At 40.2% G+C, this 43,682-nt stretch carries 30 protein-coding genes and 6 pseudogenes; 24 read left to right on the top strand and 12 right to left on the bottom strand.

Features of this window, described 5'->3' with window-relative positions:
• From JCM19043_RS16075 to dhaS, 3 genes are all read right to left on the bottom strand, one after another.
• The coding region (locus JCM19043_RS16075) for a serine aminopeptidase domain-containing protein (RefSeq protein WP_197274804.1) at positions 1–242 on the bottom strand (242 nt) is incomplete at its 3' end.
• A gap of 113 nt (positions 243–355) precedes the next feature.
• Complete coding sequence (locus JCM19043_RS11905) at positions 356–1,339, bottom strand: dihydroxyacetone kinase subunit DhaK (RefSeq protein WP_062322774.1); 984 nt, start codon at positions 1,337–1,339, stop codon at positions 356–358.
• Positions 1,336–1,896, bottom strand: coding sequence for a dihydroxyacetone kinase transcriptional activator DhaS (gene dhaS / locus JCM19043_RS11900; RefSeq protein WP_062322771.1), 561 nt, complete (start codon positions 1,894–1,896; stop codon positions 1,336–1,338). The genes JCM19043_RS11905 and dhaS overlap by 4 nt, the downstream gene beginning before the upstream one ends.
• 187 nt (positions 1,897–2,083) lie before the next feature.
• Here dhaS and JCM19043_RS11895 point away from each other — a divergent pair.
• The 16 genes and pseudogenes from JCM19043_RS11895 to JCM19043_RS11830 all read left to right on the top strand — a co-directional run bounded on the left by JCM19043_RS11895 (position 2,084) and on the right by JCM19043_RS11830 (position 20,007).
• Positions 2,084–3,189 (top strand): annotated as a pseudogene (locus JCM19043_RS11895) (glycerol dehydrogenase).
• A gap of 95 nt (positions 3,190–3,284) precedes the next feature.
• Positions 3,285–3,584 carry a hypothetical protein gene (locus JCM19043_RS18955; RefSeq protein WP_369813858.1) on the top strand — a complete coding sequence of 100 codons (300 nt, stop codon included), beginning with the start codon at positions 3,285–3,287 and terminating at the stop codon, positions 3,582–3,584.
• Positions 3,497–4,264 (top strand): dihydroxyacetone kinase subunit DhaK, encoded by a 768-nt coding sequence (locus JCM19043_RS11890; RefSeq protein WP_369813857.1) that lies wholly within the window; start codon positions 3,497–3,499, stop codon positions 4,262–4,264. Before JCM19043_RS18955 ends, JCM19043_RS11890 begins: the two co-directional genes overlap by 88 nt.
• Positions 4,265–4,276: 12 nt before the next feature.
• A pseudogene (gene dhaL / locus JCM19043_RS11885) lies at positions 4,277–4,860 on the top strand (dihydroxyacetone kinase subunit DhaL).
• Positions 4,857–5,072 carry a hypothetical protein gene (locus JCM19043_RS18950; RefSeq protein WP_369813856.1) on the top strand — a complete coding sequence of 72 codons (216 nt, stop codon included), beginning with the start codon at positions 4,857–4,859 and terminating at the stop codon, positions 5,070–5,072. The pseudogene dhaL and the gene JCM19043_RS18950 overlap by 4 nt, the downstream one beginning before the upstream one ends.
• The gene (locus tag JCM19043_RS18945) at positions 5,069–5,224 is read left to right on the top strand and encodes a hypothetical protein (protein WP_369813855.1); all 156 of its coding nucleotides are present in this window, start codon (positions 5,069–5,071) and stop codon (positions 5,222–5,224) included. The genes JCM19043_RS18950 and JCM19043_RS18945 overlap by 4 nt, the downstream gene beginning before the upstream one ends.
• 247 nt (positions 5,225–5,471) lie before the next feature.
• Positions 5,472–6,056 (top strand): response regulator, encoded by a 585-nt coding sequence (locus JCM19043_RS18940; RefSeq protein ID WP_062322770.1) that lies wholly within the window; start codon positions 5,472–5,474, stop codon positions 6,054–6,056.
• A 53-nt stretch (positions 6,057–6,109) separates the two neighbouring features.
• A complete protein-coding gene (locus JCM19043_RS11870; RefSeq protein ID WP_156321407.1) occupies positions 6,110–6,973 on the top strand; it encodes a helix-turn-helix transcriptional regulator in 864 nt (287 codons plus the stop codon).
• Positions 6,970–8,739: a sensor histidine kinase gene (locus JCM19043_RS11865; protein WP_062322766.1), complete on the top strand. Its 1,770-nt coding sequence runs from the start codon at positions 6,970–6,972 to the stop codon at positions 8,737–8,739. Before JCM19043_RS11870 ends, JCM19043_RS11865 begins: the two co-directional genes overlap by 4 nt.
• Positions 8,740–8,933: 194 nt before the next feature.
• Positions 8,934–10,255 (top strand): annotated as a pseudogene (locus JCM19043_RS11860) (ABC transporter substrate-binding protein).
• Positions 10,256–10,330: 75 nt separating this feature from the next.
• A complete protein-coding gene (locus JCM19043_RS11855; protein WP_062322764.1) occupies positions 10,331–11,203 on the top strand; it encodes a carbohydrate ABC transporter permease in 873 nt (290 codons plus the stop codon).
• Positions 11,200–12,027 (top strand): carbohydrate ABC transporter permease, encoded by an 828-nt coding sequence (locus JCM19043_RS11850; RefSeq protein WP_062322762.1) that lies wholly within the window; start codon positions 11,200–11,202, stop codon positions 12,025–12,027. Before JCM19043_RS11855 ends, JCM19043_RS11850 begins: the two co-directional genes overlap by 4 nt.
• Positions 12,028–12,095: 68 nt before the next feature.
• A pseudogene (locus tag JCM19043_RS11845) lies at positions 12,096–14,310 on the top strand (alpha-galactosidase).
• On the top strand, positions 14,307–17,417 hold the full coding sequence (locus JCM19043_RS11840; RefSeq protein ID WP_062322760.1) for a glycoside hydrolase family 2 TIM barrel-domain containing protein: 3,111 nt from the start codon (positions 14,307–14,309) through the stop codon (positions 17,415–17,417). The pseudogene JCM19043_RS11845 and the gene JCM19043_RS11840 overlap by 4 nt, the downstream one beginning before the upstream one ends.
• A 189-nt stretch (positions 17,418–17,606) precedes the next feature.
• Positions 17,607–18,527 (top strand): PAS domain S-box protein, encoded by a 921-nt coding sequence (locus JCM19043_RS11835; RefSeq protein ID WP_062322758.1) that lies wholly within the window; start codon positions 17,607–17,609, stop codon positions 18,525–18,527.
• On the top strand, positions 18,436–20,007 hold the full coding sequence (locus tag JCM19043_RS11830) for a bifunctional diguanylate cyclase/phosphodiesterase (protein ID WP_082394542.1): 1,572 nt from the start codon (positions 18,436–18,438) through the stop codon (positions 20,005–20,007). The genes JCM19043_RS11835 and JCM19043_RS11830 overlap by 92 nt, the downstream gene beginning before the upstream one ends.
• A 107-nt stretch (positions 20,008–20,114) precedes the next feature.
• On the opposite strand, the gene JCM19043_RS11825 is transcribed toward JCM19043_RS11830, so the two are convergent.
• The 3 genes and pseudogenes from JCM19043_RS11825 to JCM19043_RS18390 form a co-directional block, all read right to left on the bottom strand.
• Positions 20,115–22,418 carry a glycoside hydrolase family 65 protein gene (locus JCM19043_RS11825; RefSeq protein ID WP_062322754.1) on the bottom strand — a complete coding sequence of 768 codons (2,304 nt, stop codon included), beginning with the start codon at positions 22,416–22,418 and terminating at the stop codon, positions 20,115–20,117.
• Positions 22,419–22,466: 48 nt separating this feature from the next.
• Positions 22,467–23,113: pseudogene (gene pgmB / locus JCM19043_RS11820) on the bottom strand (beta-phosphoglucomutase).
• Positions 23,114–23,676: 563 nt separating this feature from the next.
• The gene (locus JCM19043_RS18390; RefSeq protein ID WP_062322752.1) at positions 23,677–26,973 is read right to left on the bottom strand and encodes a glycosyl hydrolase 53 family protein; all 3,297 of its coding nucleotides are present in this window, start codon (positions 26,971–26,973) and stop codon (positions 23,677–23,679) included.
• A gap of 282 nt (positions 26,974–27,255) precedes the next feature.
• On the opposite strand from JCM19043_RS18390, the gene JCM19043_RS11810 reads away from it, so the two are divergent.
• From JCM19043_RS11810 to JCM19043_RS11795, 4 genes are read left to right on the top strand one after another with little or no spacing between them, the layout of a single operon-like run.
• On the top strand, positions 27,256–28,158 hold the full coding sequence (locus JCM19043_RS11810) for a MurR/RpiR family transcriptional regulator (RefSeq protein ID WP_062322750.1): 903 nt from the start codon (positions 27,256–27,258) through the stop codon (positions 28,156–28,158).
• Positions 28,103–29,008, top strand: coding sequence for an N-acetylmuramic acid 6-phosphate etherase (gene murQ / locus JCM19043_RS11805; protein WP_062322748.1), 906 nt, complete (start codon positions 28,103–28,105; stop codon positions 29,006–29,008). The genes JCM19043_RS11810 and murQ overlap by 56 nt, the downstream gene beginning before the upstream one ends.
• Positions 29,009–29,010: 2 nt before the next feature.
• Positions 29,011–30,435, top strand: a complete 1,425-nt coding sequence (locus tag JCM19043_RS11800) for a PTS transporter subunit EIIC (protein WP_062322746.1) — start codon at positions 29,011–29,013, stop codon at positions 30,433–30,435.
• Positions 30,428–31,456, top strand: a complete 1,029-nt coding sequence (locus tag JCM19043_RS11795; protein ID WP_062322744.1) for a MupG family TIM beta-alpha barrel fold protein — start codon at positions 30,428–30,430, stop codon at positions 31,454–31,456. Before JCM19043_RS11800 ends, JCM19043_RS11795 begins: the two co-directional genes overlap by 8 nt.
• An 80-nt stretch (positions 31,457–31,536) precedes the next feature.
• On the opposite strand, the gene JCM19043_RS11790 is transcribed toward JCM19043_RS11795, so the two are convergent.
• From JCM19043_RS11790 to JCM19043_RS11765, 6 genes are all read right to left on the bottom strand, one after another.
• Positions 31,537–33,333, bottom strand: a complete 1,797-nt coding sequence (locus JCM19043_RS11790) for a heme NO-binding domain-containing protein (RefSeq protein WP_062322742.1) — start codon at positions 33,331–33,333, stop codon at positions 31,537–31,539.
• Positions 33,334–33,609: 276 nt separating this feature from the next.
• On the bottom strand, positions 33,610–33,840 hold the full coding sequence (locus tag JCM19043_RS11785; RefSeq protein ID WP_197274803.1) for an MGMT family protein: 231 nt from the start codon (positions 33,838–33,840) through the stop codon (positions 33,610–33,612).
• Between the two features lie 78 nt (positions 33,841–33,918).
• Positions 33,919–34,452, bottom strand: coding sequence for a DNA-3-methyladenine glycosylase I (locus JCM19043_RS11780; protein WP_062322740.1), 534 nt, complete (start codon positions 34,450–34,452; stop codon positions 33,919–33,921).
• Positions 34,453–34,637: 185 nt separating this feature from the next.
• Positions 34,638–35,606 carry a G5 domain-containing protein gene (locus JCM19043_RS11775; RefSeq protein WP_062322738.1) on the bottom strand — a complete coding sequence of 323 codons (969 nt, stop codon included), beginning with the start codon at positions 35,604–35,606 and terminating at the stop codon, positions 34,638–34,640.
• Positions 35,607–35,670: 64 nt separating this feature from the next.
• Positions 35,671–36,120: a GNAT family N-acetyltransferase gene (locus tag JCM19043_RS11770; protein WP_062322737.1), complete on the bottom strand. Its 450-nt coding sequence runs from the start codon at positions 36,118–36,120 to the stop codon at positions 35,671–35,673.
• 269 nt (positions 36,121–36,389) lie between these two features.
• The gene (locus JCM19043_RS11765) at positions 36,390–37,325 is read right to left on the bottom strand and encodes a hypothetical protein (RefSeq protein WP_062322735.1); all 936 of its coding nucleotides are present in this window, start codon (positions 37,323–37,325) and stop codon (positions 36,390–36,392) included.
• A 123-nt stretch (positions 37,326–37,448) separates the two neighbouring features.
• Here JCM19043_RS11765 and JCM19043_RS11760 point away from each other — a divergent pair, with 123 nt between their 5' ends.
• The 4 genes and pseudogenes from JCM19043_RS11760 to pfkA all read left to right on the top strand — a co-directional run bounded on the left by JCM19043_RS11760 (position 37,449) and on the right by pfkA (position 43,611).
• Positions 37,449–39,698 carry a bifunctional diguanylate cyclase/phosphodiesterase gene (locus tag JCM19043_RS11760; protein WP_062322733.1) on the top strand — a complete coding sequence of 750 codons (2,250 nt, stop codon included), beginning with the start codon at positions 37,449–37,451 and terminating at the stop codon, positions 39,696–39,698.
• A gap of 21 nt (positions 39,699–39,719) precedes the next feature.
• Positions 39,720–40,745 carry a TIGR00341 family protein gene (locus JCM19043_RS11755; protein ID WP_062322731.1) on the top strand — a complete coding sequence of 342 codons (1,026 nt, stop codon included), beginning with the start codon at positions 39,720–39,722 and terminating at the stop codon, positions 40,743–40,745.
• A 74-nt stretch (positions 40,746–40,819) separates the two neighbouring features.
• Positions 40,820–42,541, top strand: a complete 1,722-nt coding sequence (locus tag JCM19043_RS11750; RefSeq protein WP_062322728.1) for a bifunctional diguanylate cyclase/phosphodiesterase — start codon at positions 40,820–40,822, stop codon at positions 42,539–42,541.
• Positions 42,542–42,653: 112 nt separating this feature from the next.
• Positions 42,654–43,611: pseudogene (gene pfkA, locus JCM19043_RS11745) on the top strand (6-phosphofructokinase).
• The last annotated feature ends 71 nt before the right edge of the window (positions 43,612–43,682 follow it).

Below are 43,682 nucleotides of genomic sequence, written 5' to 3'. Positions count from 1 at the left end.
GTGGCCTCGGAATGACCCATGATCACTTTGGGTGTTCTTGGATACGCTTCTTTAATCAAATCACTGACGAGTAAAAGATCATCCACCGCTTTTTCAAAACCATCGTGATCACTATAGTGACCCAGTATGCCATTTTTCTCAGCTGTTTTTCCGTGCCCGCGGTGATCATGCGCAAAAATAAAAATCCCTCTTTCCGATAAGTAGTTAAAAAAATCTTGATACCGCCCCGCGTGTTCCCCCATCCGTGCGCAAATTGAAGAATGAGTGTCGGTGTTTTTTCATTCGTATAACGATAAAGATGGAGTAATGTCTTGTCTTTACTTGTCACATAACTTGTTTCCATCGTTTTCTCCTCCTACCAGTGGCTCACATCAACGGGTGCCTGTAAGGCTGTTTTCATTGATGGATCGGTGATTTTTAAACACGTTAAAGAAATACCTTGCATGTTGTATGACGATAGTTGCGTCCCGGTCTTTAAAAAATCAATCGTAATCTTATCAAGCGCCGCTAGGCGTCTTACGTCATTCGAAAAAACATACTGTTCGAGTAACGGTGTTGCCCCAAGCCCGTTAATCAAAAAGGCGTAATGATCGTCTTGTCTAAATTGGTGTAAATGCTTGAGTTTGTTATATAGTTCAATCGCGAGTTGTTCTGACGATTGAAACGGTTCCTTTCGGTACCCTTTTTCTCCGTGAATACCGACACCGAAATAGACTTCATCCTTATTCAACTTAAAAAATGGCGCTGTCTTTGGTAGTTCCGCAGAAGATAAGGCCACCCCTAAAGTGAAGAGATGCGGTAAGATATTGTTTGCGATAGCTGTCAGTTCCTTTAACGTTTTGCCTTGTTGATTATAGAAGCCGAGTAGTTTATGCATCAGTACTGTGCCTGCCACCCCACGTTTACGTTTGGAGTAAGTGGTTTTATTATCAATTGACACGTCATCACTGACAATGACCATCTCAACGTCATGTCCTTTCTCACGTGCTTGTCGCATCGCTTCAGTGAAAACTTCCACATCGCTTGCGAAGTTTTTGACAATAAGACAAACTCCTTGCCCGTTGTCTGTCAATGTAATCGCTTTTAAAATTGCGGCAGGAAAAGGTGGGGTAAAGAGTTGACCGCTGACACTGGCCGTCAACATCCCTTCGCCTACATAGCCGAAATGCGCTGGTTCATGACCACTTCCGCCACCAGAGATTAAGCTCACGCCCGTCGTTTCAGGGAGATAAATGATGTGATGATCGGAATCGATGTTTAACCGCGATTGATGTTCAAACCAAAAGGCTGATAACATCGATGTTATCGCTGTTTGTTTCATATTTATTATGTGTTTCATTGTTGTTCCTCGCTTTCGTGTGATGAAATCTTGAGTTGTTCATCAAGCAAACCATAAACAACATCACGCATCACGATCGGTGACGCGTCACATCCTGAGAGCAACCAGTCCTTTGTCATGCCGACAAACCCGTGGGCGAAGAACTTCGCTTGATAATCCAGTTGTTCACTAGAAGCGTGGTGACTTAGATCTTTGATGACATGTATAAATAATTGATGCAATTCATGGTAAAGGTAATCACCAAAATCATTTTGTTCTGTCACACTTAAGGCATTTTTATAAAATGTTTGGTGATCATAGAAATAATGAAACAGTTGATAAAGAATCGTATCCCACCGTTCATAGTCTAAAAAGTCGGCAATATGTTCTTTTGTATCGGACTGATAAATCCATGCTAGTAGTTCATATTTATCTTGAAAATGATAGTAAAATGTTTGCCGGCGCATCTCACACTGCTTCATAATGTCAGAGACTGAAATCTTTTGAAACGCCTGATGGTTCATTAAGTCTTTTAATGCTTGTGCAATCATTTTTTGTGTAATGATTGAAGTTGTCATTGGCATCACCCTATCCATAGTGTAGCTGAAAATGACAAGCGGATAAAGCAAAAAATATAGTCGTTTTGACAGATGACCTAATTTGTCCGTTCCAAATAAAGCGTTTACATCCTACAATAAGGGTATAGATTAAAGCGTTACCAAATACCAATCGTAGAGATTGGAAAAAATCTTTAGGAGGATTCACATGGATAAAATTTTTGTTAGCCCAAGTCGTTACATTCAAGGTAAAGATTTACTTAATCATGCAGGTCAGTATTTAACACATTTCGGAGAAAACTTACTCGTGTTAGCCGATGAATTTGTACAAAGTATCGCAGCGGATACACTTGTTGGTAACTTAGAATCAGACTTTACTGTGACGAAAGTGACATTTAACGGTGAGTGTTCAATGAAAGAAATCGATTGTGTATCTGAGATTGGTCAAGATAAATCCGTCGATGCGGTAATTGGTGTGGGTGCTGGTAAAGCCCTTGATACGGCTAAAGCAGTGGCGAATAACTTAAATGTTCCGATTGTCATCTTCCCGACCCTTGCATCAACGGATGCCCCGACGTCTGGTTTGTCGGTTGTTTATACAGAAGAAGGTGCGTTTGAACAATACTTATTCTATAAAAAGAATCCAGATCTCGTGTTAATGGATACATCAATCATCGCAAAAGCACCAAGCCGTATGCTTGCTTCAGGTATTTCTGACGCTTTGGCGACACTTGTCGAGGCACGTGCCGTTAAACAAAAAAATGGCGAGACAATGAGTGGTGGAAAAGCGACTATTGCAGGATTTGCGATTGCAGAAAAATGTGAAGCGGTGTTATTCGATTACGCCTTACTTGCTTATGAAGCGAATAAACAAGGGATTGTCACACCAGCCTTGATGCGATTGTTGAAGCGAATACGTTATTAAGTGGCCTTGGATTTGAAGATTCAGGTCTAGCTGCAGCACATGCGATTCATAATGGCTTTACTGCTGTCGACGGGGACATTCACCATTTATCACACGGGGAAAAAGTGGCCTACGGCACAATGACACAACTTGTGTTAGAAAATAAAACGCAAAGTGAAATCGAGCGCTATCTTGATTTGTACCTGGCGTTAGATTTACCGGTCACATTAGAAGCTGTGCATCTAGATAAAGCCACTGATGAGGACTTATACAAAATTGGTGAACTGGCGACTAAACCAGAAGAAACGATGAAAAATATGCCGTTTACCGTGACACCTGATGATGTCGTTCAAGCGATTAAAGCCGTCGATGTTTATGCGAAAGCCTACATGAAAAAACGCGGAGAATAAATGGTAACACGTGTAAAATGACCAAACATTTAAAGACAAATAACATATCAGCCGGGGCCGCATGGTCTCGGCTGAACCATCTAGGAGGACAACCGATGAAAAAAATTATCAATGAACCCCATTTAGTTGTAGATGACTTATTAGAAGGCATGCTGTTGGCCCACAGTGATTTACTGACAAGGATTGAAGATACCCGCGTCGTGATTGAGAAAGAGAAACAAGCAACGGTTGGATTAGTGTCAGGTGGGGGAGTGGTCATGAACCGGCTCATGCTGGTTTTGTCGGTGACGGGATGCTCAGGGCAGCTGTGCTTGGTGAAATGTTCACGTCACCAACACCCGATCAAATCTATGAAGCGATTAAAGCGAGTGATACGGGTAAAGGTGTGTTACTGATTGTAAAAAATTACACGGGTGACGTGATGAACTTTGATATGGCAAAAGAGATGGCCGAAATGGAAGACATCGAAGTCGAATCGATTCTTGTGGATGATGATATTGCGGTCGAAGATAGTACGTATACGGCCGGAAAACGCGGCGTCGCTGGTACGATTCTTGTGCATAAAATTTTAGGACACTTTGCGCGTGAAGGTAAAACGTTAGCGGAGTTAAAACAGTTAGGTGATGCGCTGATTCATCATATCGACACGTTAGGGGTCGCGTTAACTGGGGCGACCGTCCCTGAAGTTGGAAAACCAGGTTTTACGCTAGAAGCGAACGAAATGGAGTATGGTGTCGGGATTCATGGTGAACCGGGTTATCGTCGGAGTGAGTTAAAACAAAGTCATCAGATCGCAAAAGAACTGGTTACTAAACTGATGGAGACACGAAAAGAAACAAAGAAAATCGGCCTCTTAGTGAATGGTTTAGGTGCGACGCCGATACAAGAGTTGTATGTGTTTTACCGCGACGTCGTCAACGAACTAAAAGCGTATGACGTTGAGATCACGTTTCAAAAAATCGGCGACTTTATGACATCGATTGATATGGCCGGATTATCATTGACAGTGATTGATTTAGATGATGAAACATACAAAGAAGCACTCACATCACCTGTTGATGTCTTGAGTTGGTAAGGAGGAGATAGCATGGAATTAACACATGAACAAGCGCAGCGCTGGCTATTAAACTTTCATGGAAAAGTAACAGATAATAAAGCTTATTTAAGTGATCTTGATCAAGCGATTGGAGATGGCGATCACGGTTCGAATATGGCAAGAGGGACAGAAGCGTCAAAGAAAAATTGGCAAGTGTGACAGATGAAAGCTTAGAGGCCGTATTAAAACAAACGGCGATGGCACTCATTAGTAAAGTTGGCGGAGCCTCAGGCCCTTTATACGGCTCTGCCTTTATGGCGATGGCAAAGAAAGCCAAAGAGACAAGGGACTTAAGTGTCCTTATTGAAGCAGGACTAGAAGGGATTAAACACCGCGGAAAGGCAGATGTGGGTGATAAGACGATGATTGATATGTGGCAGCCTGTCGCAACGGCTTTAAAAGAAGGGACGTTCTCTCAAGCGACTATTGATCAAGCCCTTCTCGATGTGAAACCACTTAAAGCGAAAAAAGGCCGGGCGTCTTATGTAGGCGACCGCTCGATTGGCGCCCTCGATCCTGGGGCCGTCTCAAGCGGCTATCTATTTGAAGCACTCATTGAGGAGGTTATCGCATGAGTTTAGGCATTGTCATTGCGTCACATGTCGATCATATTGCCGAAGGCGTGTATCGCTTACTCAAAGAAAGTGCACCGGATGTGTCGATTACCTATGCAGGTGGGACTGATGACGGTGAAGTTGGTTCAAGTTATGCTTTAATTGAAGCGGCGATTGAACAAAATGATAGTGACACGTTATATTGTTTCTATGACTTAGGCAGTGCAAGATGACACTAGAAATGGTCAGTGAAATGACGGATAAAGACGTGACGATTATCGATGCCGCCTTTATTGAAGGGGCGTATACAGCTTGTGCGCTTATCCAAGGTGGTTATAAACAAACAGACATTGATGCACAGTTAGCACCGCTAAAAGTCAAGTGATGCTGTTAAGATAGACACATACATGGATGAAAAAGCGAAGGTGAATGTTCCTTCGCTTTTTCACATTAAAGATGAAAGAGCTTCAATATAAAGCGACTAAAAGAGAAAGCTGTCTTAGACGATGATGAAGACATCGTGTATGTGATGCTAGTGGAATCGTTGACAACGTTTACTATCACTCGTGACGATTTCAGAAAAGTCGTGCTATACTAGTGATAAGTTTTTCTGTATGTAAGGGGGAGATGTTATGCCGAAGTCACTCACAAAAGTATTGATTGTCGATGATGAACGATTAATCAGACAAGGCATCTTGCATTATATCAACTGGCAAGATGAAGGATTTGAAGTCGTCGGTGAAGCGTCAAACGGTGAAGAAGCCCGTCTGTTGATTGATGAGTTGAAGCCAGATATTGTGATTACCGATATTGTGATGCCAGTGATGAACGGGACGGATTTGATTAAATATATCAAAGCCCATTACCCAGCCATCGAAGTGATTGTCTTAAGTAGTTATGCCGATTTTGATTATGTCAGAGATACGTTTAAACACGGCGTGATTGATTATATTTTAAAGCCTAAACTTGATGGTGAAGTACTATTAGAAACACTCAAACGTGTGGAAAAAACAGCTGATTTAAAAGGCCACACAGTTAAACAAGATCAGATGGATGTGTCATTAAAATCGAAAGTAGACAAAGTCTTGAAAAAGTATCATCACGATGCTGACTTAGATGAGTTAAATCAGATTATTTCAGGGCAGGTATTTGTTTTTGTGGAAGTCAGACGATCAGATTTTTCACGTGAAGAACGCTCGTTGCCATTGAGCAGCTGACGTCGGTAGATAACATTGAATTAGAACGAGATGACCATCACCGGTTACAGCTATTGTTTGGTGAAGAAGATAGGTTGGCTGATGCTTTAAATCATGAACATGAAGCTCTGTCTTCACACGCTGTCTCACTCATTCAATCATCGAAGGCGAAAGAGGCACGTGAGATTACGCGTTTATATGATGAGATCAAGTTGTTACGGCGCTATCATTTCTTTTTATCTGAACATGTGTTACTCGATTATCAAGCTTTACCAGTACTTGTTCCAAGTAATAAGCCATTTGATCTCAGTATTTTTCTGACGTTATTTAAACAAGAGAAATATGGTGTGGCCCTTCGATATATGGACGACTATCTAAATTCAATAAAACAAGACTACCAATCAGGACCGAATGAAGTAAAGAATTTACTCGGCAACATTATTTTTAACATGGTCGTGGCCTTAACCGATAAAACAGGCAAGAATGATCACTTTGAACAAAAAAAGTATCAGTACTTTAATGCGATCAATCATAGTACAACACTCGTTGAAGCCTATTTTCATTTCCAACAGTTCTACAATGAACTGACCAACCAAGTGATGCAGTCCAATCAAGAACACGATAATTTAACGCAGCTACTTGCTTATATTGATGACCATTACAGTGAATCACTGTCACTGACCGATTTAAGTGCCCATTTTCATTTTAATCCCTCGTACTTATCCAGTTATTTTTCTCAACACTTAAATAAAGGGTTTAGTGATTACCTCACGGATGTGAGAATTAATAAAGCGAAAGAGTTGTTGAATAATCATGATTTATCGATTGCCGATGTCGGAAGTATGGTGGGTTATCAAGACCATAGTTATTTTTGTAAAGTGTTCAAAAAGAAAACATCATTATCACCGAGTCGCTATAGAAAAGAGACGACGCGATGAGTCGGTTATTATTTGGATTGAAAGATTGGTTGTATCGCAATGGTTTATTTCTTAAAGTATTTGGTGTGACGTTGCTGAGTGTTTTGTTAGTGGCGATTCTCATTAGTGTCAGTACCTTGCGAATTTCAACGGCGTATTTTATGGATACATTCAGTCTAACGAACGAACGGATTATCAATGAATCAAAGCGTCGCTTTGATGACTACACGGCGGCTGTTGTTAGAACGCTTCAAGATGTTGAGAATTCAGGAACAATTAAACGCGTATTAGCCGTTGAGGATACCACTTCTACTAATCACGCACAAAATGCGTTCGATATCGTCACAGAAATCCGCCGGATTTATACCCGCATTCAGCCTGAAGGGGCAAACTTGATGGTTCTCGGCCCGTATGAAGATTTGTACAATATGAATTATTCGTATTGGCCCGTGACCTATGACCAACTGTCCAGCTGGTCGTTCAATAACAAATTAAAAAATGAGCCAAATAGTATTCATTATGCGATGGTAGAAACAGAAGACGAGCCGCTGATCGTCGCCGGCAAAGCTCTGGCTAATCGGTTTACTTCTGGTACGTATGGCTTTAGTTACGTGGCGATTAAAGAAAATGAGCTGCGTTCCTTCTATGAAGGTTATACGAGTGCGGAAAACTCGATGGTCCTGTTAAACAGAGAAGGCGTCGTGTTATCGAGTAACCAAGCTGGTTGGGTTGGTAAAAAACTTGATCACTTAAAACAAATGATTGAAAGAGATCCACTAAATGAGACGCTGACAGATACAGTGACGATTTTTGGGACGGATTATCACGTTTTAATGGAGTATATAACCGGACTGGATATGTATTTAGTGAACGTGATTGACCAAGAAACCATTGTTGGTAATTTAATCGATACCCAGGAGCTTATAGTCATTACGATCGGTATTGTGTTAATGGCAATTTTACTATCATGGCTAATTTCTCGACATATTACCTTATCACTCACACGTTTAGTGAGACAAATTGCAAAGTTAAATAAACACAATTTCACCAAGCGCTTAAAAGAAGAAGGTGGCTATGAGTCCACTCAGATTGCCCGAGCGTTTAACTATACGCTTGATGAACTCGACCAGTATGTAAGTGTCGTTGTTGAATCGCAAAAGAAACAGCGTGACGCGGAACTGCGTGCCCTGCAACACCAAATCAATCCGCATTTCTTATATAACACCTTGACGACGGTGAAGTTTATGGTAAGACATGAACAGACAGAAGAAGCGATTGAGACGATTCATGCACTTATTAACTTACTCCAAAACACACTAGGAGAAGTCGGAGAAACAGTGACGGTCGAACAAGAGTTAGACAACATGAAACACTACGTTAAAATTAATCAAGCCCGTTACGGTGACCAAATAAGGGTGAATTTCTTTGTCGCACCGGATGTATATGCGTATCATTTACCGAAACTCGTCTTACAACCATTTATTGAAAATGCCTTTTTTCATGCGTTTAATGAAAAGAAAACAGGTTTCATTCAAATCATGATGAGAAAACAAGAGGAGACGCTTTACTGTGAAGTCATGGATGATGGTGATGGCATGATGTTGTCAAAAGAACAATTCCCTTATGTGGTGAATCATAAAAGGCAAATGTTTTCAGGTATTGGGATGAAAAATGTTCAAGAACGGATCCATTTACTTTATGGTAATCAGTACGGTGTCACGGTAAAGAGTGAACAAGGACAAGGAACACGGGTGATCGTCACCTTACCACTGATAAAAAAATCGTGAGACTTTTCACGAGATATAAAAATAGTCCAACTTCTAAAAATAAGACCAAAAATGAAGAGAAAAGACCGGGCACTATCTAAAAAATAGACCATTACTTATCTAAAGATCGTGCTAACGGTCTTTTTTCTTTGGCGTTATACTAAGGATGTAGCGAAAAAGAAAACGCTTACACAAATTATAAGGAGGGTTTACTTATGAAAAAGATTTTTACTTTATTACTTATTTTGATGCTGGGTGTACTAGCTGCTTGTGGTGGGGATGACACGTCAAATGACGACACGGGCGGAAGTGATTCAGATAACGGAACAGACTCAGGTGAAACATCGGACGGCGTGCAATCAGTCACCGCGTGGGCGTGGGATCCAAACTTTAATATTCGTGCATTAGAACTTGCAAACCAAGCGTATGATGGTGACAGTGAGATGTATGTTGAAATCATTGAAAATGCTCAAGATGATATTATTCAACGTTTAAACGCAGGATTATCATCAGGTACAACACAAGGGATGCCAAACATTGTGTTAATTGAAGATTACCGGGCACAGAGTTTCTTACAATCGTACCCTGACGCTTTTTATCCACTAACGGATTATATTAACCCAGATGACTTCGCTCAGTACAAAGTCGAAGCAACAAGCTTTGATGGCGACATTTACGGTTTACCATTTGATACAGGGGTAAGTGGTCTTTATGTTCGGACCGATTACTTAGAAGAAGCAGGCTATACTGTAGAAGATTTAAGTGATATTACATGGAAAGAATACATTGAAATCGGTAAAGAAGTGAAAGCAGCGACAGGTAAAGATATGATTACGCTTGATCCAAACGACTTTGGTATGGTGCGGATGATGTTACAGTCAGCTGGCGAATGGTACTTTGAAGAAGATGGTAACACACCAGCTTTAGCTGATAACCCTGCCCTTGAAGAAATCTTTGTTTTATATAAAGAGATGATGGATGCAGATATCGTCAAATTAAACTCTGACTGGAGCCAATTTGTTAGTGCGTTTAACAGTGGGGATGTCGCAACAGTCCCAACAGGTAACTGGATCACTCCTAGTGTGAAAGCAGAAGCGAGTCAATCAGGTAACTGGGCTGTTCTTCCACTTCCACGTTTAGAAGTAGACGGTGCGGTGAACACATCAAACTTGGTGGTAGTTCATGGTATGTGTTAAATCAAGATGGTAAAGAACTTGCGGCTGAGTTTTTAGCGAATACATTCGGTTCAAATGAACAGTTCTACACAGATTTAGTTACGGAGATTGGTGCACTTGGTACGTATATTCCAGGGACACAAGGTGAAGCTTTTGAACAAGAAGATCCATTCTTCGGTGGTCAAGCGATTATCCAAGACTTTGCGACTTGGTCAGAACAAATCCCACCAGTCAACTACGGTATGCACACCTATGCGGTTGATGACATCTTAAAAGTTGAAATGCAAAACTACCTTAACGGTGCGGATGTTGGTGATGTATTAGATAACGCGCAATCACAAGCTGAAACACAATTACGTTAATTTAGAATGGCTAAGCCGCAAGGGGATAGAAAGATAAGCCTTGCGGCTTTAGTTTAAAAAAGGAGTTAGATAACGATGAAGCAGCTCACAAATAAAAATAATATCGGTTGGTTATTTGTTCTTATATCTGTTGTAGCCATTACGTTGTTTTATTTTTACCCAATGTTCGATGCCTTTTTATTATCCTTTCAATCGGGTATGGGCGCCAATTTAGAATATGTTGGTCTTAATAACTGGAGTCGATTACTTAATGATCCAACCTTAAGACAAGCTTTAATTAATACGATGACGTATCTTATTATTCAAGTGCCACTCATGATTGTCCTTGCTTTATTTTTCTCTGTCATCTTAAATGATCCTGATTTAAAATTCCGTGGTTTTTTTAGAACTGCGATCTTTTTACCAGCAGTTACCTCACTCGTTGCGTATTCTGTTATTTTTAAATACATGTTTAGTATTGATGGGATTGTCAATCAATTACTTTTAAACTTGAATTTTATTAGTGAGCCCATTGCCTTTATCTCAGATCCGTTTTGGGCAAAAGTTGTTATTATTCTTGCGATTACGTGGCGATGGACAGGCTATAATATGATCTTTTATCTATCCGCCCTTCAAAATATTGATCGATCCATTTATGAAGCTGCTCGCATTGATGGGGCTAATAGCTTCCAACAATTTATTCAAATCACGATTCCGATGCTTAAACCGATTATTCTCTTTACAACGATCACATCCACCATCGGGACACTTCAACTCTTTGATGAAGTTGTCAACATTACGAGTGGCGGACCAGGGATCCAAACGATTTCGATTTCGCAGTACATTTATGACTTATCATTTAAGTACACACCGAACTTCGGTTATGCTGCAACGGTCTCTTATGTCATTGTGATCCTCGTCGTTATTCTATCTATTATTCAATTTAAAGTGGCAGGTGAAAAAGAATGAAGAAACTAAAAAAGACACTCATATATCTCTTCTTATCTATCGCAACCATCATTTCCATTTATCCATTCTTTTGGATGATTGTGAGTATGACGAATAAATCTGTCGATGTCACTCAAGGTCGACAGCTACCAGGAACGTATTTATTTGAAAACTTACGCAAATTATTCGACCAAGTTGATATGGTCACTGCGCTCACAAACAGTGCGATTATTGCGATTTTATCAACGGTCTTTACGCTATTTATTGCCTCACTCGCTGGTTATGGTTTTCAGATGTATCGCAGTAAAGGAAAAGACATCGTCTTTAACATTTTACTCCTATCGATGATGATTCCATTCGCATCGATTATGATCCCACTGTATCGTTTATTTGGACGGATTTCACAAACCGCCCCGATTATCGGGATTGATACGTTAGCGGCGGCCTTTCTACCGACGATTACAACCGCTTTCTTCATCTTCTTCTTTAGACAGAATACGAAGATGTTTCCGAAAGATTTAATTGAAGCAGGACGGATTGATGGCTTAAGTGAAATCGGTATTTTCTTTAGAATCTTTGTCCCAACAATGAAAACAACGTATGCGGCCGCAGCGATTATTGCCTTTATGAACAGTTGGAATAATTTCCTCTGGCCACTCGTTGTCTTGCAGTCACCCAGTAAACAAACGATTCCGTTACTGATCTCTAACTTAGGGTCAAGCTATTCGCCCGATTACGGCATGATTATGTCGGCGATTACGATCGCGACGTTACCAACGGCGCTGGTGTTCTTCTTTATGCAGAAACACTTTGTCGCAGGTATGATGGGGTCAGTCAAAGGATAAAATCACTGATTTAATCAATCAATACCTATAGAACGATAGGAAGTTTGACAGTTAAGGGAGGAAATTTAATGGCGATTTATGTCAATGAAGAGACGCTCACATTCCATTTAACCAATCGGGATGTGAGTTATCTTTTTAGCGTTTTACCAAATGGAGAACTCACGCATCTTTATTACGGAAAAAAACTAAGTCATGTCGCTGACTTTAGTCAGTTGTTTTATACGGAAGTAAAAGATAATAGTTGTACAGAAGCGGATGCGGCGCTTTCAATGGATGTGATAAGACAAGAATACCCGAGTTTTTCTCGGAGTGATTTTCGCTTGCCCGCTGTTCAGCTAACGAATAAAGACGGCCATCGGGTCAGTCGATTTACTTATACGGGATACGAAAAAGTAAAAGGAAAAACAAAATTGAAAGGACTTCCGGCGACATATGTCGAATCTAGTGAGGAGGCAGATACGCTTAAAGTCTTCTTAAGAGATGAGGTGTTAGAGGCAACATTAACACTTTCTTATACAATTTATCAACATCATCCGGTAATAACACGTCACGTCACTTTAACAAATCATCACCGAGATGACCTCATTATTAATCAAATGATGAGCGCATCACTTGATTTCAATCATAACCAATTTGATTGGTTAGAACTTGCGGGTTCGTGGGCGCGTGAGCGCCATATAAAACGGACACCGCTTCATGCTGGGATACAAAACATCCAATCTACCCGTGGAGCGAGTTCCCCGCAACACAATCCGTTTATCGCTTTATTACGACCTGAGACTGCCAAGAACATGTTGGTGAAGCTTACGGTTTTAGTTTAGTCTATAGCGGTAACTTCTTAGCACAAATGGAGGTCGATCATTATGACACGACCCGTGTGACGATGGGGATTAATCCGTTTGATTTTAACTGGCGATTAGAAAGGGACGAAACGTTTACGACACCAGAAGTGGTGATGGTTTATTCAGACCAAGGCTTAAATAAATTGAGTCAAGTTTATCACACTCTATACCGCACCCGTTTAGCCCGTGGCGTTTGGAGAGATAAATTACGTCCTGTCCTTATCAATAACTGGGAAGCCACGTATTTTAACTTTAATGAAGATAAATTGTTACAGATGGCAACAGAAGCAAAACAGCTGGGTGTTGAGTTATTCGTTTTAGATGATGGCTGGTTTAAAGGGAGAAACAGCGACACAACGTCACTCGGTGATTGGTTTGTTGATGAGAAGAAGTTACCGAATGGTCTGAGGTCTTTATCAGAAAAGATTCACGGACTCGGTCTTCAGTTTGGTCTTTGGATTGAACCTGAAATGATCTCACCAAAGTCAGAACTCTATCATGCTCATCCAGACTGGGTCGTTGGAGTCAACAATCGACCAAACAGTCCGGGACGTAACCAATATGTGTTAGACTTTTCAAATAAAGCGGTGATTGATTATATCTATCATCTAATCAAAGAGCGCTTAACCGAGGCAAACGTCGACTATGTTAAATGGGATATGAACAGGTTTATGACTGAAGCAGGTTCCGTTCATCTTGCCCCAGCTGACCAAACTTCTTTTAGACATCGCTATATCTTAGGGGTATACCGGTTATATGAGTTACTAACGACCGATTTTCCAAACGTTTTGTTTGAATCATGTGCCGCTGGTGGGGCGCGCTTTGACCCAGGCATGTTGTATTATGCGCCGCAAGGATGGACGAGTGATGACACGGATGCCTAGAGCGGGTCAAGATTCAGTACGGGACGTCTCTTGTGTATCCTGCTTCGATGATGGGGGCACACGTATCGGCGGTGCCGAATCATCAAACCGGAAGGATGACGCCAATCGAGACAAGAGGGGTCGTCGCCTTTAGTGGTATGCTGGGGTATGAACTCGACCCGAGTCAATTATCAAAAGAAGAAAAAACAATCGTTCAAGAACAGATTCGTCACTATAAACAGGTTCAACCGGTAGTTCAGTTCGGGCAAATGACCAGGCTGATTAGCCCGTTTGATGATCCACTTCATGCCAGTTGGCAATTTGTGTCTCAAGATGAAACAGACGTATTAGTTACCTACATCCAACAACAAGCACAACCAAACCCTGCCTTTAGACAACTCAAGCTAGTCGGTTTAAAGAAGAATAAAGCTTACACATTAGTCGGCACAGATAGTATTTTCTATGGGGATCAATTGATGTACCATGGATTAGAGTTAGACCGGTATATCGACCGTAGTGACGCGGGAGATGCTCGCGGGTATCTCTTACATTTTAAAGTACAGGAGGAAACAGAATGAAACATTATCCAAAATACACCTATGCACCACCAAAAAACGGTTATCCTGAGTGGAACAACAACCCTGAAATTTTCCAATTAAACCGACGGACCTTAACGGCCGACCATATGCCGTTTGATTCAGAGGAAGCCGCACGTACACTGGATAAAGAACAATCAAATCGCTATCTATCACTAAGTGGTGAGTGGAATTTCTATTGGGTGAAAAATCCAAGTGAAAGACTGGAAGGGTTTTATCGAGACGACTTTGATCAGTCAAACTTTAAACCTATCAAGGTACCGAGTCACTGGCAATTAGAAGGTTATGATTATCCACAGTATACCAATACGACGTATCCGTGGGTGGAACATGAAGACATAAAAGCGCCATTTGCGCCGACAAACTATAACCCGGTCGGCCATTACTTAAAAACAATAGACTTACCGGAAGACTTCACGAAAGAACCGGTTTACTTCCGCCTTGAGGGGGTTGAGTCCGCTTTTTATTTATGGATCAATGGTGACTTTGTTGGTTACAGTGAAGATACCTTTACTGCGAGTGAATTTGATGTGACACCATATTTAAAACCAGGTGAAAACACATTTGCGCTAGAAGTGTACCGCTGGTGTGATGCGAGCTGGTTAGAAGATCAAGACTTTTGGCGTTTAAGTGGGATCTTCCGTGATCTCTATTTATATCGTCAACCAGTTGTTCATATTGATAATACCTTTATTAAGCCTGTACTTGATGAGGACTATAAAGATGGTGTGTTTAACATCGATGTGACGTTAAGAAATTACAGCGATGAGGAACAAACGGTGACGTGTCTTGTTAACCTCTATGATGGTGATCAGTTAGTGTTTGATGAGCCATTAGAAAAAACAGTGACTTTAAAAGAGGGGACTGAAGTCCTGACACTATCATCCGCTATTGAATCACCGAAGAAGTGGTCGGCAGAATTTCCGCATCTTTATACGGTAACCGTTAGCTTAAAAGAACCTGAAAAAGACGTGTATGTATCAGAAAAACACTTCACGGGTTTTCGTACCTTTGAGTTAAAAGATGGGCTAATGAAAATCAATGGGGAGCGCATCGTCTTTAAAGGTGTCAACCGTCATGAGTTTCATTATGATGTTGGCCGCGCGGTCACAAAAGAACATATGCTTGAAGATATTCTCACGATGAAACGGGCGAATATTAATGCGGTCAGAACGTCACACTATCCGAATGATCCGTATTGGTACCATTTATGTGATGTGTACGGTCTTTATGTGATTGATGAGGTCAATTTAGAAACACATGGTACGTGGCGTTATGGACAACAAACGTTAGAAGACACTGTTCCAGGTAGCAAACCAGAGTGGACAAATAATGTCTTAGACCGTTCTGAAAGCATGTTTGAACGCGATAAAAACCATCCATCGATTGTGATCTATTCACTCGGTAATGAATCATTTGGTGGCGACAACTTTATTAAAATGCATGACTTCTTTAAAGAAAAAGACCCGTCACGTCTCGTTCATTACGAAGGAATCTTCCATTACCGCGACTCAGAGCGAGCAAGTGATATTGAAAGTACGATGTACATTTCGCCAGAGGGCATTAAACAATATGCTGAAAGTGAGACACCGAATAAAAAACCGTATATTCTTTGTGAATATTCGCATGCGATGGGGAACTCGCTCGGCAACTTTAATCAATACCAAGACCTATTCTATCAATATGATATTTTACAAGGTGGATTTATTTGGGACTTTAAAGACCAGGCTCTTCGCCACGAGACAAAAGATGGACAACCCTTCCTTGCCTACGGAGGCGACTTTGGTGAATCACCACATGACAGCAACTTTAGTGGTAACGGGATTGTCTTCGCCGATGGTCGTCCAACACCAAAACTGGCAGAAGTCAAACGTCAATATCAACCCGTTGCGTTTGAGCTATTAGATGCGGCAAAAGGTGAGGTCACGATTGAAAACCGTTACTTATTTATGAATTTAAATGCGCATGCCTTAAAATTCGATTGGTTAGTTGATGGGGATGTCGTGAGGAGTGATACAACGACCGTTGATTGTGCTCCGGGTGAACGGGTAACGGTCACATTTGATCCTGATTTATCTGACTACAAAGGAGACGTCTATCATATTAATCTGTCGATACTCTATACAGAAACGAATACATTTGCGAATAAAGGCGATTGTTTAGCTTATGATCAGTTCGCTTTACCTGTAGTCAAACAACATGTGGTACAAGAAACGGTGAAACAAGCGACTTCACCACTTTCTGTCATAGAGAAAGATCAGTCCATCATCATTGAAAATGAGCATCTTGCTGTGGTCATTTCAACGGAAACAGGATTAATCACGCAGCTTTCTAAAGGCAAGAAAGACATGCTCACAAGTCCTGTCTTACCTAACTTCTGGCGCGCGATGACGGATAACGACCGTGGAAATGGACTAGACAAGCGCAGTGCTTGTTTTAAAGAGGCGACAGCGGATATGACGTTACAGTCATTAGATGTTGAAACGTCAACGACAGAGGTGACAGTCATATCACGCCACCGTTATCCGGCACTTAAAAATAGTGAAACGCGTCTTGAATTGTCGATTCAAACGATGGGAGAGGTGTCACTGGATTACCGCTTTACACCGAACCGAGACTTACCTGAGATTCCAGCGGTTGGGTTAACGTTTGGACTGCCAAAAGACTATCAAACATTAGATTATCTCGGTCGTGGACCAGAAGAGTCTTATATCGATCGTTACACGTCTCAATTAGTCGGTCATTACACCGCAAAAGTAACGGATCAGATGGTGCCGTATTTGAAACCACAGGAATGCGGAAATAAAATAGATGTGTATCGCATGAGTCTCTCAAATGATGTGACAACCTTTACCGTTAAAGGTGAGACACCATTTGAAGCAAGTGCTTTACCCTATCGTGCGAATCAAATAGAAACAGCGACGCACCATCACCTCTTACCAGAGGTAACCGAGACTGTCATGACAGTCAATGCGTCTCAAATGGGGATTGGTGGCGATGATTCATGGGGACAAAAAACGCACCCTGAATTTACGCTTTATCCAACCCAGACGTATCAGTTAAACCTATTGTTAGATTTTAAAAACTAACGCCAATAGATGGAAGACAAGCCGATGAAACAGCTGCTTTTAGATAAGTAGCTGTTTTTGTCTGTTTAAGTAGGGAAGGTTATGATAAATCGCTAGGAGAAGGGTTTTTGTCATGATATAATAGGGGAACTTACATGACCTACCAACGATATCTAATAGCTAGTCCAAGGAAAGAAGGTGGACCAACAGATGGCTCCAATTATTCAGTCCCAAGATGGTTGCGAAGAAAATCTTTATTATACGTTATTTGAACAACATCATTTACCGGTATTAATTATTCGGCCAGTTGATGGTCAAATTATAGAGGCGAATCAAACAGCCTGTCAGTTTTATCAGTACGAAAAAGAGACATTAAAACGCATGACTATTTTTGATATTAACACACTACCGATGGCGTCGGTTAAACAAAAGATAGCTGAGGCGAAGCGGAAAAAGGAGCGGTATTTTCAGTTCCGCCACCGGCTAAAAGACGGTCGCATTCGTGAAGTAAAGGTGAACAGCATTCCAGTGACATTTAGAGGGAAAACATTATTATTTTCACTTGTAACCGACGTCACTGATCTGTTAGAGAATAATAGTTATTTCAACGTGTTGTTTGAACAATCGCCTTATGCCATTATGGTGATGGACCAGGAATATCGGGTGAAAAAAGTGAACCAACACTTTGAAGCTTTATTTGGTTATAAGCATGAAGAGACAATCGGCCGCACGCCAGAACAATTAATATATCCGAAAGGCTATACCGATCTGTTTGAATCGAATAAAGAGAAGATAAATGAAGGTATGGTTATTACTCAAAATAATATTCGCCAAACAAAAAGTGGTCAGGCCATTCACGTTCAGCTGGTCGCTATGCCGGTGTATGTGGATAACGTATTACTCGCGACGTGTGCGATTTATATTGATAAGCGAAAAGAAATAGAATTAAAAACATATAATCAGATGTTGGCTTCGGTGTTAGAGAATACGAACCAAGGGGTTGTCATTACCAATTTAAACGGTGATATAGAATGGATCAATGACGCTTATACGACAATTACGGGTTACACAGAAAAAAGACGTGCTAGGGGAAAATCCACGTATTTTACAGTCGGGAAAGCACACGGCTGATTTTTATGAAAAGATGTGGGAAGACATTTTGACACACGGTTCTTGGACAGGTGAGATTTGGAATCGGCGAAAAAGTGGCGAGATATTTCCTGAGTTTCTAAAGATTTTTTCTATTAAAGATGAAGCAGATAATCTCGCTCGTTTTGTCGGGATCTTTATTGATAACACTGAGATGAAAGCACATGAACGAGCGATTGATGTACTTGAGACAAAGGATAAGTTAACCAACCTCTATAACCGTTCGTTCATCACTCGTTACATTGATCAGTGGTTAATTGGACAAGAGCATCCGTTTGTCACTTTATTGTATATCGATATCGACCGCTTTAAAACCATTAATGACAATTTGGGTCATGCGGTTGGGGATGATTTGTTGATTCAGTTTGCGGACACATTGCGTCGCACCTTTACATCATCGCTAATCTCTCGTGTGAGCGGGGATGAATTCGTTGTAGTGATGTTAGAGGAAGACCACAATCAAGTCGATGAGCGACTTGAAGACTTCTTTAAATACCTCGATGTACCGTTTGACTTAGAAGGCTACCAACTTCTTGTTACGTGTAGTGTTGGTGTGGCGATTTATCCTACTGATGGGGCCAGTTCGAATGCCTTATTAATGCACGCGGATATTGCCATGTTTGAAGCTAAAAAGCATGAAGGGAATACCTTTGTCCACTACAATAAAACGCTCGCGACAGAGATGAACCGGATCTTCGAGGTGAAAACAGCACTCCAGCAAGCGGATTTTGACCGAGATTTTACGCTTCATTATCAACCAGTTGTCGATGTGAAAACGGATCAGGTTGTTGGAGCAGAGGCCCTTCTTCGTTTTGAAAATGACACGCTTGGTCGTGTGTCACCAGGTGAGTTTATTCCAATCGCAGAAGATTATGGTCTAATTTTGCCCATTGGTGAGTGGGTGCTTAAACAAGCATGTTCAACGATGCGCGAGGTTGTAGAGATGACGGAAGGGATGTTTAAAATGGCGGTGAATGTGTCGATCCAGCAACTAGAAAATAGTCACTTTCCTTTAGTCTTAAAAACGATATTAGAGGAGACAGCTTTTCCGAAAGATCATCTTATATTAGAAGTAACAGAGGAAACATCTGTCAGTCATTCTGCGCGAGTGAAAGAAACGATCAATCAGATTGAAGCATTAGGTGTTGGTGTGTCGATTGATGATTTTGGTACAGGGTATTCATCACTTGAAAAATTACATAAGTTAAAAGTCAATCAACTAAAAATTGATCAATCTTTTATCCGTGACTTAGATCAAACAAAAGCCATCGTTCATGCAATTTTAGCTATGGGAAAGAGTTTAGGTTTATCGGTTGTCGCAGAAGGAGTCGAAACGAAGGAGCAACGTGATTTCTTAAAGGCAACCACGTGTGATTATGTTCAAGGTTATTACTTTAGCCGGCCCATCCCATTTAAAGACTTTCAGGCGTATGTCATACAGAAACAATCGTCTAACAAGTAGGTAAGAATTATTTCTAGTAAAAGAGGATTACACAGCTGACAACATAAAATGAAACAAGCCGTAAGACGTCGTAGGGGTGACGTCTTACGGCTTAATGTTTAAGGTTTTTACTTTGTTTTGACGGATACGGTTTCGTTTCCACCCACATGAACGGTTTCATCGAAAATTTTTACAGCAGTGTCGACAGCTGTTTCATTTGTGACCTCAATGTGTTGTTGGGTTACATGAATGTTCAGACGTGCCCCTCTAAAGACAATCTTGAATGAGAAACTGTCCCACTTGCCAGGAATAAATGGTCGTAAGTGTAAGTCGTGATCGATAACTTTCATACCACCAAAGCCTTGGACAACAGACATCCACGTGCCGGCCATGCTCGTAATGTGACAGCCATCTTCTGTATCATTGTTGTAGTTATCTAAATCAAGACGGGCGGTACGTAAGTACATGTCATACGCTTTATCTTGATAACCAAGTTGACAAGCCAAGATTGAGTGGACACATGGTGAGAGTGATGACTCATGAACAGTCATTGGCTCATAGAAGTCAAAGTTGCGTTTAATTGTGTCAAGGTCATATTCATGATTTAAGAAATGCATGCCTTGTAAAACATCCGCCTGTTTAATGAAACATGAGCGTAAAATTCGGTCCCATGACCAGTTTTGGTTAAGAGGTAAATGCTTAGAATCTAAGTCTTCTACCTTCATAATCTCTTTATCTAAGAAATTATCCGCTTGTAAGAAGACGCCTAAGTTCTCGTCAACGGGGTAGTACATCTTATCAATGATATCTTCCCATTTAGTTGTTTCTTCAGGTTGAAGATGTAGTTTCTCTACCCATTGTTGATAAAGACTTGGATCGGTTTCTTTTAAGTCACGGAGTGACTGTAACGTATAGTCAAGTGTCCAGCTGGCGATGCGGTTCGTGTACCAGTTGTTGTTGACGTTGTTATCATATTCGTTAGGCCCCGTCACACCGTGCATCATATAGACGTCTTTACGTGGGACGTAGTGAACGCGTTCTTCCCAGAAACGAGAAATTTCAACGAGGACTTCAATCCCTAATTCTCCGATATAGTCTTTGTCACCGGTGTAGTTGACATAGTCATAAATCGCATAAGCAATCGCTCCGTTACGGTGAATTTCTTCAAAGGTGATTTCCCATTCGTTATGGCTTTCTTCACCATTCATTGTGACCATTGGGTAGAGTGCACCTTTAGTGAAGCCGAGTTTTTGTGCGTTTTCTTTCGCTTTTTCTAAATGATTGTGACGATACACGAGTAAGTTGCGGGAAATATTTTGGTCCGCTGTCGCAAGATAGAATGGTAAGCAGTATGCTTCGGTGTCCCAGTAAGTACTGCCGCCGTATTTTTCACCCGTAAAGCCTTTTGGCCCGATGTTCAAGCGCGCATCTTTGCCAGTATATGTTTGGTTCATATGGAAGATGTTAAAACGAATCCCTTGTTGGGCACTGACGTCACCTTCGATGACGATATCACTATCCTGCCATTTTTTATCCCAAGCGTCTTTTTGTGCGGACTTTAATGCGCCAAATCCAATGCTTACAGCGTCGGTTAGTTTGGCTGTCGCTACAGCTTCTAGGACGTCATGAGCATGATCGCGGTTTGTAACATTGGCTGCGTATTTATAAATAGCTGTCGTTTTCCCTTGTTTAAGCGGCGCGTGGAAGACAACGTCGGCATATTTTTCGCGCGTAGATGCAGTCGTGGGTTCAATGTTTACGCCGTCGGTATCGACAAAGGTTTGCATCTTTGATGTGTAATAGAAATCAAGTTTTTTTGTTTTTACTGTGACAAGGGCTTTATTGTCAGTGGCTGTTTGGTTCACCTCGGCCCAAAACTTTTCATCATAATTAGCGTCACTATTAATGATGTCGCCGTCTAAGAAAGAGGTAATCTCTATCTCGCCGTCAAAGTTAACGGGTGTCACTTTATATTCAATCGCACCGATTTCCTTCATTGTAATACTGACAAATCGTGTCGCTTCTACCGTTACGATATCGCCATTTTCAAGTGTCGCGGTGAAGGCTCGGTATAAAAAGCCTTCTTTCATATTAAGTTCACGTTTAAACTCAGACACTTTAGCAGTATTTAAATTAAGGATAATCCCATTGATGACAAGCTTTAATCCAATCCAGTTCGTCGCATTCAAGACTTTAGCAAAGTACTCAGGGTAGCCATTTTTCCACCAACCGACACGGGTTTTATCTGGGTAGTAGACACCTGCCATGTAGCTGCCTTGGAGTGAAGCACCTGTGTAGGTTTCTTCAAAGTTCGCGCGCTGACCCATATGGCCATTACCGATACTGAAAATACTTTCTGAGATTTCATGTTTCGTTTGATCAAAGCCTTCTTCGATAATAGACCAAGGATGTTCTTTTAAATACGGTTTCATAATAAATTCCTCCTACTCTGTGATCGCTTTCATTATTTGCATTAAGGATTAATGAGCGAGACGGTCTAACGTCATCTCTGATAAGTCACTCACGTAATCATCGGCCCCGGTTAACACCTCGGGATCGCCCACACCAATAACATACATACCGGCATTTTTACCAGCTCAATCCCAGCTTGGGCATCTTCAAACACGACACACGCCTCTGGGGCAACGCCGAGCAACTCGGCTCCTTTTAAAAAGACTTCAGGGTCTGGTTTAGCTTTTTCAATCACATTGCCATCAACAATCGCATCAAATGCATCATACAGCCCAATTTGGTTCAAAATAATCGGCGCATTTTTACTTGCTGAACCTAAAGCGAAGCTAATACCGGCTGCTTTTAAAGCGGTGAGAAACGCTGTTACACCAGGTAAAATCTCTGTTTCATCCATTTGTTTAATTGCTTTAACGTACTGGTCATTTTTTTTAGCAGCTAGTTGTTGTTTTTCATCTTCGGGTAACGCTAACCCTCCGACTTCTAGTAAAATATTTAACGAATCCATTCGACTGACGCCTTTTAAACGTTCGTTGTCTTGTTCAGTGAATTCAAAACCTAATTCACTTGCGAGTGCACGCCAAGCAATATAATGATGTTTAGCGGTATCAACAATAACACCGTCTAAATCAAATAGCACAGCTTTAGGCATTCCCATATGTGATTCCTCCTCAAGATTAATCTCTATGTTTATCATACAACATGAGATAATTAAATGAAAGCGATTTCGCATAAAAAGTTTATAAAAAAATAAAAGAGTAAGCGATTTACTACGCTAAAATACAAGGACAATATGTTTTTTGCTGAATTAGAGGGGGAGAATCAATGATGAAATATCATGCAATCGATTTCCTTATTGAGAGGCGTTTGCTAATGAGTAACAGAATAGGGATACCAATGTAAAAAGTAGGAGGGATGTGATAGGATGAAGCGATAAGACAATATTTTTGAAAAATTGGAGGAATAAGACATGAAAAAATGATGCATGTCTTTATCGTATTAGGGCGAGAAGACACCTTCCTCAAACATTCGTTAGAATGTTAGGTGGGGGTAGTTCAAGATACGGTTGTCTATCCCGATGTCTTAGAAGAGATAGAGTAAAACAGGATAAAAGACATGTAAGGAAAAGATCAACACTTTAACAAGCCGCATAAATACCCCTAATCGAGTCGATTAGGGGTATATGTTTGTCCTTAATTATTTACAGTTGTAGTTTTTTCCTTAATTTGATGCTTTTCTTTGGTAAGAATACATGATGAATGAACTTACACAAATGAATAGTAAACCAAGTAGAATAAGGTTAAATGTTACAGTTGAAGTATTTGGTAACTGTTCACCGCTTGTATTCTCTGAATCATCTGGTGTTTCATTATCTGATGGGTCAGTCGTTGCTTCTTGATTCGATGCGTTGTCGTTATTTACATCGTTATCAATTACCGTGTCATCTTGATTCGTGTCATTATCAGTGTTTGTCTCGTTATCTGTTGGTCGTTCAGGTGTTGATGCCACTTCTGCGACTGTGTAAAGACTAAAGTGGGTTAACATTACTGTCACGGTTTGATTTGCTACATTGAAGGATGTAGGTTTAATTGTTTCTAAAACGTCACCTGACTCAGATAAGTATTGAATCACAAGGTCATCCCAATTAGCCACAGGTTCGGTCACGGTAAAGGTTACTTCAATAGGTTCTTGGAACGTGATCGGACCGGAAAGATTCGTTAAATTGAAACGATAAACAGGACTTTTTGTCTGTAGTGAGAGATCATTCACTTGTTCCACACGAAGTGACACATCGCTGTCACTGACGAGATTTTCATATGGTATAAGCAGTGATAGATTTGGTTGTTGAATGAAGACAGGCCGGTCTAACGCTTGTGTCACGGATTCAGTAAAAGTAATAACTGGTTTTGATGAGTTAATTACAAAGTAATCATCGGTCTCAGTCATGTTTGATACGTCATCAATCGCTAACGTATCTTCAGGTGTATCTGTGTCTGATTCATCATTCGTGTCATCATCTTCATCTACCTCTGAATCATCATCTGTGACAGGGTCATCGCCTCCTTCTTCCTCATCTTCTATGTCAGAATCATCAGGTGTCTCGTTATTGTCTGGGTTTTCAGGTGTAGGATCACTCGGTAAATCACCTGTCCGGATTAGACTGAAATCATCTAACGTACCCCATGCCCCGCTGTTTGCGGTGATATGTGCGCCAATAATTAAAGTATCACCTGTTACTACAATATGTTCAATCGTCGTATATTGCCAGTTCGCCCAACCATTGACCGTTGTTTCTTGAACATATCTTGTATCTGATTCTGCAAACAACAGTAACGCCCCATCAGTATGGTCACCACCCTGGTTGTACATCGACAACTGATAGATTCCAGGTTCAAGTGAGTCAATCTCTTGGCTTAAAACAAAATCAATCGGTTCATCTGACCAGTAATGCGTATGGAATTGACCGGTATGTGAATCACCTTGGCCTTCTTTAATCGAGGCTTGATTTGTTACTTTGTTAAAGGTGAATTGCCAAGCGTCACTAACTTGTTCAAAGCTTGGGTCAACGACAAAGTTTTGGGCAAGAACTTTGATTGTTAGGGTGACATCATCACCTTTTTCAGTTGTACCTGTTGTTTTGTAAGTCCCAGGAGAAAGATTCGTATCAACAAGGGCATCAAATGTTGCGCCAACTTGTTCTTCAGAACCGTCACTATAACGATAAGTGACGTCTTCTGGATAGAGAATCGTTTCACCGACATGAACGGTTATCTCTGGTACGTCAATCGTTTCAAGAACGACCGGTGCAATGGTACCGGTTTTGACATAATTAAAAATATTAGCTGTTGGTAGTGGGTTCCCATCAAAATCAAACCATGCTTGGTTATCGATGGCACTACCCCCGTACCATACACCAGCATCTTCTGGGTCATATTCACTTGCATAACTAGAAGCCCAACCAGAGCCGTATGTTTCCCAAATGTCTTTATTTTGTTCGACATCTTCTTTAGGGCCAACAGGTAACCAGGCTGGTTCCCAGTAGAAGACACCTAAGCCGTGCTCACCGACATTGACAACGGCTTCAATCGCATCTCTTATCGCATTTGCTTGACCTTGAACCGTATACGGATAAGGTGGATTGTTTTCTGTTCCTTTAATCGTATTTTCATGGCCATCACCATCCTCTGGTGTATAGGCATAACTTGTTTCCACCATTAAGACGTCTTTGTCATATGTGTCAGCAACGTGTGACAAAGTATCAGTCAAGTTTTCAAGTGAGCCGTGCCAGAATGAATAATAACTTGAAGCGAAAATATCGTAATCAATATTCGCCTCGTCTAGTCGTTTGGCATAACCAGGATAAGTGCCTTTTTCAGGGTTAGTAAAGTGTAAGGCGATATCAATGGAAGGATCGACCGCTCTAACCGCTTGTGTACCGGCATCAAATAGCGCCAGCATATTCGTCCAACCGGATTCACCAGCCATACCATTATTCGTTTCATTTCCGACTTGTACCATACCGACATCGACCCCATGATCGATTAATGTCGTTAAAGTCGAGGTTGTAAAGTCATCAATCGCGACTTGTTTTTCTTCTAATGAAAAATCTGCCCAAGCTTTAGGTGCCATTTGTTTCGCGGGATCGGCCCAAAAGTCGGAGTAGTGGAAGTTGACAAGGACTTTCATGCCAGCTTCTGTCGCGCGTTTTCCAATGGTGAGGGCTTTATCCACATCATTATTCCCGCCGCCATAACCAAAACCTTCGGCGTTGTATGGGTCGTTCCAAATTTTTACGCGGACATAGTTCACGCCTTTGTCCTTAAGTGTAGTAAAAATATCTGTCTCGTCGCCTTGATCGTTATAAAACTTAACACCACTATTTTCTAAAGCAATAATAGAGCTGATATCGACACCATTAATGAAATCATCGGTTAGTCCATCAACCTTTTCAACATGGATATCAGCTTCTACCGGCGTTGTCGTATTGTCATCTTGACGCACCAATTCAACGTTATCAAGATAGCCCCATCCACCAGGTGGTACCTCAACGGTCAAAGTGATGGTCATCTCTTGGTCGTTTTCCAGTGAGAAGTTAAATTCAGACGTTTCCCAGTTTCCCCAACCGGTTGTCATAAAGACATCTGATTGTAATGCGTTTGCTTCAAGTCTCACGTGACCTGCCACAGACTCACTTCCCCCCATTGATTGTACAGAGAGGGTGTAGTTGCCAGCGGAAACATTCGCGATCGTCTGGGAAACCGTGATGGTTTCCGTGTTTGAATTTGTATCATCGTTAAAATAGTTTAAATGATAGCTCCCAGATTGTACGTCTTGGGTACTGTGGGTTAAGGTAGCTAAATCCCAATTGGATGAGTCTATGTCCCAGTCTTCAAAAGGATCTGTTTCAAACCCATTGTTGTTGAGTAAGTGTGTTGCTTGAGCTGATTCAATAGGGATGATCAGTTGAATCAGTAAGACAAAACTAATGAACAAAAGTAATTGACGGTATGTCTTCATTTATGCCACTCCTTCTAATGTAATGTAACTCTATTATAAAAGCGCTTACACGCCTTCGTATAGATAATATAGTTCTCAAAAATCTTCAGATTATTAAATCACAGTAGATAAACATTCATGTTGTTGAAATAGGGGGGGACTTATTCAATACAATATGTGTCATGATTCGTCGATGAAAGAGCGTGTTTTTCATCAAGTTCTGGTACAATGTTTCATAAAGTAAGCGTTTTATTGACACAAAGTTTTAGAGTGATAAGATGTGAATTAAAGGAGCGCTCCTCAATGGAAATTATTACGATTCGGTTGAAAACATACCGAGAAGAAGCAACAACAACAGAACAGGCCATTATTGACTTTGTACTTGCTCATCCGCAAGACGTTAGCCGTATGACAATTTATGCATTAAGTGAAGCGACGTTTACGTCGCCATCTTCCATTATCAGGTTATGTAAGCGATTAGGTTTTTCAGGATTTAAAGGATTTAGTAAGGCACTTTTATATGAATTAGCAGTAAGAGATAGTTATAAAGCAAAAGAAATCAGTGATGTTGAAAGAACCGATGCGCTTAGTGATGTGATTCATAAAGTGACGCATAAAAATATTCTTTCGTTGGAAGAAACTGGAGACTTACTTGATGAGTCGATCGTCGACCGTTGTCTTGATTTGATGATGAAAGCGGACCGACTTGTCTTATTTGGGATTGGGGCTTCGTTAATTGTCGCAAAAGATGCCCAGTTAAAATTCACTCGTATCAATAAAATGGCGTATGTGAATGAAGATTGGCATACACAACTGTTGATGGCCAAAAATATGAATCCACGTGATTTAGCTATTGTTATTTCTTATTCAGGTCAAACAGACGAGATGGTGACATGTTTGGATGAAGTGAAGAGAAATGGTGCGAGAGCCATTTCAATCACGAAATTTGGTCATTCCCCAATCGCTGACAAATCAGATTTACAACTTTATGTTGCAGCAAATGAATACAGTTTTAGAAGCGGGGCGATGTCGTCTCGGATTGCTCAACTCAATTTAGTCGATATTCTATACACGGCCTATGTCAACAAAGAGTATGAACAATCACTGGAAATATTAGAGAAAACACAAATTAGAAAGGGGACAAATGAGGATGGATTTAACCAAATTAACAACAGAGAAAAGAAATCCCCGTACGATGAAACTTGATGCGTTATCTTTCCGAGAGATTTTAACCATTATGAATGAAGAAGATCAGTTAGTACCTCAAGCCATTCAATCAGTGATTCCATTGATCGAACAAGGGATTAACATCATTGTCGAGCGATTTAACCGTGGAGGCCGTCTTATCTACATGGGGGCAGGTACAAGTGGACGCTTAGGCGTATTGGATGCGGCAGAATGCCCACCAACGTTTGGTACAGACCCAGGTATGGTCATCGGATTAATCGCTGGTGGAAAAGAAGCCTTTACAGAAGCGATTGAAGGGGCAGAAGATTCAGAGCAACTTGGTCAAGACGACTTGATTCAGTTGCAGCTTACTGAAAATGATGTGGTTGTTGGTCTAGCTGCAAGCGGACGCACGCCTTATGTGATTGGTGGGCTGCGTTACGCCAATGAAACGGGTGCCTATACGATGGCGATTAGTTGTAATAAAGGGAGCGCGATTGGAAAGGAAGCCAAGTTACCGATTGAAGCCGAGGCAGGACCAGAAGTACTCACAGGCTCGACCCGTCTTAAGGCAGGAACAACACAAAAACTTATCTTAAATATGTTGTCGACCGTATCCATGATTGGTATGGGAAAAGTGTATGAAAATTTAATGGTTGATGTGAAGCGGAGTAATGAAAAATTAGAACGCCGCGCATTAAACATTATTAAAGAAGCAACAGGGGTGAATGATGAGGTAGCTAAAACGGCATTAAAAGAAAGTCACGGACAAGTTAAAGTGGCGATTACAATGATTCTACTCAATGTTGATCAATCATCAGCTGTCAAAGCTTTATCAGAAGCAAACGGTCATATTAGACAAACGTTACCAAAAATAAAGGAGCGATAATAATGGCAACTAAAAATGAACAACTTATTGAAAAGATTGTAAATGCTGTTGGTGGAAAAGGTAATATCTCTTCTGCTACTAATTGTATGACGCGTTTACGTATGCGAATCCGCAATGATCAAGAGATTGATCATGAACAATTAAAAGATATTGACGGTGTATTAGGAGTAGTTAAAGCAGAAACCCTTCAAGTTGTTGTTGGTCCAGGAACGGCGAAAAAATTAGCGGATCTATTGATTAGTCAATATAACATACCGGCTGACCAATCAGCTGAAAATAACTGGGAAGAAAATAAACAAGCAGTGAAAAATAAACAAAAACAGTCGAAATTAAAAGGAGCACTTGAAACTATTGCCGGTATTTTTATTCCAATGATTCCAGCTATTATAGCGGCGGGGATTTTCCAAGGATTCAGTAGTTTACTCGGTACACTGATCTCAGAAGGAGCTATCGCTGGTCAGTTCTTTGAAGCTCTTCGTCTTATTTTCGCCTTAATCGGTACAAGTTTCTTAGGTTATTTCGCAATTTATACAGGTGTCAATGCAGCCAAACGATTTGGGGCTACTGAAGCTCTTGGTGGTATGGTTGGAGCCATGTCTATTGCTGGGCCTATCGTAGATTTATCGACATTATTTGGATTATATGATGCAGAACAGCCACTTAACTCTATTTTAACAACAGGTAAGGGAGGTATTATTGGCGTCATCTTTGGTGTCTACTTGTTAGCTGTTATCGAGCGAAATGTACGTAAGCGTGTTCCTGATGTTCTAGATTTAATTGTAACTCCTCTCGTAACACTTTTTACAACGGCATTGTTATTAATTTTTGTTGTTATGCCTGTGTCAGGTTTTGTATCGGATTGGTTAGTGGATGCACTCAGTCTCATTATCGGTTCTGAGAATGCTGTTGTGAGTGTGATTTCTGGGTATGTGTTAGCGGCTGTATTCTTACCGATGGTATTACTCGGTTTACACCACGGCTTAATTCCTATCTATGCGATTCAATTGGAAGCGCTTGGTGGTGTGTCGCTTTTCCCTGTATTAGCTATGGCCGGGGCTGGTCAAGTAGGTGCTGCGATTGCGATTTACTTGATTGCGAATAAAGTAGGGAACAAGCGGTTAAAACAAGTGATTACTGGTGCTTTACCAGCGGGTATTCTCGGCATTGGTGAACCACTGATTTACGGTGTCACACTTCCGTTAGGTAAACCTTTTATTACAGCTGGATTAGGTGCTGGATTTGGCGGGGCGTACGTGATGATGACAAATGTGATGGCTAACGCTTGGGGACCATCTGGTGTAGTGGCTATTCCTTTAATGCACCCAGATAAAATGATTCACTTTGCGATTGGTATTTTAATTTCTTACATTGCTGGATTCATTATTACTTATATGTTCATTAAACAAAAGGATATTCAAAATGCCTAAACGTTTAGGATTCTCCGTCTATGTTAGTCATTTTAATGAACAAAAATCATTTTTAGATACTATATCAGGTGAAGACGTTTTTGTCTTCACCTCTCTCCATATGAGTGAAGAAGTGTCAGCGACATATAAAAATGAGATTATGTCAATGTGTTCTTGGTTAAAATTAAGAGGATTTAAAGTGATCGGTGATGTTTCTCCGTCGTCTCTATCAACATTTAACGTTTCTTCACTTGAGGAATTACAAAAACTTTTACAGATTGATTACTTTAGGTTAGATGATGGCTTTAGCAAAGATGATGTTGCCACATTAACACTTGATTTTGTCTTTAATGCGTCTACGGAAATAGCGATAGCTAATCAGTTTAGCGAACCTATCCTTATGCATAATTTTTATCCGAGACCTGAAACGGGATTAGACCGCGAACAGTTTCAAGAAAAGAATAAAAAGCTAAAGAAGCAAGGAGCTAAATTGCTCGCCTTTATTCCAGGAGAATATAAGCGTGGCCCTCTTTATTTAGGTTTACCAACCTTAGAAGAACATCGTTTACTCCCAAGTTATATAAGTTACTTAGATCTCGTTAAGAAAGAGATGTTAGATTATGTATTTGTAGGAGATTTAAAACTTGATTGGAAACAGTATCAATTGATTCAAGCCTTTGAGAATACAGGTAAGATTGCTATTCCTGTTCACTTAGAGAATGAAGAACTGTATAATCAATCGTTTACTATTCGCACAGATTCTCCAAAACAGTTGTTGCGATTAAAGGAATCAAGACAATATGCAAAAGCAGGACCGACTATTGAACCAACAGAAGCTAAAGATAGATCGCGCGGAACAATTACAATGGATAATAAGCGGTACTTACGTTATTCTGGAGAAATTCAAATAACCAAAGCAGATTTTGAAAAAGATGATCGGGTGAATGTCGTTGGTCATATTGATGCGCCATATCTTCCGTTACTTGATATTATTGAAAATGGAGATATTATTACACTCATTCCAAGTGAAGATATAGGATAGAACAGTCATATAAAAACATCCTTCTAGATTTATAAATTAGAAGGATGTTTTTAATTAAATTCCATTAGGAGTGAGTCACATTAATAATGATACGTTTGTAGTTCTTGTTTAAAGGTTTGAGTTAATTGTTTAAACTGATCGAGTTCTTGTGAGAGTTTTTGAATCTCCATCGTATATGTTTGAACGCTCGCACTCGCTTCTTCGGTTGAGGCTGAGTTTTCCACCGCAATAGCGGCCAGTGATTCCATCGTTGTGAATAGTTGTTCGATGGCTTTTGTTTCTTGTTCTAACTGTGAGGTTGTGTCCATCATCTTTTCAGCAATGGTATCAATGGATTGATAAGAGTTTTCCGTTTCTGAGATTGCATCGCTCATCGTCTTTGTTTCAATTCCAATTGCTTGGAATTGATCAGTCAAATCGTTGACCATCACATCTAAGTCAGCTAAAAATGAGCCGAGGTTTGTTTGAATAGCTTCAGCAGCACCATTTGATTCCGTCGCTAATTTTCTGACTTCCTCCGCAACAACAGAGAACCCTTTTCCCATCTCACCAGCTCGGGCAGCTTCAATCGAAGCGTTTAAGGCAAGGAGATTCGTTTGTTCAGCGATTGACGTGACAACAGCGGTAATCTTCTCAATTTCTTTTCCTTTTTCTTTTAATGAAACACTTTCGTTTTTAACGCCTTCAAATACGCGTAAGGATTGGCCAAGTGCCTGTTTTGTTTGGTTAAGGTTAGAAAAGGCAGACTTGATTTTCTTCATTTGTTCAGTCAATAAATCACGGCTGTTTAATTCGGCAGCGGTAATATGTGTGATGGATGAAATATTACTCTCTAAGCGACTGACACCTTGTTCAGTTTCTTCTGCTTGTGTTGTACTTGTTGTTGCCAGTTCGTCAACAACTTGTCTAATATCGCTACTCGTTTCACTCATATTGTCTGAGATAGTGTTTAAGTCGAGACTAAAGTTCTCGAGTTCTTCTGTCATACTCATAAAGCTAATAAAATCTTCGCTTAAATTTAGTTTGTATTGGTTAATCGCTTCATGCAGTTGTTCGAGTTCATCTTGACCGCTTTTCATCGTTGTCGTCACGACAAAGGCTTTATTATTAAGATCTGTTAAGTTATCACGAACCGCTTTGATTGGTCGGATCGCTTGATTTATACCAATTAAACTAAACACTCCAAATCCGACAGGCAACAGATAAACGGAAAAATCGAACGTCTGTTGGAGAAAAGTTAACATAAACGCTCCAACCGTTAAGAAAAGGCTTACTTTAATATCAATTCTTTTAATAACGCCTAATGAAAGGAGTTGTGAGAAGCGATAAGTTTTTTTCTTTCTAATTTCATATGGAAAGGTAAGTTCTAGTACCATTTCACCTGGACGCCGTTCAGATTCTTTTACAGTCACGTCTTCGTTAAAGTGCGCTTGTGCACCAATCAGCAACCCGTGTAAATAATCGTACATATTACGTTTGGATCGATAGGTCAGTCTAGCTGTTTGCGGACCGATTACTTCTAAATCAAGGCCAGGTGGGTTAGAGCCCTTGATCCGTTTCCTTACTACTTGGTGGACATCATTCATTGAGCTAAGAAATTGAAATAAATTATCCTTTTTAAAGAATGAGCCAAACCCTTGATAGAAGGAAGTGATATTATCTTCACCAATTTTCAGCCAAAGATCCTCTGTCGATAGTTGTTGATCATGTGCGACACGGTCTATGAAGGTGAAAATTTTATCGTCTTCAATGTTGTCAATCGGGGAAATGGTTTTATTTGGATCAATACCTGAAGCTTCTAAGCGAGGGTGAATAAATTCTTTGGAATAGGCACGTGTTAACGTGTTAATCCATGTTTTTACGACTGTTCCTTTCATATTGTTCCTCTTTTCTGTTAAATACTAAAATAGTTAAGTCTATTCTATCAGAACTTTAGTAACATGTCGCATATTCTAAGTCGAAATACATGAAAAAATTACAAACAGTGTCGTGATTATAAGATAATCCCACTAATTAAACGAAAAAGGATATAAAATTCATCGTAAAATGTCATTATCATGTCATATGTCCTATCATAATGGGAAAGAAAAGAAAATTAACAAAAAACCGTCAACAAGCGTAAGGAAGGCTTGTTGACGGTTTTTCTTTTGTTATTAAGTTTCTTTTGTTTTAATGTGACCAGTTTCTGAAATGATTTGGCCCTCTCGTTGTAATTTTTGGATTTGTTTACGTCTGAGATCAGGGTCTTTAATAGAAATATGTCCGCCTTTTCCAACGACACGGTGCCAGGGGAGCGTCTCTTGTTGGCGTTTTATAATCCCGCTCACAGCACGGGCTGCGCGCGGCGTCCGGCGAGGACGGCCACATCCCCATAACTGATCCATTCCCCTGGTTTAGTATTCGACACGATGTTTATAACCGCTTGTTTAAAATCTGATGTCAAAAGATCACCACCTTACGTTCTAATTAAAATCACATGCCTCATCATGATCATTAATGAATCCCGTCGCTTGAAAAAAACTGTATAAAGTTGTTGGACCGACAAACTTAAAGCCATCCCGTTTCATCTGCTTGGCAATGTGCCGTGATATATCAAGGTCTAGACGCGGATCATTTAACTCAAAGTTCGGTAATTGTCTATTGATTAATACTAGTAAATAATCATAAAATGATTGATTTTTTTCTATTTGAACAACAACGGAAGCGTTCTGAATGACGGCTTCAAGCTTTTTCTTATGACGGATAATCGAAGCATCAGATAACCATTTTTCAATGTCGTTACTAGTAGCCATTGATAGTTTTTCTAAGTCATAATGAAAGAATACCTGTTTAAATGCCTCGCGTTTTTTCAAAACAGTTAAAAAAGATAGACCTGACTGCATCAATTCTAAAGTTAGTGATTCGAATAACAGATGTGTCGTTGTTTTATGCTTTCCCCACTCGTTATCGTGGTAGGTAATATAAAGCGGGTCATGGTTTACCCAGTGGCAACGCATAGGATCATCCTTTCTCATGAAAAACTATTTTAAACTACTCATGACACAGTAAGTTGTCACCTTATATTGCCCGGGAAATATCATAATTTGTCGGTTGTACTTAGGTTACTTCTTAAAGTATCTCATCCCTCTAAAAAAGCCCTACAACAATATGAGTGATATTTTGCAGGGCGTGTATAATTGATTTACTCTTCTGTTGTTACAGGCTTAGTTCCAATGTGAACAACTTCATCCTTGGGTTCTCTAGTGACTTCGCGCTTTATTTCTTCAGTTTTTATCAATGTGGTAACTTCGTAAGTCTCTTTATATGTGATGGTTAGAATACCATTTTCACCTTCAGTCACGAGTTTAATGACGCCTTCGTTAAGATCAGGGTTATTAATTTCAATCAATTTATGATAGATAATTTCAGTTTCTGTACGTGACTTCGTTGTGGTTTGAGGTTTCTCGTTCTTATCACTTGTTTCGTTCTTATCTGTTGAAGGTTTTTCATTTTCTGTTTTATTAGTATCAGCTGTTGAATCATCCTTGTTTGACGTCTCTTTATCAGATGTGCCAGAATAATTTGGTTTGTTAGTAGAACTTGTCGGTCGACTCGTTGTATTGTTATCTGGCGAAGATGAGTCATTTGTTTGCGTTGACTCATCTAAAGATGACACTTCATCTTCTTGTTCATCTGATAATTCACCTATATCTTCAGATAGGTAGTTCGGATTCACAAATCCAAAAACATCATCTGATTGAATCGAGACCCATTCAACGTCATCTTCACCATAATCAAATTGGTCAAAGGTTATGGTTGCCCCAACTAATACGTTGTCACCCATAAATAATGTTTTCACAATATCAAAGTCCGTGCTTGGTCCAGTACGTAAATTTAGTGAGGTGGCGTTAATGTACATTTCTTTTGTCGTCGTGAAAAGTTGCGCTGCTGCGGCATCATCCAACGGGAAGGAGAGTGGTTCTGTACTTGATTCTTGGTCTTCTATGGTTAGCGAGTCTGTTGGTTGATTTGGCACGAATACTTCTTTATGAGGTGCATCTTGTGACTCATAAAAACCAAAGGTTTGTTGCTGATTAACGATAATTAAAATAGCTAATATTACAATAGAAAGAATGCTGATTCCCCAAACAAATATTGATTGTCTTTTCATTTTTTTCTCCTTTGAATCGTTCCTATTCATTGTTAGTACTTAATGATTAGTCGTTATAGTTTTTTTACGAATAATAACCGGTCGCGAGTAGGGATACCATGTTCCGATAGTGGCGTAGGATAATGAGTGAAAAATCTGGTTCTATGTCTACTAATCTAAAGCCTAGCTTTTGATAAAAGGCAATATTGTCGATGCTTGAGTTAGCTGTACCAACGATCATTTCACGATAACCTTTTTGTTTGTAAAAATCGGTGGCTTGTTGAATGACGCTTTTACCGTATCCCTGATTTCTAATGGTCGATTTAATCGCTATGTTTTTTAATTCAACCGTGCGGGGCTTTGGAAAGGTAAAAAGACTAACGCCGATGATGCGTTGTTCGCGCTTAATTAAAAACAAATCCCCGTTGTTTAAATATTCTCTTACGAGTGCTTCATTTGGGTCTGCTTCAAGTAATAGGGGGAGATGTGGCTCCCGTAGATCTGTTGGGACCGCAATAATTGAAATAGAACTCATAAATCAACCTCCTAGACATTCTGATTAATTAAAGTGTATCATGTTTTCACTTTAGTTAGTAAAAAAATCCGAGAATTTATGAAAAATATGACTATTTTTAATGGATTAACATAATTTTCGTCCTGTCTATGAATGACTAGAGCTATCTTACGACTGCGCTTATAGATGGTTGATGGTCATAACTAAAAAACAAGAGCCCATTCGAGGCCCTTGTTACATTTATCTTAGACTATTCGTTTAATTTTTTGACATACTCTTTTAGCCGGTCATTAAAAGCGATCACGATGTTTTTTGGGAGATCTTCTTGTTGTTTTTTTTTGTTGTTCATCTTGCTGCAACAGTTTGATTGCTTTTTTTGTTTCTTCATTAATCTTATTATTTAATTCAGCGATTTCGCTCGCATAATCATCGTCGGTCGTGTCTTTAATAAACGTCCCATAAAGGTCGATGAGCTCATCACCTTCCCGCGTTGGAAAATGCTCATGAGGCAACGTGCTATCGAAGATCGCCAAGTCAAGTTCGCGAATAATGACCATGTCTAAGCTATCAGGATCAAACCCGCAGTGGTATACTTCGGTTTGATAGCCCTCACTTCGTGCGGCTTGGGCTACTTTTTTCAACGCCGTTGACTTTCCGGTACCTGCGCGCCCCTTAATAAAATAACGTCTAGATACATTCTCAGTTAACTTAGGAATGAAATCAATCGTACCATAAGCTGTGGTGGAGCCTAAGAAACGGTGGAAGGTGATTGGTTGACCGCTTTTTTCTAGATCAGTGCGAGGGGGAATATGTTCAGCAATAAAAGTTGTGACGAATTGATTAAGTAAGTTAAAATCAGTCGCTTGCTGATAAATGGCTTCTAAATCATCATGTAAAACGAGCCCTGATTGTAAAGCTTGATAGTAAGATGCTCTAATGTTTTCGTTAATAACTCTTACCGGAGTTACACATGCGCATCGTTTCGTCCGGTTAATAATGGCCACTTTTAACCGAGGGTTGAGCGGGTCGAGTAAGCACTCAATAGTATCAGGTATTGATGACTCTTTTTCCCACGCATGTAAAATCTCATCTAACATTCGACTTGCTTCATAACGTGTCGGTTCATTGATTTCAACAATTTTATCAATGCCCTGTAGTTGACTTGATAAAAAATCGCGTCTTCCTTTTGCTGTTTCAGCCGCATGAAAATAAATTAATGATGACAAATTAACGCCTCCTCTTTAAAATAAAACGATTGAACATGTCTAGTCTATGCAAGAAAAGGGTAAATGTTGAATAAGACAATTCATCTAGACCTAAGGATGAACAGAAAGAAGGAGGCGGGGTGAATGGTCAAACGATTAGCTATACTTAATATGATGAGTGTCGTTTTACTACAAATGATTTTCTTCATCTATCATGATCAAACAACGGTGAGACAATTTATCGGTACGTTTCTACCGCTCATTCTCTCACTCCTAGTGATTGTACAGATCATTCGATTAGTCAAAACGAAACATATCGATGATGGACCGTTTTGGCTGGCATTATTCATCGCTATGTTATTTTATGTTGGTTCTTATCTCGTGTGGGCTTTCGACTTTATTCAAGGACAATTAGTTATCTCGACGCCATTATCATTTAGCCTGTGGATCATGATTTACCCCTTTATGTTTTACGCTATCATTTATAAAATCATTCAATTACGCAATAAAGAACATGTGTATCAATATCTCTTTCACATTATTACGTTCGTTGTCATTGTTTTTGCGATTGTGTTTCATTATGTATTTGAACCATTTGTTGTCGTAGGTGATATGACACTTGTTCGCTTTTTAGTGTTAATCCTAGAGCCGTTGCTTAGTGTGTTGTTAATGATTGCGGCAGTGGTCTTGTACTTTTTAACGATTGAATCAGAAGAGCGGCGTATTCATCTGTTTTTCGTTTCAGGTTTTTTAACACAGGCACTCGCTGAAATATTTTATGTCTTTCAAATGGTTGAACAGAGCTATGTCGTCGGACAGTTTACTGACGTACTATGGGTGTTTGCTTTATTAAATTTTTTAGCGGGGACGTATTTATCACGTCAACGTCCAGCTGAGGTCAGTTGGCGTCTGCTTAGGCTCGTCGATCATAAAGATAGCATATTGCCGTATATTTGGATTATTGGCTTCACTGTCTTTGTACGTTTGGTCGTTTCACCTATGCTGAATGCTCTCTCAATTGCCGTTGTTATCTTAATGTTAGTCTTAATTGTTTATCAGCTACTCGTCGTTCGACGGAATACAGAATTATTAAATTCTTATGAAAAGATTATGTATTTAACACCCTTAACGGGGCTTAGAAATAGAACAAGTTTAATGTATGATTTACCGCATATATTACATCGCGTGAAACGACTCCGTCAAACACTCGCGCTTGTTGTGATTAATCTTGATCGGTTCAAAAATATTAATGATGCATTAGGACGTGAGTACGGGGATGTGTTAATAAAGGAAGTCGCAAATCGATTGGCATTGACTATTGATCGACATACTGTGCTCTATCATCTTGGCGCGGATGAGTTTGTCTTACTTATTTACAATAAACAAAAATCACACCTCGTCGCCTTAATAGAACAATTATTAAAAACGATCTCTGAACCTGTTGACTATCATAATAAGCAGATGAACGTCACCGCAAGTATCGGAGTAAGCTTTGCGCCAACAGATGCGACGAAGGCTGAATCACTGTTTCAAATGGCTGAACAAGCGATGCACCAGGCGAAATCGTATGGAAAAAATCAATATTTCTTCTTCGATCGCAGCTTAAAACAACAACTTGATCGGCGGTTACTAATTGAGAATGAGTTAAAATTTGCGGCGAATCGCGGCGAAATTAGTGTGTATTATCAACCAAAATATATGTTGAATCCAGAAGAGCTGGTTGGCTTTGAAGCGTTGTTTCGTTGGCATCATGAAACGCTTGGGTTTATTTCACCAGCTGAAGCTATCCCTATTGCCGAAGAGACTGGACACATTAATTTAATCGGATACTATATATTGGATGAAGTGATGAGACAAGTTGCTCATTGGCAACACGTGTACGATTTTTACGAGATTGTCTCTGTGAATGTATCGGCAGTACAATTAAGACAAATGGACTTCTATCCGCAAGTGAAATACTTATTAGAAAAACATGGACTGAAGGGTAAATATATTGAACTTGAGCTAACGGAATCAGTGATGATGGAATTAACCGATGTGTTGCCGAAGTTAGAACAACTTAAGTCATTAGGGTTAAGGATGTCTCTTGATGACTTCGGGACAGGTTATTCTTCTCTATTTATTTTAAAAGAACTGCCGATTGATACGATAAAAATTGATCAATCATTTGTGCGTACAATCGATGATACGCGCAGCGCAAATATTGTCAAAACCATTCTCGATATTGGGTCAAACCTAGGACTTCAAGTCATCGCAGAAGGTATTGAAGACACCGGTTGTTTAACAACGCTCACTGAGCTCGGCTGTCTATTTGGTCAAGGGTATTATTTCGCTCGACCGATGCCAATAGAAGAAATTGATCATTATATAAAAAAATATTATATCAAGACATAAGCCTATGAAGGGGGAATTGTTGTGGAATTACAAATGATTGAAATCTATGTCCCCAATAACGATGTAGAAACATTTAAAGAAAAAGCAGAAGCATTTAAAGTGATCAATGTCTGGCGAACGCGGACAAACGATCAAATTAGTTTATTTAAAGTGCTCGTGGAAAAGCAATACACCGAAGACATTTTAGACTTTCTTGAAACCGAGCATGAATTCTCTGAAGAACTTCATGCCTTTTTATATGATATTTCAACGTATTTACCGCGGGTTGACGACGAAGAAGAAGAAGAGACAAAGATAGCGTCCGGAGAAGAAGAGGAAGAAGATGACAGTGTTGAGATTACCCGGGCCAGTCGTCATGAATTATACAATGTAGTAGAATCGGCCAGTCACTTTAGTGTGAATTATCGCTGGATGCTTGTGTTATCGAGTCTTGTCGCAGCCGCTGGACTGATTAATGATAGCGCCGCTGTGGTGATTGGAGCGATGGTGATTGCGCCTTTAATCGGACCGTTTACCGCCCTTAGTTTTGCGGCTTTGCTTGGTGACTTAAAGTTAATGCACCGGTCGTTGTTAACATCGACACTCGGTATTATCATTCCACTCGTGATTGCGATTGGGTTTGGTCTTATTTTTGATGTGCCTTTATCAAGTACGGAATTTATTTCACGAACAGAAGTCAGTATTATGGATATCATTATCGCACTTGCCGCGGGTGCTGCCGGGGCTTTATCGTTTGTTAAGCGCGTCTCAGAAGCACTTGTAGGGGTCATGGTATCTGTTGCCTTACTCCCGCCAACCGTTGTCCTCGGGATGACGATTGGGGCCGGTGAGTGGGGAATGGTCATTACGCCGTTATTACTTGTCCTTGTCAATATTCATGCGATTATACTTTCTGCTATTTTAGTTTTCTGGTTGACCGGTATTAAACCGATTAACTGGAAAGAAGTCCAAGTGGCGAGTGTATCAAGAGTAGCCGCTCTTATTTTTGTATCCATCGTTATTGTCATCTTGGCGGTAGTTATTTTCTTCGTATCACAAAACGTTTAAAGCATGAAAAACATATCGCAAATTTGTGAAACCTCTGATACACTAGTCCTATCGACATAAAGGGGAGTCGCAAGATGAATCATATCAATAAAAAAATGAAGCGGGCGTTTAGTTTTTTTGCTGAGCACGTTGAATATATGTGGCACTTATTTTTAAAAACGAACGATGCTTTAATCATTACCGATGAGGATGAAGTCATCGTTATGGTCAATCCATCTTATGAACTGATGACGGGTTATACTTTCGAAGAAGCGTTAGGCAGACGACCTAATATCTTAAAGTCGCACTTGACCCCGAGAAAAACGTATCAACAAATGAAAGCAGCCTTAAAAGAGAAAGGCTCTTGGACAGGTGAATTGATTAATAGTAAAAAAGACGGCACTATTTTTCACGCCGAACAAACCATTACGAAAATCACTCACGAACAGGAAACTTACTTCATTGGGATTATGCGTGATGTGACAGATAAAGTGGAACGACAAAAAGAAATCCATCAGTTAGCGTATTACGACCAGCTGACCGGACTACCGAACCATTTATATGCGAAAGACATGATTGAAAGTCAGTTAGCGGTGAATGATTTACCGTATGCGTTTATGCTGTTTAATATTGACCGGTTTAAATACATTAATGATGGCTATGGGCATGATGCAGGTGACCGGATTATTTTAGAAATGGCGAACCGGTTGTCTGATCTATTTAACGATCAAGGATTGGTTGGACGCTTTAGTGGTGATACTTTTATTGTCTTTATTCAGAAAGATATGGATGAAGCACAGTTAATGAATGAACTGCAACACCAACTGCTCAAAATGAGACACCATCCGTTTGAGATTGAGAATGATGCGCTTTATTTAACGTTAAGTGGCGGGGTGCGTTTTTCAACAGAAACAACCATTTCCGTTGAACAGTTGATTAAACATGCCGAACAAGCGATGTATCAAGCCAAACAAGAAGGACGCAATACCATTAGACTGTTTAAGCAATCGAATTCAAGTGAGTTACTGACACGTCTAGGTTTAGTACATGAACTCAATCAAGCGCTCGAGCAACAGGCATTTATCGTCTACTATCAGCCGCAGTATAGTTTTAAACAACAAAAGGTGACCGGTGTTGAAGCTCTTGTACGCTGGTGTCATCAAGAGAGAGGGGTGTTAACACCCTTTCACTTCTTAAATGAAGCAGAGGAGTTTGGCTTACTTAGTCAAATTGATCAGCTCGTCATGAAACAAGCCTTTAGTCAGACGAAAACTTGGCAAGATGAGGGGTACACGGAGCTTGAGGTATCCGTAAACATGTCGTATCATTTATTCAATCAAGTCAATGTTGTGGAAGTGATGAAGCAATTGATACGTGAATCAGGCCTCATGCCAGAATCTATTTGTATTGAAATCACAGAATCAATCGCATTAAATCAAGTGACGCATGCGTTTGACACGATTAAAGCTTTTCAAGCTCTTGGGGTGAAAGTGGCGCTTGATGATTTTGGTACAGGCTATTCTAGTCTCAGTCAACTCAGAAACTTTACCTTTGACAGAGTCAAAGTCGACCAAGCTTTTATACGTGAGTCAACCGGTGAGGATATGGATGCGAAATTTGTGGAAGCGATTATTCATATGGCGAAATTATTCGGTTTTGATGTCGTCATTGAAGGAATCGAAACATTTAATCAGTTAGTCTTTGTAAGGAATAACTATGCGGATAAAGCTCAAGGTTATTTAATTCAAAAACCAGTGTCAAAAGAACAAGTTCAACTTGATTTAAAGTTCGATGACAGAACCTATCCTCAGTCGTAATAAGTAAAACGCATCTTGTGAGTGGGATGTTTTTTTCTTTTATATTTCGGTGTGAACGTGATTAATGAGGCATCGGAAAGGGAAAAGTAACAAAGGAAAGGGTGTGGATAAGATGAAAAAAATCGCAATATTAACCTCAGGTGGCGACTCGCAAGGGATGAACAGTGCGATTCGTGCGGTAGTGAGAACAGGTTTACATCATGGGCATGAGATGTATGGTGTGAGACGAGGGTTTAAAGGTTTAATGAACGATGACTTTTTTCAAAATGGCCTCACGAGATGTCAGTGATATCTTATATCGAGGGGGGACGTTTTTACAATCGGCACGATCGGAGACATTTAAAACGCCAGAAGGACAACAGGTAGCGGTTGACAACTTAAAAAAACGTGGCATCGATTATGTTGTAGTGATCGGTGGTGATGGGAGTTATCGCGGGGCACAGGCGTTAATCAAACACGGCATTAAAACGTTTGGCCTACCAGGGACGATTGATAATGATATTCCACTCACTGATTATACCATTGGTTTTGATACTACGCTGAATGTTGTTACAGATGCGATTGGTAACTTGCGTGATACGATGAGTTCTCATGAACGTGTGAGCGTGATTGAAGCAATGGGACGTCATTGTGGTGATATTGCCTTACAAGCCGGGATTAGTAGCGGTGTTGATGCGATCTTAATACCGGAAGTGCCATACAATTTAAATGATATTGCAGCAGAACTAAAAGCTGGCTTTGACCGAGGCAAATCTCACAGCATTGTTGTCGTCGCAGAAGGGGCTGGGAATGCTGAAGAAGTCGCAAAAGAACTTAAAGCGTTATCCGGTCTTGATACGCGGGCAACGATCTTAGGGCACATTCAGCGCGGTGGCACCCCGAGTGCGTTTGATCGTGTCTTTACGAGTCGGATGGGCCACCGGGTGATTGAACTGATTGATGAAGGCATTGATGGTGTCGCGTTAGGTATGGAGAAAAATGAGATTACTTATCATACGTTTGATGAGATTTTTGCGGGTGAAAATACAATCAATAAAAAAATGTATCAAGTGTTTATGGATCTTGTTTAACATCTTAGTATCAACGTTATGAATATATCTCAGGGGATATACGAAAAAGCACCTGCCAGTGGCGAGGCCAC

The organism is Halolactibacillus sp. JCM 19043, from assembly GCF_001310395.1.
Classification (GTDB): Bacteria; Bacillota; Bacilli; order Bacillales; family Amphibacillaceae; genus Halolactibacillus; species Halolactibacillus miurensis.
The sequence above is the reverse complement of the archived record's forward strand: the minus strand, read 5'-3'. Positions and strand labels throughout refer to the sequence as shown.

Excerpts from the sequence above, each read along its gene's own strand:
- JCM19043_RS11795 (WP_062322744.1), top strand. The coding sequence starts at position 30,428 with ATGCCTAAACGTTTAGGATTCTCCGTCTATGTTAGTCATTTTAATGAA.
- JCM19043_RS11825 (WP_062322754.1), bottom strand. The coding sequence starts at position 22,418 with ATGAAACCGTATTTAAAAGAACATCCTTGGTCTATTATCGAAGAAGGC.
- JCM19043_RS11785 (WP_197274803.1), bottom strand. The coding sequence starts at position 33,840 with ATGGATCAGTTATGGGGATGTGGCCGTCCTCGCCGGACGCCGCGCGCA.
- JCM19043_RS11855 (WP_062322764.1), top strand. The coding sequence starts at position 10,331 with ATGAAGCAGCTCACAAATAAAAATAATATCGGTTGGTTATTTGTTCTT.
- JCM19043_RS11830 (WP_082394542.1), top strand. The coding sequence starts at position 18,436 with ATGACGCTTATACGACAATTACGGGTTACACAGAAAAAAGACGTGCTA.
- JCM19043_RS11800 (WP_062322746.1), top strand. The coding sequence starts at position 29,011 with ATGGCAACTAAAAATGAACAACTTATTGAAAAGATTGTAAATGCTGTT.
- dhaS (WP_062322771.1), bottom strand. The coding sequence starts at position 1,896 with ATGACAACTTCAATCATTACACAAAAAATGATTGCACAAGCATTAAAA.
- JCM19043_RS18950 (WP_369813856.1), top strand. The coding sequence starts at position 4,857 with ATGAGTTTAGGCATTGTCATTGCGTCACATGTCGATCATATTGCCGAA.
- JCM19043_RS18945 (WP_369813855.1), top strand. The coding sequence starts at position 5,069 with ATGACACTAGAAATGGTCAGTGAAATGACGGATAAAGACGTGACGATT.
- JCM19043_RS18940 (WP_062322770.1), top strand. The coding sequence starts at position 5,472 with ATGCCGAAGTCACTCACAAAAGTATTGATTGTCGATGATGAACGATTA.
- JCM19043_RS11905 (WP_062322774.1), bottom strand. The coding sequence starts at position 1,339 with ATGAAACACATAATAAATATGAAACAAACAGCGATAACATCGATGTTA.
- JCM19043_RS11750 (WP_062322728.1), top strand. The coding sequence starts at position 40,820 with ATGAATCATATCAATAAAAAAATGAAGCGGGCGTTTAGTTTTTTTGCT.
- JCM19043_RS11835 (WP_062322758.1), top strand. The coding sequence starts at position 17,607 with ATGGCTCCAATTATTCAGTCCCAAGATGGTTGCGAAGAAAATCTTTAT.
- JCM19043_RS11865 (WP_062322766.1), top strand. The coding sequence starts at position 6,970 with ATGAGTCGGTTATTATTTGGATTGAAAGATTGGTTGTATCGCAATGGT.
- JCM19043_RS11810 (WP_062322750.1), top strand. The coding sequence starts at position 27,256 with ATGGAAATTATTACGATTCGGTTGAAAACATACCGAGAAGAAGCAACA.
- JCM19043_RS18955 (WP_369813858.1), top strand. The coding sequence starts at position 3,285 with ATGAAAAAAATTATCAATGAACCCCATTTAGTTGTAGATGACTTATTA.
- JCM19043_RS11770 (WP_062322737.1), bottom strand. The coding sequence starts at position 36,120 with ATGAGTTCTATTTCAATTATTGCGGTCCCAACAGATCTACGGGAGCCA.
- murQ (WP_062322748.1), top strand. The coding sequence starts at position 28,103 with ATGGATTTAACCAAATTAACAACAGAGAAAAGAAATCCCCGTACGATG.
- JCM19043_RS11790 (WP_062322742.1), bottom strand. The coding sequence starts at position 33,333 with ATGAAAGGAACAGTCGTAAAAACATGGATTAACACGTTAACACGTGCC.
- JCM19043_RS11850 (WP_062322762.1), top strand. The coding sequence starts at position 11,200 with ATGAAGAAACTAAAAAAGACACTCATATATCTCTTCTTATCTATCGCA.
- JCM19043_RS11760 (WP_062322733.1), top strand. The coding sequence starts at position 37,449 with ATGGTCAAACGATTAGCTATACTTAATATGATGAGTGTCGTTTTACTA.
- JCM19043_RS11775 (WP_062322738.1), bottom strand. The coding sequence starts at position 35,606 with ATGAAAAGACAATCAATATTTGTTTGGGGAATCAGCATTCTTTCTATT.
- JCM19043_RS18390 (WP_062322752.1), bottom strand. The coding sequence starts at position 26,973 with ATGAAGACATACCGTCAATTACTTTTGTTCATTAGTTTTGTCTTACTG.
- JCM19043_RS11780 (WP_062322740.1), bottom strand. The coding sequence starts at position 34,452 with ATGCGTTGCCACTGGGTAAACCATGACCCGCTTTATATTACCTACCAC.
- JCM19043_RS11840 (WP_062322760.1), top strand. The coding sequence starts at position 14,307 with ATGAAACATTATCCAAAATACACCTATGCACCACCAAAAAACGGTTAT.